Source organism: Mesorhizobium sp. BH1-1-5, assembly GCF_020165615.1.
Taxonomy (GTDB): Bacteria; Pseudomonadota; Alphaproteobacteria; order Rhizobiales; family Rhizobiaceae; genus Mesorhizobium.
Genome location: NZ_JAIUIM010000039.1, coordinates 1 through 47,169, shown reverse-complemented (window position 1 = coordinate 47,169; position 47,169 = coordinate 1). Strand labels below are relative to the sequence as shown.

Genomic DNA, 47,169 nt, shown 5'->3' with positions numbered 1-47,169 from the left:
GCATTTTAGGCATCGTGCCCGGAGTGGCGCCGCGGGGCGGGGGCGGGGCCCTGTCTCTCACAACCCGGCCTGGGCTTGAGCTCGACACCGGTGAACCGGTCGCCTGTGGCTGGCATTTGCAGGGACCGAGCCGAACCTGTCGCCATGACCCGGGCAATCCGTCTGCAGTTCTGCAGCTGCAACCGCTCTCCCGTTATGCGGTTAAGGTGGTTCAATATGTCATTCAAATTACTTTATGTGTATTGAAGTTTTAGAAGGCCCTATTTTAGTTTTTATATATTATCTTGGATTGTAGAAATTATCGGGATGTATTTACAGAAAAGAAAATCGGATGTGGCAGAAGAAGGTCTCTTGGAGACTTTTTTGCAGGAGGCCGACCTTATGGAGATTTTCTTTGGGAAGCACGGCTGCCTTTAGCGCTTTCGTATAGGCATTGACGATGAATCCTGTTTCCGCAAAAGCGGGCCCGGGAAAGGCGGCTGCACCGCCGGCACTGGAATCCCATGGCTCGGTTCGGCCTTTGGCCACCGAGGATCTTGAGCATGTCGCCGCGCTCTTCCTGATGAAGTTTAGGCATCGTCGCAGCCAGCGCGATCGCGCGATCGCACGGACGGCGGACTATATGAGGGAGCTTTACCTTGGCGGTGATGAGAGCAAGGCTCTTGTCCAGATCAACCCGCAGGGCCGCCTGGGCGGCTTCATGGGCGTTCTGAAGGCTGGCTACGAACTCAATGGAAGGGCCTTGAACGCTGCCATCATCGGTCCCTTCATGACCGATTCCAGCACCGATCACGGTTGGGCCGGGCCGCAATTGCTGCGTGCCCTGCATCAAGGCGAATTCGATCTGTACCTGACCGATTCCGCCAACCGGACGTCCTTGGCCTTCGCGCGGCCGATGAAGTATCAGCTCCTGCCGGTGCATTGTCTGGAATGGACCTGTGTTTTCCGACCAGGTGCGATGGGCGCCGCTGTGCTGCGCCGCAAATGGCCCGGCCTGCCTCGCCCGGCACTCGATCTTAGCGCGAGAGCATTCGACGCTCTTGCAAGAGCAAGGTTCGAGCCGTCGCCCCAGCATTCGTCGTCCCAACGGACCCACCGGGAGCCGATCGATGCGGCCCAATTTGCGGAACAACTGCCGATCCTCATGACCGATTACTCCCTTCGGCCGAATTGGAGGGAGGGCGAGTTGCCGCGGCTGCTTGCGCTCGCGGCCGAGAAGCGGGCCGACGGGCCGCTTCATTTCGGCGGGCTCTACGACGAAACGGGCAAGATGCTGGGCTGCCATGCCTTTTACGGCCAGGCCGGCGGCATCGCGAACCTGCTGCAGATCCAGGCGTCCGGATCCCACTGGGGCGCGACGCTGGATGCTCTCATCGCGGCGGCGCGGGATATGGGTTGCGTGGGCATTACCGGGCAGACCCAAAGCAGATTCATGCCTCAACTCTTCGGCTACAAGAACGTCTTCTTCCACTATGCCGGGGGCACGATGGTGCGTTCACGCATCGCCGAGGTCACGGAAGCGGTCCGCTCCAGCGACATCTTCATCGGCGGGTTGATGGGCGATCGCTGGACCCGGCTCAGTTCCGATGATTTCGGCCGCGCCTGAAGATCTTCCGGGATATGACGCAATTCCGGCGCGGAGAGCTACTGCGAAGTCGCCCAGCCTGACCGTTTCCAGTTTCCTAGGCGAACTTATGCGGCGCGGCGCAGAAGCCGGCAATGATCTGGCAAAGGTCGGGTTCGTTGACCATCCGGACGGCTTCGTTCGGGCCGACCCATTTGCGCGTTCGCGCGCGCTTTTCTTTCCAGCGATCCGCGACACGGTCGACATGCAGCGGAAAGACCAAGACCTCGCAAGGCACTTCCTCGCCGGAGGCGAGGACCTTGGCATAGAAATAGCGGCCGGCTTCAAGATGCGAGACCTTGCCGCGCAACCCGGCTTCCTCGCCTGCTTCGCGGGCAGCCGCCTCGCACAGCGGCTCCCTGGCCTCCGGCCAGCCCTTGGGCAGCACCCAGCGCCCGGTGTCACGGCTGGTGATCAGCATGATCTCGACGCCGTTCTCGCCTTCACGCCAAGGCAAGGCGGCAACCTGCAGGCGACAAGGCGCAACGCCGAAGAGCCGCCGGACTCTTTCGGCCATCTGGTTGTGCGTCGTCGGCCTCGTCAACATGGTAAGAAGCTGCCCCCAGCCTCCAGAATCGTTTGCCACCTTAGGAATCTTACGGCGAATTGTGAGCTTTAAAAGTAAAAAACTTCACTCCGTCGGAAAACCCCACCAGAAAAAGTCAATCTCGCAAAGTAGTGGTGCTCGTTAGCTCGACTGCACGATGCAGATTCAGCGAGATTCTCTGGAAGATATGAAGGCCGTTCAGCCGGCGTGATCGTCCGCGATCGGCTTCTGGTAAGTGAAGCCCATGTCCCAGGGAAAGTAGATCCAGGTGTCCTGGCTGACCTCGGTGACGAACGTGTCGACCAGCGGGCGGCCTTTCGGCTTGGCATAAACGGTCGCGAAATGCGCCTTCGGCATCATGGCGCGGACAATGCCGGCCGTCTTGCCGGTGTCGGTCAGGTCATCGATGATCAGCACGCCGGCGCCGTCATCGGCGAGCAGCGGAGGCGAAATCTCCTTCAGCACCTGCAGCTGACCCTGGCTGGTGTAGTCATGGTAAGAGGCGACGCACACCGTCTCGATGACCCGGATGCCGAGCTCGCGCGCGATGATGGCGGCGGGCACAAGGCCGCCGCGGGTGATGCAGACGATGGCTTTCCACTGTCCCTTGTTGGCGCCGGAAAGCCGCCAGGAAAGCGCGCGGGCGTCGCGGTGGAACTGGTCCCATGAGACGGGAAAGGCTTTTTCGGGAAGGGACATGGTTCGCACTCCGCAAGGCGCGCCGTGGCGCTAAAAACACTGGAATGCAGGCGGAATTAGCCGGAAAGCGCCAGGCTTGGCAAGGGGAGGCCGGCGATGGCTGTGGACTTAAAGCGCGTCGCGCTAAAAATGAATCAGCGCGACAGGAAGGCCGCCACGTTCGTGGTGCGCAGCACCGTGCGGGTGACGCCGCCGAACAGAAGCTGGCGCAGCCAGGAATGGCTGTAGGCGCCGAGCACCAGAAGGTCGGCGCCGGATTCGACAATCCTGGCCTGAATCATGTCGTCGACCGAAGTGCCGCCGGATTTCTGCACGCAGACGCTGACATTGGCGCCGTGGCGCGACAGCGCCGCGGCGATCTCGGCGCCGGCGGCTTCCGGAGATTCATCGAGCGTCTCCGGCGGATCGATGACGAGGATGTCCGTCTTGTCGGCCTCGGCGATGAAGGGCAGGGCGTCGAACGCGGCGCGCGCCGCTTCCTTGCTGCCATTCCAGGCCAGCAGCACACGTCGGAAGGTGGTGACCAGCGGCCCGGCATGGGGCACGACCAGCACCGGCCGGCCGGCGTCGTAGACCAGCGTGTCGACATCGGCGCTCGGATCGCCGCCGGCATCGCGCTGCGCGGCGATGATCAGGTCGGCGGCGCGCACGCTCGATATGCCGGTCAGCGCGCTGTCGCCGGAAAAGCTTTCCAGGCTTCGCCATTCGAACGAGAGGCCGGATTCCTCGATCCGCTTCAGGAAATAGGCCTCCAACTTGTCGGCGCGTTCCTTGTTCATCTCGGCCGAGACCTGGAGGAACTCGGTATCGGGGAAGCCGGTGGCCGATGTGTAGGGGACGGGAAGCGCCTCGGCATGGATGCCGACGAGATGGCTCTCGAACCTGTCGGCAAGCGGAAGGGCGCAATCGAGGACGCGCTCGGCGTCCTGTTCGTTCTGCAAGATGGCGACGATTGTCTTGAAGCGCATGACCGGTCCCTCAAATTGTTGCCCTGCGCGTCCGCGCGGCAAAAGGAACGCTTCAGCGCGTTGACTGGTTCCAGCCGAACTGCCGGTCAGCCTGCCTTGGCGAAGCCCGCCACCATCGCCTCGACGTCCTTGCGGGCGGCCTCGAGCGCTTCCTCGCTGCGGGCACGCACGACGAGCTCGGTCCAGAACTTGCCGTCGCCATATTTGGGATACGAGCCGATGATGGTGTCGGGATGCGCTTTCTGGATCTCGGCCAGCGGCCCGCCGATCAGGCCCTCGCCGAAGGGACAGTGTACCGTGGCCGACAGCATCTTCGTGCCGGCCTTGAGCGTCGGCACGACATTGTCGAGCATCGCCTGGAAGATCGACGGCACGCCGGCCATGACATGGACGTTGCCGATGCGGAAGCCCGGCGCGATGGAGACGGGATTGTCGATGTGGTCGGCGCCGCGCGGCATGCGCGCCATGCGCTTGCGCGCTTCGGTGAATTCGATACCGCGACCGGCATAGCTTGCCTCGAGCAGCGCGTAGGCCTTGGCGTCGTATTCGCACGGCACGCCAAAGGCCTTGGCGATGGAGTCGGCGGTGATATCGTCATGGGTGGGGCCGATGCCTCCGGTGGTGAAGACGTAGGTATAGCGGGCGCGCACGGCATTCACCGCGGCAACGATCTCGTCTTCCTCGTCGGCGACGATGCGTACTTCCTTCAGGTCGATGCCGATCGCGGTCATGATGTCGGCGAGGTGGCCGATATTCTTGTCCTTGGTGCGGCCGGAGAGGATCTCGTCGCCGATGACTAGCATGGCGGCGGTGACGATTTCAGGCATGACGGGCTCCGGCGCAAAAGGTCGCCTGAGATAACGCGGCCGGCGGCCGGCCGCAATGCGAAAGCCGGATATCCGCTTGTGGCGGCGGCCGTTGCGAATATGGTGCGGTCGGTCGCCTTGGGGTGAAAACATGCTGATATGGGTTGTCCTGTGGCTGCTTGCCGGCTTGCTCGTTGCGGCGGCGCTTGCCGTGCTCGCCTTGATGCTTGCGACCTGGCGGATCGCGGCGAATGCCGAAAGACTGGTGCCGGCTTGCGGGAAATTCGTCGAGATCGACGGCAACCGCGTCCACTATGTGGAAGAGGGCGATGGCAGGCCGATCGTCTTCGTGCACGGGCTCGGCGCTCAACTCCACCATTTCCGCCACACGCTGTTCGGACGCTTCGGTCCTGGGTACCGGCTGATCGCGCTCGACCGGCCGGGCTCCGGCTATTCGGTTCGGGCAAGCGGCGCGACCGGCAGGCTGCCGGAACAGGCGGACATCGTGCGGCGCTTCATCGAGGAATTGCGCCTGGAGCGGCCTTTGGTCGTCGGCCACTCGCTCGGCGGGGCCATCGCGCTTGCGCTGGCGACCAGGCATCCGGCGGTGATTTCCGGCATTGCGCTGCTCTCGCCGCTGACGCATCTGGAGGCGAGTGGGCGTCAAGGGTTTGATCTGCTCTATGTCCCATCCAGGCTGCTGCGCCGTGTTCTGGCCTATACGGTGGCGATACCGCTCAGCCTTCGCTACGCGCAACCGACGCTGCGGTTCATTTTCGCACCGCAAGCGGTTCCCGTGGACTACATGATCAGCGGGGGCGGATGGCTCGGCCTGCGTCCGTCCCACTATTTCGCCACGTCCACCGATGTCGTGGCCGTGGAGCGGGATCTTGGCGAAATCGAACGGCGCTACCGCGACATAGCGATGCCGGCAGGCATTCTGTTCGGCACCGGCGACCAGGTGATCGGCGAGGCGGTGCATGGCGAACCGATGCTGGACAGGATCGAAGGCCTCGATTTCGAACGGGTCGAGGGTCTCGGCCATATGCCGCAATTTGCGGAGCCTGAACGGGTCGTCGCCTTCATAAAACGGATTGCCCCGCGCGCCTTCGCCGACCCTCATTGACCACAACTGACCTTCGCGGGGTCTTGCGGCTCTTCACGCGGCGTCACGCAAAAGTGTCGGACATTCTGTCCCACCTGGAATTTCCAGTGGAACCTTCGTACTCGACCCAGGGTTTCGTTTGTATCGCTGTGGGGCTTCGGCCCCACGTATTTTGCGATCAAGAGAATGGAGAAATCCGATGCTTACAAGACTTATTGCAGCTTCGGCGCTGGTGCTGGCCATGGGTGGCGCGGCCATGGCGCAGTCGTCAGACGACTGGTGGTGGTGGCACCGCGACCATCGTCCCGCAGCGAGCGAGCAGGTAGACCCCTATACCACAGGCAGCATCAACGGTGGCTCCGGGCTGACTACCTATGGCAGCACAGGCGCCATCGGGCCGTGCGCCGACACGACCCCGGGTCCGGATGCCAACTCGCAACAGAACGTCAACGACCATTACTGCGGCAAGTAGGGTCGCATAGCCGCCGGCGGCCGGTATGAAGCCTTGGGCTTCGCCGGTCGCGGGGGCGCCTGCGCCTTATCAATCAGATACTTCGGTCTGCGGGCGATCGCGGCCATCGGCCAGTTCGTCGTGCCACTTTCCTTCGGAATCCTCATACTGGATGCCGTCGGTGGTCCCGGCTACCTGCTGCTCGGCCGAGGCGATCTCGGCGGCGCGCAGCGCCTCCTGGTGCGTATGGAACGTTTCGGAAAACGTCGAGCCGACCTTGTAGGCCCAGCCGCCATCATGCTCGACGATCTTGTAAGTCAGCTTCGCCATGAAATCCTCCGGTTAAGAAGCCTGCTAGTGCGTTTCACCGTTTCACGGAAACGGTGAAACGCCCCGTCTCCTTGTTATACGCAATTCCGGACGGAAAACCGCTCACACTTTTCCTGGAATTGCTCAATGCAGCTTTGCGTCGGGCAGCCTGTCTTCGGGAACCAGCACTTCCGATTCCCGGGCCGCCTCGACAAGGGCGCGACGCGCGTCCGCTGTCGAACGATAACCTTCCAGCGCCTTGAGGCAAGTGTCGAGAGCATTACGATGGCGCTCGCCGCGATTGAGCGGCCAAACGGTCATCAGGCACTCGGCGGCCTCGCGGGTGCTTCGGATCTGGCGATATTTGCCGACATGGCCGAGTTCGACCACCACCGGCGTTTCAAAGGGCTTGTTGTCCATCATGGCGGCAAACGAAAAGCGGCCAAATTGGTTGCAGTTGTGGCGAGGATCCTGCGCCCAAACGTCTCAGGACCCCGCTGATTTCCGGTTTGTTTCGACGCAATTCCGGACGCAAGGCTACGGCGAGGTCGCCGAGCCTGACCGTTCACACTTTTCCTGGAATTTGCTCTAGCCGGCGGCCTTCATCCAATGCCGCATCGTCGTCACCGAACGCGCCAGCTGCGGCGCCGGATGGATTTCCTCACCGAAGGTCGCCGCCGCGCGCCAGCCCCAGCGCGGGTCGGCGAGGAATGCGCGCGCCAGCGCCACCATGTCGGCACGACCGTCGGCGACGATCGCCTCGGCCTGGCTCGGGTCGTCGATCAGCCCCACGGCGCGCGTCGGGATGCCGGCGCCCTTGCGCACGGCTTCCGCCAGATGCACCTGGTAGCCGGGGCCGGGCGGCACCTGCTGCAGGGGCGAATTGCCGCCGCTCGAGCAGCAGATATAGGCAACGCCCTCGGTCTTCAGCGCCTTGGCCACCTCGATCGCGTCCTCGACGTCGAAACCGCCGTCGACCCATTCCTTCACCGAAAGGCGCGCGCCCAGCATCATGGACGGGGCGGTCTTCCGCACCGCCCTTGCGATCTCGACCGCGAAGCGCATGCGGTTTTCCAGCGACCCGCCCCAGCGGTCCGTCCGCTGGTTGGAAAGCGGCGAAAGGAACTGGAAGATCAGATAGCCATGCGCGGCGTGCAGTTCGGCAAAGTCGAAGCCGGCGCGTACGGCGCGCACGGCCGACTGCGCAAAACGCGCGATGAGCTCCAGAATCTCGCCGTCCTCCAACGCGTGCGGCACATTCCAGCCCGTGTCATAGGCGACAGCCGAGGCCGAAACCGTCTGCCAGGGATCTTCGCCGGGCTGCAGCGGGCCGCCGCCTTCCCAAGGTTTCCTGTTGGAGGCCTTGCGGCCGGCATGAGCCAGTTGGACGCCGAACTTCGTGCCGGGCGCGGCAACGCGCCTGGCGGCGTCGAGCGTGCGCTTGGCGGCCGCCTCGTTGTCGTCGGAATAAAGCCCGAGGCAGCCATGCGAGATGCGCCCGCGCCGCTCGACATCGGTCATCTCGACGGTAACCATGCCTGCGCCCGACATCGCCAGGTTCATCCAGTGATAGAGATGCCAGTCGCTGGCCGAGCCGTCCTCGGCCGAATACTGGCACATAGGCGCAACCGCGATGCGATTGGGGATGGTGAGGCCGCCGAGGGTGATCGGGTGGAAAAGCGATGACGTCATGAAACGGGCTCCTGGAAAGATACCGCTATCTAGGCAGTCGCGGCGCGTCGCGCCAGACACGAGCCGGTGAAACTCCCGCTGGACCAGTCGGTTTCCAGGATTGCGCAGGGGCGTGTTCATCGCTACCCCTTTCCGCCAATACGGAGGTCGTCATGGAAGATCGCATTCGCATTCGTTCCGAGGAGGTGCTCTCGGACGACTGGGCGGTGCTGAAGAAGACGGTGCTCGACTATCGCCGCCGCGACGGGCGATGGGAGACGCAGACCCGCCAGACCTACGATCGCGGCGACGGCGCGGTGATCCTGCCCTTCGATCCGCAGCGCTCGACCGTGCTCCTGGTGCGTCAATTCCGCTTCCCGGCCTACGCCGTGGGCCACCGCGAGCCGCTGATCGAGGCCTGCGCCGGGCTGCTCGACGAAAACGACCCCGAAACCGCCATTCGCAAGGAAGCGGAAGAGGAGCTGGGCTACCGCCTCAAGGATGTCGAGCGGCTGTTCGCGCCGTTCATGAGTCCCGGCAGCGTGACCGAACGGCTCTGGTTCTTCATCGCGCGCTATTCGCCGGCCGACCGCATTTCCGACGGCGGCGGCGCGCCGGAGGAGGGCGAGGACATCGAGGTTCTGGAAATGCCGCTGGACGAGGCGCTGGCCGGCATTGCCGACGGCCGCATCGTCGATGCCAAGACGATCATCCTGATCCAGCACCTGAAGCTCAATCCGATCAAGGTTTGAGACAACGAGGGCGCGGCTGCCCCGCCGGACAACAAAAGTGGTTGTCTTTCCCCTGTGCGTCTGGTGCAATTCCTGGCGATGGGTGGTACGGGGCTTGAGAATCGAACCGGCAACGGGGCGAGGGCGGTTTTAGCCGCCTTCAACCTATGGTTGCTTGTTCGGCACAATCGCATGGCCCGGTATTTCTACCGGCTGCACGGGCGCCTGCCGAATTTGTCGGCCCCTGTCTACTACACGGAGAAGGTGCACTGGCGAAAGATCTTCGATGACGATCCGCGTTTCGCCGTTCTCCTGGACAAGCTGAAATCGAAGGCCTTCGTGTCCGGGCGCGTGCCCTGGCTGACCTTTCCGCCCGTGCTCTGGCAGGGCGCCGACGCGGCCCGGATACCGTTCGATGAACTCACCGCCCCTTACATCGTCAAGTGCAACCACGGCAGCGGCATGAATGCCGTCGTCGCCGACCCGAAGATCGTCGATCGGGCCGGCGTGGTCGCGCAGATGGCGAAATATCTTGGCCGACGCCACGGAACGAACCTCGGCGAGCGGTCGTACTGGCATATCGAGCCCAGGGTCTTTGTCGAACCGCTGATCGGCGCCGCTGAAGCCTATATGCCGACCGATTACAAGTTCTGCGTGGCGGGCGGACGCGTCGTCTATGTCCTGGCCATAGCGGGACGCGCCACGGTCTTGCGGCGCGGCTTTTACGATCGCGATTGGCAACGCCTCGCGATCGCCGAATCCGCGGACGATGCGAGCCTGGATATCCCTCGACCAGTGAGCTTTTCGCGCATGGTCGAGGCGGTCGAGGTGCTGGGCGCCGATTTCGACCTGCTGCGCATCGATCTCTACGAAGAAAACGGCGCGCCCGTCTTCGGGGAATTCACCATCTATCCGCGCAGCGGCCTGTTCCGCTTCGATCCACCTTCATTCGATCTGGCCGTCAGCGAGAAATGGGACCTTGCCCGGTCAGCCTATCTGCGCGACCCGCCAAGCTGGTTTGCCCGATGCTACAAGGCGGTGCTGATGGCGGCGGGCCATATCAAAGCTTGAATGGTCTCGTGTTGGTGCGACTTAGCGGTGAAAATTTCAGCCGGCGATGGTCCTCCCTGGCCAAAGCTGCAGGGGACACAAAGTACGGCCGATCCGAAACATCGCTTGACGGCTTATATCAGGCATCTGAAAAGGGCACGCCTGCGGACGTGGCGGAATTGGTAGACGCAAGGGACTTAAAATATCCCTTGCGTCTACAGCAATGTTTTCAATGGTTTACCTCGGCACCCCGCCTTACCTCTGCACATTCCTGAGTTGCGACGGTTTTCAACCCCTGATTTTGCCGCGCCATCTTATTGAAATCGCGTCGCTATATTTCCTCCATTGAAGCGATCTTCCCACTGCCGATACCGATGCCCACGAAAGGAGAAAATGTGGGAAATCTTGTGGGAACGCCCTCAGTCAGTGCTGCTGCTCTTCGGCCGCTTCGTTTTCGATGGCCACGCGCTTAACCACCTCGGGGGACACATGCATGATGGTAATATCGAAAGCCCGATAGGCCTCATCTGGCGTAATGCCGCGTTCGATTTCCGCCTTCGTCATGCCGTCCTTCAGTTGCTCGTTGCGCAGTTTGGCCAGGATTGATCCAAGCCCATGGTGATGGCCGAAACTCGGCGCGATATATTCGCCTGAGGGCGTCCAGCCGCCGAAGTGCATCGCAAGATGCACATCGTGGAGTTCCTCCGGATCAGACGCGCTAATCCTGACTAACTCTTTGATGAGGTCCTCAATTGCAGCTTTGGTCATGTATGCGGTTACGCCCATGACATCCAATCGCAGCGCCAAGCTGTGCGGCCCGGCCGACATCTTTTTCGCTGGTTTTTTCGTTGGTCGCCTAGCCATGCTTAATTGCCTCCGTGCCGTGATACGTTCTATCCTATGGGAAGCATGGTGCGGGCGGCGGGACTTGAACCCGCATGGCCGAGGCCTCCGGATTTTAAGTCCGGTGTGTATACCAATTTCACCACGCCCGCAGTGCCCGCACATGTACGCGTGGTGTGAGATTTTGCAAAGACCAAGGGAGCATGCTGGCACACTTGATTGTGTGGGAAATATCGTGGGGATTTCCCACGCATGTGGGAGAAACCGGGCTTCACCATCAGCTCGAAGTCCCGGTTTTCCAGACTGTGGAGCGGGAAGCACCGCAGAAAAAAGGACTTAAAATCCCTCGATCTCTGATCGTACGGGTTCGATTCCCGTCGTCCGCACCACTCTTCGAGCTTCCGGTGACATGCCGTACCGAACTCGTTAGGCGGATGTGGTGCCCGCGGCCGTCATGCGTCCTGCGATGTAGATTTAATATTAGCGATGTTTAAAATACCAGGCACTCCAAACCGATCTCATTAGCCTTTGTCTGCGAGCATAAGGCCGGCTTTGATGGTGGGAACCATGCGTGGGGCGGGCTGGATCAGGGGGTTGCGGGAGGCTGAGGCGCGGCAGCTGCGCAGCGAGATCGATCGGCTCGAACGGGGTCTGATCGAGGCGGCCAATTCGAAGGCCAAGTGGAACCTGCATGAGGTCGCGCACACGCTGCGCTGGCAAAAGGCTAAGCTTCGGCGGCTGGAGGAGTGCCTCGACGCGATGCCGGAGGGAAAGACGGCTTCGGACCGGTCCTGACCGGTCCGCGTTTTGCCCGGCTCCGGCGCGAGCAGGGCGTTTGGAAAGTGGCGCGATCGCGGAATTTCGGATTGCTGAAGGAGCGCTAAGTTTGGCCACGCGGCGGATCGATCCGCCGAGGCCGGCGTCTATCAGGCCCCTACCCATTCCCCCGCCCCCTGCGGGCGCCGGCCACCTATTATTCATCCGTCACGGTTGCCGGGAGTGTGACCGCTAGACCCTGCGCCGTTCGGCCAGACGCTTCTTCATCCGTTCCTTTGCTGCGGCGGTCCCATCGTGGAAGGTCCCGAACCATTTGTCCCACGGCACGTCGAGCGTTCCGTAATTCACTTCGAAATAGCGATGGTGGATCTGGTGGTGGAACGTGCCGAGGTCAACGCGCTTGCGCCCTCCGACCCACAATCCCTCGAAGCCGGTGTGCGTCGTGATGGCGTAAAGTCCATAGAACATCAGATGGCAGATCACATGCACCGGATGCGCGGGGGCGATGAAATGGATGAGCACGGAACCGAAATACAAGACGTGTTCGACCGGGTGCATGGAAAGGCCGGACCACGGGCCAACGTCGACGTTGCGATGGTGTAGCGCGTGCATCGGATAGAGCAGTTTCGTGTGCAGAAGACGATGTATCCAGTAGAAATAGAAGCTCTGCCAGATCGGGATCATCAGGAATATCGCGACGAACCACACCGGATTGGAGGACCAGGTGATCGTCGGCGCATAGGCATTGGCCATCGCCCACCAGAGCAGCACCTCATAGGCGGACCAGACCGTCAACCCCGAAGCCAGCGTCCAGAAAATGTTGTCGACAAGCTGATCGTCGAAGTCGAAGGCTCGGCCCTTCCGTGGGTAGGGACGTGGGTCGTATTTCTTGTCGGTGGCCTGCAATTGATAGCGGTGAAAAAACAGATGCAGCCCATGCGCCAGCAGCACAGTGATGATCAAATTGCGCAGCCAGATCACCGCAATCCACCGGCCAGGGGTAGCTGCTTCTGCCAAGGTGGGGCTTGCCCAGTAGTATGCGGCGAAAGCAAGGGCAACGAGGCCGAGATTGATCGAGACGGGCAGCCAGCTTCCGACATACCAGCGAAAGATCTCGATCAGATTGAGAGGCCAACGCCAGATCGGCGCGACTGCAATTGGCAATTTGTCCGGGACGTGGTTCCATTCCTTCCTGTCTGACATCGTGTACCTTTCCTTCCGTAGGCAACGACTGCCACGGCTATTCGGCTGCCACGATTGCCCGAGCCTATTGACAACACAAACAATGCCTTTTTCTGTATAGGCTTAATTTTCATTGCAGGTTGGCCTGTGAAAGCGCCTCACGTGACCTGGCTCAGGGCTTTTGAAGCCTCGGCGCGGCACAACAGCTTCAGCGCCGCAGCCGAGGAGCTGAATCTGACGGCGGCTGCCGTCAGCCAGCAGATCAGGCTGCTGGAGAAGCAACTCGGGGTTCGGCTTTTCGATCGATTGCCTCGCGGCGTTGCTTTGACCGATATCGGGCAGGCCTATGCGCTGCCGGTTCGAAAATCCTTTTCCGATCTGCAGCAAGCGACCGAGGGCCTGTTCGCGCGGCTGCAAAGGCGTGTCGTGCGCGTACGTGCTTCGATCTCCTGGGCCGCGCTGGTGCTAGCACCAAGGCTGGCTGAGTTTCGCGAACTGCATCCCGAGATCGACCTACGGCTTTCCACGTTTGTCTGGGCCGACCGTTTTGAAATGGACAACAGCGATGTGGACATTCGTTGGGGATATGGCGACTGGGCGGATGGAGTGGCAGAACGGCTCGTCCACGAACACGCGATCCTGGTGTGCCACCCAACGGACGCCTTGAAGCTGGGTTGCGGACAAGGCACCCCCGACTTCTCAGGTACACGCGTTCATCAGGTTATCGGTTTCGAAAGCGAATGGCAGCGCCTGTCGGAGCATTTCAATCAAGCGCTGCCGGCCCGGCTGATGACAGCCAGGTACGATTCCTCGCTGCTCGCTGTTCTGGCGATGATTTCAGGCGGTGGGGCAATGATCCTTCTGGAAAGCTTTGCCAGGCCGTTCCTGGAATCGGGTCAGCTTGTCGCGCCATTCAGCTACCGGCTGCCGATGAACGGCGCCCATTATCTGGTTCAACCCGAGGGCGGCAGCGGGAGGCTGGACGCGCAGGCCTTCTGTCGCTGGGCATCGGCGCTTTATTCGTCGTAAGCAACCACTGCCGATGCCTGTGGGTTCAGCTCGCTTTTCAGAACTTGTAGCTGAAATTCACGCCCAGCGTCTGCAGCTTCACGTCCTCGGTGAAGGTGTCCGAAGCGTCGAAATGCTCCTTGCCGAAGTCGTAGTAGCGGTATTGCGCGCCGACCACGACATTGCTGGTCAAGGCGTAGTCGACGCCGGCGCCGAGCGTCCAGCCGGTGCTGGTGCGGGTTCGGGCAAAGGCCGTGCCTGCCGCCTGCGAGGTCTCGATGCCGGCGAAAGCGACGCCGCCGATGCCATAGATCAGCACGCGATCCATGGCATAGCCGGCCTTGGCATTGATCGATCCGAACCACTTGATGTCGGTGCCGAACGCGTTTGCCGGCCCGGCGGTGCCGTCGATCGAGGCGTAGTTGAGATCGGCCTCGGCGCCGATCACGGCCTGGTCGAACTGCCAGAGCCCCGCGACATGGCCGCCGACGAAACCGCCATCGATGTCGGGCTTTAACGAAAACGGGCCGCCATCGTCGCCGGTGATCTCCGATCGGCCCCAACCATAGCCGGCCTGCATGCCGGCATAATAGCCGGTCCAGTCGAAACCGGGCGCGGTCATCGGCAGATCGCCAGCCAAATCCGCCGCCCCGGCAGACGCGGACAGCAGGGCAAGAAAACCGGCACTGGCGAGCGTCAGTCGACGCATCGGGCGCTCCGAAATGGCGGTTTCGAAAGACTCCTCGGCGCAAACTAGCCCCATTCGCCGCGAAACGGAATTGCATCTCTGCAACAGTGGTTTACGACCTGACGCTCTGGCTCCGGGCGCCGACATTTGCCAAACTGGCCCATACAGAGGACTCAAGCCAATGACGAACGCCAAGCCGACAAGCGCCGCAAAGCCAAAGCCGTGGACGGAGGTTGCGACACATCTGGTCGATGTCGCGATGGGACGAAAGCCCGCGGATCTGGTCATCCGCAACGGTCGCTGGGTGAATGTGCATTCGGGCGAGATCATCCCCGGCACCGATATCGCGATCGCCGCCGGCCGCTTCGCCTATTGCGGGCCGAACGCCGGCCATGCCATCGGGCAGGGGACCAAGGTGGTCGATGCCGGCGGGCGCTATCTGGTGCCCGGCCTGTGCGACGCCCACATGCATGTCGAGAGCGGCATGGTGACAGTGACGGAATTCTGCCGTGCGGTCATCCCGCATGGCACCACCTCGATGTTCATCGATCCCCACGAGATCGCCAATGTGCTTGGACTGCCGGGCGTGCGCCTGATGCATGACGAGGCGGTCGCGATGCCGATCAACGTGCATGTGCAGATGCCGTCCTGCGTGCCTTCGGCGCCGGGGCTGGAACATGCCGGCGCCGAATTGACGGTCGCCGACGTCGCCGAGGCCATGACCTGGGAAAACATCATCGGCCTCGGCGAGGTGATGAATTTCCCCGGCGTCGCCGCCAACAATCCGGTGATGTCGGGCGAGATCGCCGAGACGGTCAAGGCCGGCAAGACGGTCGGCGGGCATTATGCATCGCCCGATCTCGGCCTGCCTTTCCACGGCTATGTCGCGGGCGGGGCGGAAGACGACCATGAGGGCACGCGCGCCGATGACGCGATCGCGCGCGTGCGCCAGGGCATGAAGGCGATGCTCCGGCTGGGGTCAGCCTGGTACGACGTCGCGGCGCAGATCAAGGCGGTGACGGAAGGCGGCATCGACCCGCGCAACTTCATCCTGTGCACCGATGACAGCCATTCCGGCACGCTGGTGCATGAAGGCCACATGGACCGGGTGGTGCGGCACGCTATCAGCCAGGGGCTGAAGCCGGTGACGGCGATCCAGATGGCGACGCTCAACACCGCGCTGCATTTCAGGCTGGAGCGCGAGATTGGCTCCATCGCGCCTGGACGACTGGCCGATCTCCTGATCGTCTCGGACCTTGCCCGGATGACCATAGACGAGGTCTATGGCCGCGGCGTGCGGCTGGCGAAGGCCGGCAAGCTGGAGATCGACATCCCCGCCTATGACTATCCGCGATCCGCGAAGAACACGGTCAAGCTCGGCAAGAAGCTTGCGGCGAAGGATTTCGACATTTCCGCGCCGCAAGGCGCCAACGAGGTGCGGGCGCGGGTGATCGGCGTGATCGAGAACCAGGCGCCGACGCGGGCCCTGGAGGCTGACCTGCCGGTCGAGGACGGGCTGGTCGCCATGGACCGCCGCAACGACATCTGCCAGATCGCCCTGGTCGAGCGGCATCGCGGCACGGGCGGCGTCACCAACGCCTTCGTCTCCGGCTTCGGCTATGTGGAGGACTGCGCGATGGCGTCCAGCGTGGCGCATGACGCGCACCACATCATCGTCGTCGGCACCAACAAGGAGGACATGGCCTTGGCCGTCAACCGGCTGAGCGAGGTCGGCGGCGGCGTGGTGCTTTACTCCAAGGGCAAGGAACTGGCGCTGGTCGAGATGCCGATCGCCGGCCTGATGTCCGACGAACGCGCCGAGATCGTCGCGGCGAAGGCCGAGCAACTGACCGAGGCCATGCGCAAGGTCGGCTGCTCGCTCAACAACGCCTATATGCAGCACTCGCTGCTGGCGCTGGTGGTCATTCCGGAACTCAGGATTTCCGACGTCGGCCTGGTCGACGTGACGACGTTCCAGAAGGTCGATCTGTTTATCTGAGGCGCTCGTCGGCTATCCGCCGGTCGCGATGGTCAGCACCCTGAACGGCGTGGTGATGACGACCTCGGCGACCGAACCGACCGCCTTGCCGAGACCTTGGCCGATATTGTTGAGCTGTGTCGGGTCGGGCTCGTCCGAAGCAAGGCCGGCCGGCGTGCGCAGCCGGTTGCCCAGCAATTGCACCAGGATCGGGTTGTCGGCGAACTTGGCGTGGTTCAGGCCGCCGTCGCCGCCCTTGGCCTTGGTCAGGTCGACGACCGTCACGCCATAATTGGCGAGATCGGCCGCGTCGCCATAGTCGCCGACACGCGGCTTGTCGCCGGAAATGAAACTCGACAGCTTCAGCGCCCGGTCGTCGCCCGACAGCAGGATGGCGAAGGGCTTGTCGGGCTTGCCGTAGCGGATCATCTGCTTCTTGAAGACATCGACGTCGATGTCGGGCGAGGCAAGGATGACGTAGCCGAGCTTGCCGCCGAGATCGCGGTCGCCGGTGATGGCGAGCTGGCGCAGCGCCTCCATCGTCAGCCAGGTGCCCATCGAATGGGCGATGATGTCGATGCTCTTGACCTTCGTCTTGGCAAGCATCCTGAGCGTCGCCTCGAGGTCGTCGCGCGCGGCGGTCGAGCTGTCCTTGTCGTAGATATAGCCGGTCGTCTTGGCGCTCGATGCCCATGAGAACAGCACCGGCGTTCCAGGATATTTGGTGTCATGCGCGATCTGGGTCAGCCGATAGATGCCGTCGTCAAAGCCGTTGTTGAAGCCATGCACGAACACCAAAGCGCGGTCGCCGCGCATGGAAATGTCGGCGCCGACCGCCTTGGCGAATTGCTGCGCGTCGCCATAGTGGACGACGTCGGTGGCGGTGAACTGCTTGGCCGGGTTGCTATCGGCCGACCCTTTGGCGCGCTCGATTGCGCCGACCTGATGGATCTTGGGCACCGTGACGTCGACGCGGGCGTAGCTGGTGGTCAGCGAACGGTCGCCGTCGAACACCTGGCGGGGATCCTTGGTCGCCTGCTGGCGGGTGGTGGCGACGAAGATCTCGTGCGTGGCGGCAATGTCGGAGGCAGGCGCCGCGACCGCCTTGCGGTTGAGCAGATCGTGCGTGGGACCGGCGCAGCCGGCGAGGGTGAGCGCTAAGGCAAGGCCGACAACGATCTTCGCATGCACAGTCACCCGGGATCCCCCAAGGGCGGCAAACCTCTCTATTACTTCGATAAAGCCAGAGGGCTGCCGGGTCCAGTTCAAAGTCCATGCGATGCGGAAACCCGCACCGATAGGGTTACTGCGCGGCGAGTTGTCGGATGCGATCGGTCACGTCGCGATCGCTGGCAAAGCCGTCGTCCTCGCGCAGCCGCTGTCCGATCATCTGCACCATCATCGGATTGTCGGCGAATTTGGTGTGGTTGAAACTGTCCGCGCCCTTGACCTTGGAGAGGTCGACCACCGTGACGCCATAGGAGGCGAGGTCGGCGGCATCCCGATAATCGCCGACGCGCGGCCGCGAGCCGGCGATCAGGCCGGAAAGCCTGAGCGCCCGGTCGTCATCCGACAGAAGCAGGATGAAGGGCTTGTCCGGCTTGCCGTAGCGGCGCATCTGGCTCTTGAAGACGTCGACATCGATGTCGGGCGAGGCGAGCACCACGTCGCCGAGCTTGCCGCTGAGGTCGCGGTCGCCGGTGATGGCGAGCTGGCGCAGCGTTTCCATCGTCACCCAGGTTCCCATCGAATGGGCGACGATGTCGATGCGCCGGGCGCCGGTCTGCGCCAGCATCCGCAGCGTCACTTCCAACTGGTCGCGAGCGGCGGCGGCACTTTCCTTGTCATAGACATAGTCGGTGGTCTTGGCGCCGGAAGCCCAGGAGAACAGCACCGGCGTGCCCGGATAGCCGGAATCGTGGACGATCTGGGTCAGCCGGTAGACGGCATCGTCGAAGCCGGTGTTGTAGCCGTGGACGAAGACCATGACGCGGCCGCCGCGGGCGTCGATGTCGGCATTGAGAGCGCTTGCGAATTTCGGCTGCGTGTCGTAGCCGACGACTTCGGAGGCCATGAAATATTTCGTCGGGTCGTTCGATTTGCCGCGCGAGCGGCGCTCGATCTGACCGGTCTGATGAATGGGGGGAACGGTGACGTTGACGCGCGCATAGTTGAGCGTCGCCGAGCGCTCGCCGTCGAAGACCTTGTTCGGGTCGTCGGAGCGCTTGCGCGTGGTGGTGATGAAGATCGAGTGGTTGCCGGCGATCTCGGTCGCCGTCGTCGGCACGACAACGCTGCCCAGGATTTCCTGCGTCTGGTGGCCCGCGCAGCCCGCAATTAGCAGGGCAAGGGCAATGATCAGAATTGTCTTCAACCGCACGTCGACACTTTCACTGGCAATTCCACCTGGCCATAATCGGCCATCCACCTCCGCGGAAATCTCCCGGACAGCCGAAGTGCGGCTAAAGTAAGTCGTGTCCAGCCGAAATTGGCTCAACGCCGGGCGACGGCCACCGCACTGTTGCGCGAAAGCCAAAAGGGCGGCAGGAAGGTTGCCGGCGTGGGCCATGGCTATCCTGGCGCATGCGGCAGCGATCAAATGAGGGACTTGTGGTGAACAGCTTTTCCGCCCGCGTTGCCGTGGCTGCCGAGGCGATCCGCGGAATCTTTCCGGAAACGCCGCTGCAGGAGAACGACTATCTGTCGAAGAAGACAGGCGCCCGCATCCTTTTGAAGCGGGAGGACCTGACGCCGGTGCGCTCCTACAAGATCAGGGGCGCCTTCAATTTCTTCCGCAAGGCGCTCGCCGCCGGCAACAATGCCGAGCTGTTCGTCTGCGCCTCGGCAGGCAATCACGCCCAGGGCTTTGCCTTCGTCTGCCGCCATTTCGGCAAGAAGGGCGTCGTGTTCATGCCGGTGACGACGCCGCAGCAGAAGATCGACAAGACGCGGCTGTTCGGCGGCGAATTCGTCGAGATCAGGCTGGTCGGCGACTTCTTCGACGATTGCTACCGCGCCGCCTTCGAATTCACCGAGGCGGCCGGCGCGCATATGGTGCCGCCCTTCGACCACAAGGACATCATCGAGGGCCAGGCGACGGTCGCCTATGAGGTCGCGGCGCAGATGCCGGGCGGGCGGACACCCGACATCGTCATGCTGCCGGTTGGCGGCGGTGGCCTCGCTGCCGGTGTGACGCACTATTTCGCCGACCAGCATCGCGACCCGCGCTTCGTGTTCTGCGAGCCGGCGGGCGCGCCGAGCCTCGCCGAGAGCCTTGCCGGCGGCAAGCGGGTCAGGCTCGCCAAGGTCGACAATTTCGTCGATGGCGCCGCGGTGGCCGAGATCGGCCGCGAGCCGCTGCGCCATCTCAAGGACTTCACCGCCGATGCCGTCCGGCTGGTGCCGGAGAACCGGCTCTGCGCCACCATGATCGAGATGCTGAATGTCGAGGGCGTGGTGCTGGAGCCGGCCGGCGCGCTGGCGATCGACGCGCTCAAGGATTTTTCGCGCAAGGAGATCAGGGGCAAGACGATCGTCGCGGTCGTGTCCGGCGGCAATTTCGACTTCGAGCGGCTGCCGGACGTGAAGGAGAGGGCGCTGCGCTTCGAGGGGCTGAAGAAGTATTTCATCATCCGCTTCCCGCAGCGGCCGGGGGCGCTGCGCGATTTCCTCGAAATGCTCGGTCCCGACGATGACATCGCCCGCTTCGAGTATCTGAAAAAGTCGGCGCGCAATTTCGGTTCGGTGCTTATCGGCATCGAAACCAAGGACTGGCGCAATTTCGACCTGCTGAAGGCGAACTTCGACGCCGAGGGCGTGCAGTATCAGGACATCACCGACAACGAGACGCTGGCGGGGTTCATCATATGAGCGCAAAACAAGGCACGGTCTTCGTCGCGCTGTTTTCCGGCATCAATGTCGGCGGCAACCGCATCGTCAAAATGGCGGAGCTCAAAGCCTTCTTCGAAGGCCTCGGCTTTGCCGACGTCGCGACCTATGTGCAGAGCGGGAATGTCGTGTTCCGGGCGAAAAGGGGGGATTCGGCGGCACTCGCCAAGGAAGTCGAGGCGGCCTTCGAGAAGAAGTGGGCTTCAACTCTCGCATCATGGTGCGCGATGCCGGCTGGTTCGAGCGGCTGGTGAAGGACAACCCCTATCCCGAGGTCGCCGGCGAACCAACCAAGCTGCATGCCTACTCGCTGGAGCGCGAGCCGACCGCCGAGGAGGCGCAGCGGCTCGCCGACAAATGCACCGGCCCCGAGCGCTTCGAGATCAAGGGCGACGTGCTTTACCTCAATGCGCCGGATGGGCTCGGCAAATCGGTCTTCGCCAACCTCATCCCGCGCACGCTGAAAGTACCGGGAACGGCGCGCAATTGGCGCAGCGTGCTGGCGTTGCTGGAAATGGCCGGCAAGGCCGGCGGCTGATTGTTCGAGGCACTCTTCCCGAAATTGCCCCCGGCTCACGCCGCCTTTTGCCAGTCGAAGCTCAATTCCTCGCGGAAGGCGAAGCGCTTGATGTGGTCGGCGACCACGCTCTCCAGCCGCTCCAGCGAAGCTTCGTCGTCGGCGGCCAAAGCGATGTGCAGCGCCTGGTCGTCGGCGTCCATCACGGTGCGGCCGATCGAGAGCTGGATGGCGCCGTGCTGCGGGTCGAACTCGACTGGGAATTTATGCGACCAGTGCTTGCAGAGCTGCTGCAGATAGCGGCTGGCATGTTCGGTGGCGACATCGGCGCGGCTGGTCGGCATGAAATTCTCCTGGCGGATGAAGAAACGCCAGCCTGAACGAGGCTGGCGCCAATTCCCGATAGATAGGCACGGCCTGGCGAAACGCCAGAGCGGTTGACCGCCGGCTTTACCAGACGCCGGTGTTCGCCATCGAGGCCCACGGTTCGGCCTTCGCCTTGGCGGGACCCTTCTGCAGCAGCTCGATCGAGATGCCGTCCGGCGAGCGGATGAAGGCCATGTTGCCGTCGCGCGGCGGACGATTGATGGTCACGCCATTGTCCATCAGCTTCTGGCAGGTGGCGTAGATGTCGTCGACCTCGTAGGCGAGGTGGCCGAAATTGCGGCCGCCCTTATAGTCTTCAGGGTCCCAATTGTAGGTCAGCTCGACCAGCGGGGCCTTTTCGTCGATGCCGCTCTGCTCATCTTCGGATGCGGCGAGGAAGACCAGCGTGTAGCGGCCCTGCTCGTTTTCGTAGCGGCGCACCTCCTTCAGGCCGAGCTTGTTGCAGTAGAAATCGAGCGACTGGTCGATATCGGCAACGCGGACCATTGTGTGCAGATAGCGCATGGCGGCTTCCTCAAACTGTTGGGGTTGCGGGGCACCATAGGGGCCACCCGGTGAAAGGGCAATCGTCCGACAATAGCGGCGCGGAGCCGATTTCGGGCCTACCTGCTTTGTCTTGCGCAAGCGCCGGCAAACGACATTTCAGCCTTTCCGGTGCTGAACGGTGAAAAAAGGCACGTCAGCCCTTGCACACCCTGGAAGTCGCAGTGTTAATCTCTTGGCAAGAATCAGTTGCGGTTCAGTTGCAAAAAGGGGGCATTCTTATGGGGGAAAAAGCCTCTTTCACGAGGCGGGACGGAAGCCTTGACGACGCCTTGCAGCGAGACAATGGCGGCGATCCCGCCGAGTTTGTCGAAATCGCCGGCGCTATCAAATGGTTCGACGTGGCCAAGGGCTACGGCTTCATTCTTCCGGACGACGGCGTCTCGGGCGATATCCTCCTCCATGTGACGTGTCTTCGAAGGGACGGCTTCCAGACGGCGCTCGAAGGCGCGCGGGTCGTCTGCCTGGTCAAACAGGGCGACCGCGGCTTGCAGGCTTTCCGTGTTCTTTCCATGGACGCCTCGACGGCTGTCCATCCGGCAGAGCAGGAACAGCGCACCCACGTTACCGTCAACCCGGAGAGCGGCCTCGAGCGGGCCCTGGTCAAGTGGTTCAACCGCACCAAGGGTTTCGGCTTCCTGACGCGGGGCGAGGGAACGGAAGACATCTTCGTCCACATGGAGACGCTGCGGCGCTACGGCATAACCGAGCTTCGGCCCGGGCAGGTCGTGCTGGTCCGCTTCGGACGCGGCGACAAAGGCCTTATGGCCGCCGAAATCCACCCCGATATGGGTACCTTGTCGGTCTCGCACTGAGGGGCTGTCGACGCAGTCGAAAAGTCCCTTTGCCGTGGCACGACCAACTTGTCCGAAAACCGGTTCCACTTGTCCGGATCATGGTTTAGGACGAGCGTCTGGACGAGGTACCCCATGGCTCATCGCAATTGGCTGACTGCGGGCGCGCTCTGCGCCGTGATCGTTTTCGCCGCCTGTTTTATCGCCGCGAAGCCGAGTTCGGCGGATGCGATGCTGCTGCCCATCGACCGGACGCCGCTTGTGGTGTCGACCGGTTCGGGCGAGCGCTCCTTCTCCATCGAGATCGCCGACACCTCCGCCGAACGTGAGGCGGGACTGATGTTTCGCCGGACGATGGGCGACGATCACGGCATGTTGTTCGTCTTCGAAAGAACGGACGAGGTGGATTTCTGGATGAAGAACACGCCGATGGCGCTCGACCTCATCTTCGTCGGCCAGGACGGCAGGATCAAAGCCATCAGGCGCGGCGAGCCCGAATCGGAAGCGATCATCTCGCCTGGGCAGCCGGTGCGCTTCGTGCTTGAGCTGAAGGCGGGCACCGCAGCCAAGGACGGCATCAAGGAAGGCGATCTTTTGCGTCATCCGTCTATCGGCTCCAGTTCCAACTGAGAAGCAGCTCCGCCGATGGATTTCTTTTCGCATGACGGTTTCGAACTCGCTTATCTCGATCGCCAGCCGGCATCGGGGCAGGGCGATCCCGTGCTGATGATCCACGGCTTTGCCTCCAGCCACTATGTCAACTGGGTATCGCCGGGCTGGTTCAAGACGCTGAACGACGCCGGCTACCGGGCGATCGCCTTCGACCATCGCGGCCACGGCTCGTCGTCCAAGAGCTATGACGAGGCCGATTACACGCCGGAAAAAATGGCCTCTGACGCCGCCGCGCTGCTCGACCGTCTCGGCATCGAGCGCGCCCATGTCATGGGCTATTCGATGGGCGCGCGCGTCTCGGCTTTCCTGGCGCTCTCCGATCCTCAGAAGGTTGCGACGCTGGTGTTCGGCGGCCTCGGCATCGGCGTGGTCGACGGTGTCGGCGACTGGGATCCGATCGCGGCGGCCCTGCTGGCGGAGGATCCCACACAAACCACGCATCCGCGCGGCCGTTCGTTCCGCGCCTTCGCCGACCAGACGCGCAGCGACCGTCGCGCGCTTGCGGCTTGCATCGCGAAGTCGCGCGAACTGCTCAGCGAGGACGATATGGCGCGCATCGCCCAGCCGACGCTGATCGCCGTCGGCACCAAGGACGATATCGGCGGCTCGCCGGACGAGCTTGCCGCCCTGATGCCGAACGCCAGGGCGTTTCACATCGAGGGCCGCGACCACATGCTGGCCGTCGGCGACAAGAGCTTCAAGCAGCGCGTGCTCGAGTTCTACGCCGAAAACCCGCTCTGAGCGCTCGGCGCTCTTCGGCTCGCCATGGTCGATCTTCTCGTCACCTATATGGAGATGCTGACGCCGCCGCAGGCCATGCCGCTTGCTTCAGTTTTGCCCGACGCCGTCGTGGCGCGCGAAAGGCTCGATGTTCCCAGCTATCTCAATCTCTACCGCGCGGTCGGCGGCCCAGTGCAATGGGACCAGCGCCTGCGCATGCCCGAGTCGGACCTCGAAACGCTGCTCGCCAGCACCTCGACGCATATCCATGTGCTGCGCGTCGACGGTGAGGCCGCCGGCTTCTGCGAGTTCAACAATGTCGGCGAAGCGGCTGTCGAGCTCGTCCACTTCGGATTGGTCCCTGCTTTTCAAGGGAAGCGGCTGGGACCGTTCCTGCTCGACCGGGCCTTGCGCGAGGCATGGTCGCATCGGCCGCAGAGGCTTTGGCTTCACACCGATACCTATGATCATGCGGCGGCCCAGACGGTTTACGGGCGTGCGGGATTTAAGACTTACGCCCAGAGGATCGAGACCTTTCCGGATTAGGCGAATTTTACCCTAAAGCGCGTCGCGCTGGAACGGATTCAGGCGACGCTTTAAGCCTTTGTTTTGATGCATGTCGTTGTCCCAGAACCGCTGCGCACTTCTGGGCGACATGCATTAGCCGCGCGCTCTCCTGTCGGCGAGGGACCTCGCCATGACGCACAGCAGCTCGAACATCATCGTCGCGCCTGCCAGCGCCGTCATGCCGGCAACATCGAACGGAGGCGCGACCTCGACGACATCGGCGCCGGCGAAATTCAATCCGTCCAGCAATCGAACCATCTCCTGCGCCTCGCGCGTCGTGAAGCCGCCGAGCTCCGGCGTGCCGGTGCCGGGGGCCATGGACGGATCGATGCAATCGATGTCGAACGTCACATAGGTCGGGCTGTCGCCGACAAGATCGCGCGCTTCCTGCATGACGGAAGCGGCGCCGCGTCTGACGAACTCTTCCATATAGATGATGCGTATGCCTTGGGCGGTCGCCCAGTCGTGTTCGCCCGGCTCGTAGATCGAGCCTCTGATCCCGATCTGGACCACCCGCTTCGGATCGAGAAGCCCTTCCTCGATCGCGCGGCGGAAAGGCGTTCCGTGCGTGTAGGGATTGTCGCCGAAGTAGCGGTCGTTGGTGTCGGAATGCGCGTCGAAGTGGACCATGCCGACTGGCGCCCTGCGGGCCACGGCGCGCAGCACCGGCAGCGTCGTCAGATGGTCGCCGCCGGCGGCGAGCGGCAGGGCGCCGTCCGCCACGATCGCGGCGATGCCGTCCTCGATGCGCTTCAACCCGTCGAGCAGGTTGATGGGATTGACCGACACATCGCCGACATCGGCGACATTGGCGATGCTGAACGGCTCGGTCCCCGAGACGTGGTGGACGCGGCGCATCAGGCTCGACTGGTTCCTGATTTCGCGCGGACCGTGACGGGCGCCGGCCCGGTTGGTCGTGCCGCCATCCCAGGGAATGCCGACAAGGGCGATGTCCAGCCCTTTCGCGCTCGCCACGGCCGGCAGCCGCATGAAGGTGGAAAGCCCGGCAAATCGCGGGACCTGCGCGGCGTCGACGGGTTGGTGGAAGCTGTTCTGCATGCTGGCGGCCAATCCCAGAGCGGTTCAGGTTCGATAGTGATCGCAGGGCCCCGGATTTGGGCATAGGGGCAAAGCCGTGCGGGAGTGTGGGCCTATAAGGGCTGGCCTTGCAGTGCTTGCAGCGAGCGGTTCAGGTTTTCCCTCGCCCGCGCCTCGAACCTGTCGCGGAACTCTGTCGTGTAGAAAATATGCTGGCGGGCAAGGAAATTCTGCAGGACGGCCGAGCGGCCGGCGCGCCACATCGGCTCCTCCACCCAGCCATATTCCAGCCGGACCGCCTTCTCATAGGCATCGAAGGCCGCAGGTTCGGCGCCGAGGATCGCCAGATCCATGTCGAGCAAAAGGGCCGCATCGTTGAGCGCGTCCTCGTCGCGGAAAGGCGGCAACTGGTGGGTGGCGGTGGCGTTGATCAGGGCCGCGATGCGGGCGAGGCGATGAGGATCGACGCGCCCGGCGAGGCTTTTCTCGGCCAGTTCGGCGCTTTTTGCCTCATTGTCCTTGGCGCGGCTGTCATAGATGGCGTCGTGGAACCAGATCGCCGCTTCGACGGCTTGCGGATCATCGAGAAGGCGCCGGTATTCGCTTGCCAGCGCCAGCATCGCTTCGATATGCGCCAAGCTGTGATAGTGGCGATCCGCGGCCTGGTAGAGCGCCGCAAGCTCGCTTTTCAGTGCGTCGTCGATCAAGGGTTCGTTTTCCATCGTCGCTTGAATTTGCGTGAACCACGTCCATTTGACAAAGCACTAAGGAAAATTGAGTTCAACCGTGATATGATCTGGCCTATATGTGCCGCCGGAGAATGAGCAAGGCCGGAGAGCGTCGATGAACAGCGTTACGATTGCCCGCCCCAGCATGGTGCAGCCGGTCGATCCGATCTGGCGATCGATCCGCGACGAGGCCATGGAGGCGGTGAACCGCGATCCGCTGCTCGCGGCGTTCCTCTATTCGACCATCCTCAATCAGGAGAGCCTGGAAGAAGCGGTGATCCACCGGCTGGCCGAGCGCCTGGCGCATCAGGATATCGGTTCCGATCTCATCCGCCAGACCTTCAAGGCGATGCTGGACGACGATCCGGAGTGGAGCACGACGGTTCGCGTCGACATCCAGGCCTATTACGATCGCGATCCGGCCTGCGACCGCTTCATCATGCCGGTGCTCTATTTCAAGGGTTTTCACGCCATCCAGACGCATCGGCTGGCGCATTGGCTGTGGAACCAGGGCCGCAGGGACTTCGCGCTCTACCTGCAGAGCCGTTCGTCCTCGGTGTTCCAGACCGACATCAATCCAGCCGCCCGCATCGGCAAGGGCATCTTCCTCGACCATGCCACGGGGCTGGTCGTCGGCCAGACGGCCGTCATCGAGGACGATGTGTCGATCCTGCACGGGGTGACGCTGGGCGGCACCGGCAAGGCCAATGGCGACCGCCATCCGAAGATCCGCCGCGGCGTGCTGATCGGCGCCGGCGCCAAGATCCTCGGCAATATCGAGGTCGGCCATTGCTCCAAGATCGCGGCCGGCTCGGTCGTGCTGTCGCCCGTGCCGCACAACAAGACGGTCGCCGGGGTGCCCGCGCGGGTCGTGGGAGAAACCGGCTGCGACCAGCCTTCGCGGCAGATGGACCAGCTCCTGCCGTCGCAGAGCATGGACCACGTGGTCAGCTTCGACATCTGACTTTCCGCGTCGTCGGGAACCGCTGAATCGGGCCGCCGGTTTTTCGGCCGACTTGTCCTATGCAATTGTGCCGGCTTGCCTTTACATGGCCATTGTTGGCGTGTCAGAAGCGCGTTCCCACGAATAAGGCCGACATTTCGGAGAAGACTTTTGAAGCCGGACGAAATCAGAAAGCTCGACGCTTATTTCAAACGCGTCTTCCAGAACCCCAAGCTGCAGGTCAAGGCGCGTCCGCGCAAGGAAGACTCCGCCGAGGTCTATGTCGGCGACGAGTTCCTCGGCATCGTCTTCAAGGACGAGGACGACGGCGACTATAATTTCTCGATGGCCATTCTCGACATCGATCTGGCCTAAGCCAACAACAGCTGCGGCCGGTGCGCGGCAACGCCGCCCGGCCGACTGCAACCGTTAAAGCGCGTCGCGCTGAAACGGATTCAGGCGACGCGCTTTAAGTCTTTGTTTTGATGCATGTCGTTCCCCCAAAACCGCTGCGCACTTTTGGGCGACATGCATTAGGTGGGTCTCCCCGGACGGAAGGCTGCGGCGAAGCCGCCGAACCTGACCGCGAGCACTTTTCCTGGAATCGCTCTAATCCTGGCAATGCCGGGGAATGTGCACCCGCCGCCAGCTGGTCGAGCCTTCCCGCACCACTACCCGGCGCGCCACCGTCCCGTAAGAAGGCGGGATTTCCCGGATGCGGACTTGTTGCGGACGCACCAGCACTTCGTGGGCAACCGCTTCGAATTCCGCCGGCTGAACGACGCGCCGGACGCGCTCGGGCTGGATCACGACCGTTTCCGCCACGCGCGCATAGCGGGCCTTGCGCCACACCTTGCACAGCACCTTGCGGCCATGGATGACGCGCCACTCCCAGGCATAGCCGCCATCGTCGACCTTGACCGTGTGGTAGACCGTGCGTGTCACCGCCGCGACGGTCTCATAGGTGACGCGCGGCGGCGCGATCTGGTCCACGCTTTGATAGGTGCCGTAGATCGGCGCGTCGTAACCGACCACCTGTCCGCCGGGGCTCACCATCACATCCTCATAGACAGTGTCGTAAAGCGCCGGCCTGTGGATCGGCTCATAGCATTCGAGCGCGCGGCCGCCGGCTGCGGTTTCGAAGACGGTGGCAAGCATCGCGACTGCCGCCAGCGATACGGAGCTTTTGCGGATCATGACATTCCCCCGTTGAAAAAGGACGCCTTCACAACGCAGGACTGTAACCGAAGCTCCGGGGGCGGACAGCGATTTCAAGGCTTTTCGTTAAGCGGCGCGGTTAAGGAATTGCTACCTTGCCAATGGCTTAGGTTCGACAACCGGGACCGAGCCGTCTCATAGGTCCAATTCGCCTCAGCCGCCGACGCCGCAACGCTTTACTAGACTTAACCAGATGGCTAGGAGAGGCGGCCTTGCGCTAGGGTGAGCCGGCATCCTATTTAGATCGTAACCGATCCAGAACGATTCCGCGCGATTGCTGATATACCGAGGCGCCGGAATCCATCTCCAACAAGGGTAGTCCATGAATAACCCCGTTGAAACCTACATGAACCTCGTTCCGATGGTGGTCGAGCAGACCAATCGTGGCGAGCGTGCCTACGACATCTTCTCGCGCCTCTTGAAGGAACGCATCATCTTCATCACCGGTCCGGTCGAGGACGGGATGGCGACGCTGGTTTGTGCACAGCTTTTGTTCCTCGAGGCGGAAAACCCCAAGAAGGAAATCAACCTCTATATCAATTCGCCGGGTGGCGTCGTCACCTCGGGCATGGCGATCTATGACACGATGCAGTTCATCAAGCCGGCGGTGTCGACGCTCTGCATCGGCCAGGCCGCCTCGATGGGCTCGCTGCTTCTGACCGCCGGCCACAAGGACATGCGCTTCGCCACCCCGAACGCCCGGATCATGGTCCACCAGCCGTCCGGCGGCTTCCAGGGTCAGGCTTCGGACATCGAACGTCATGCGCAGGACATCATCAAGCTGAAGCGCCGCCTGAACGAGGTCTATGTCAAGCACACCGGCAAGAGCTATGACGAGATCGAGAAGACGCTCGACCGCGACCACTTCATGACCGCGGACGAGGCCAAGGACTTCGGTCTGATCGACAGGGTAATCTCAAGCCGCGAGGCCGTCGAGACCGCTACGGCTTCAGCCTGACCATCGACGGCAAATGGCAGCATAACGCGGTTTTGGCGTGTCTTGCGGCATTTCGGCCACATTTGGCTGTTCCCACAGGCGTTGGGATTGCCTACGTTAAGGCTATGTTGATTTTCGACGGCTTAGCTTTGCGTGGGGTTGCTGCGAATCATTGCCGCGTTTTCTGAATTGTGTTTCGTACGGAATGCGCTGTGTGAGCCGGAACACTGGCGGTGGCGGATTCCCGCGATAGATTGGTGAGACGTCACTCAAAGCCAGGCGGTCGCAGGGCGTCGGTGAAAGGACAGTAAAATGAGCAAGGTCAGCAACGGCGGCGGTGATTCAAAGAACACGCTTTACTGCTCGTTTTGCGGCAAGAGCCAGCACGAAGTCCGCAAGCTGATCGCCGGGCCGACGGTCTTCATCTGCGACGAATGCGTCGAGCTCTGCATGGACATCATCCGCGAGGAGAACAAGACCTCGATGGTGAAGTCGCGCGAGGGCGTGCCGACCCCGCAGGAGATCCTCAAGGTCCTCGACGACTACGTCATCGGCCAGCCTTACGCCAAGCGCGTGCTGTCGGTGGCGGTCCACAACCACTATAAGCGCCTGGCGCATGCCGGCAAAAGCAACGATGTCGAGCTGGCCAAGTCGAACATCCTGCTGATCGGCCCGACCGGCTGCGGCAAGACGCTCTTGGCGCAGACGCTCGCCCGCATCATCGACGTGCCGTTCACCATGGCCGACGCCACGACGCTGACCGAGGCCGGTTACGTCGGCGAGGACGTCGAGAACATCATCCTGAAACTGCTGCAGTCCGCCGACTACAATGTCGAGCGCGCCCAGCGCGGCATCGTCTATATCGACGAAATCGACAAGATTTCGCGCAAGTCGGACAATCCTTCGATCACCCGCGACGTGTCGGGCGAGGGCGTGCAGCAGGCGCTCCTGAAGATCATGGAAGGCACGGTCGCCTCCGTGCCGCCGCAGGGCGGCCGCAAGCATCCGCAGCAGGAGTTCCTGCAGGTCGACACCGCCAACATCCTGTTCATCTGCGGCGGCGCTTTCGCGGGCCTCGACAAGATCATCTCGGACCGCGGCCGCAAGACCTCGATCGGCTTCGGCGCGACCGTTGCCTCGCCCGAGGACCGGCGCACCGGCGACCTGTTCCGCCAGGTCGAGCCTGAGGATCTGCTGAAATTCGGCCTGATCCCTGAATTCGTCGGCCGTCTGCCGGTGCTGGCGACGCTGGAAGACCTCGACGAGCCGGCGCTGATCCAGATCCTGACCGAGCCGAAGAACGCGCTGGTCAAGCAGTATCAGCGGCTGTTCGAGATGGAGAATGTCGACCTGACCTTCCACGAGAACGCGCTGTCGGCGATCGCCAAGCGCGCCATCGAGCGCAAGACCGGCGCGCGCGGCCTGCGCTCGATCATGGAAGCGATCCTGCTCGACACCATGTTCGAGCTTCCGGCGCTGGAAGGCGTGCGCGAGGTGGTGATTTCGGAAGAAGTGGTGACCGGCAGCGCCCGGCCGCTCTACATCTATTCCGAGCAGAAGGAAAAGAAGGGCAATGTCAGCGCCTGAATGGCGTTTGACCCCACAATTTTCATGGAACGGCGCCCGCGTGGCGCCGTTTTGCTGTGAGAGGCGTGGCGCTATGCAATGGAAGGGACCGAGCAACCGTGTTAGCTCTTGATCTTTGCCCCGGCTGCATCCACCTAACACTGGAAGGCCGAGGCGCCGAATTCTGTGCTGTAAAACTCCCGTCACAAACGGTGGTAGGCGGAACGACACTCGGTCGTTAATATGAGATTCGCGGTTGGCTAAATAAGCAGCCGCGACATGAAAGGTTGGACAATGGCCAAGATATCCAAGGCTTCCGGCGACGGCGTTTTCGCAGTCCTCCCACTGCGCGATATCGTCGTGTTCCCGCATATGATCGTTCCGCTCTTCGTGGGCCGTGAAAAGTCGATCAAGGCGCTGGAAGAGGTGATGGGTCAGGAAAAGCAGATCCTGCTTGCCACCCAGATGAACGCAGCCGACGACGATCCTGAGCCCGATGCGATTTTCGACATCGGCACGCTCGCCAATGTGCTGCAGCTTTTGAAGCTGCCCGACGGCACCGTGAAGGTTCTGGTCGAGGGCGCCTCGCGCGCCAAGATCGTCTCGTTTACCGACCGCGCCGATTTCCATGAGGCCCGCGCCACCGCGTTGACCGAACCGGAAGAGGAAGAGGTCGAAATCGAGGCGCTTGCCCGCTCGGTCGTCACCGACTTCGAGAATTACGTCAAGCTGAACAAGAAGATCTCGCCCGAAGTGGTGGGTGCCGCCAGCCAGATCGACGACTATTCCAAGCTCGCCGATACGGTTGCCTCGCATCTCGCCATCAAGATTCCCGAGAAGCAGGAAATGCTCGCCACGCTTTCCGTCAAGGAGCGTCTGGAGAAGGCGATGGGCTTCATGGAAGCCGAAATCTCCGTGCTCCAGGTGGAAAAGCGCATCCGTTCGCGCGTCAAGCGCCAGATGGAGAAGACGCAGCGCGAGTACTACCTCAACGAGCAGATGAAGGCGATCCAGAAGGAGCTCGGCGAAGGCGAGGACGGCCGCGACGAGGCAGCCGAAATCGAGGCGCGCATCAAGAAGACCAAGCTTTCCAAGGAGGCCCGCGAGAAGGCGGAAGCCGAACTGAAGAAGCTGCGTTCGATGTCGCCGATGTCGGCTGAATCGACGGTCGTGCGCAACTATCTCGACTGGCTGCTGTCGATCCCGTGGGGCAAGAACTCCAAGGTCAAGCAGGACCTTGCGTTCGCCCAGAACGTGCTCGACACCGATCATTTCGGCCTCGACAAGGTCAAGGAGCGTATCGTCGAATATCTCGCCGTGCAGAGCCGCCAGAAGAAGCTGAAGGGGCCGATCCTGTGCCTCGTCGGACCGCCCGGCGTCGGCAAGACCTCGCTCGGCAAGTCGATCGCCAAGGCGACCGGCCGCGAGTTCATCCGGATGGCGCTTGGCGGCGTGCGTGACGAGGCCGAGATCCGCGGTCACAGGCGGACCTATATCGGCTCGATGCCCGGCAAGGTCATCCAGTCGATGAAGAAGGCCAAGAAGTCCAACCCGCTCTTCTTGCTCGACGAGATCGACAAGATGGGCCAGGACTTCCGCGGCGATCCGTCATCGGCCCTGCTCGAGGTGCTCGATCCGGAGCAGAACTCGACGTTCATGGACCATTACCTCGAGGTCGAATACGACCTGTCGAGCGTGATGTTCGTGACGACGGCGAACACGCTTAACATCCCTGCGCCGTTGATGGACCGCATGGAGATCATCCGCATCGCCGGCTACACCGAGGACGAGAAGATCGAAATCGCCAAGCGTCACCTGATGCCCAAGGTGATCCGCGACCACGCGCTCCAGCCGAACGAGTTCTCGGTCGGCGAGGACGCGATCCGCGGCATCATCCAGACCTACACGCGGGAAGCCGGCGTGCGCAGCCTTGAGCGCGAGCTGATGAAGCTCGGCCGCAAGGCGGTGACCGAGATCCTGCGGACGAAGAAGAAGACGGTGAAGATCACGGCGGACAACCTTGCCGATTATCTCGGTGTGCCGCGCTTCCGCTTCGGCCAGGTCGAGGCCGACGATCAGGTCGGCGTGGTCACGGGTCTTGCCTGGACCGAAGTCGGCGGCGAGCTGCTGACGGTCGAAGGCGTCATGATGCCCGGCAAGGGCCGCATGACGGTGACCGGCAATCTGCGCGACGTGATGAAGGAATCGATTTCGGCAGCGGCGTCCTATGTCCGCTCGCGCGCCATCGATTTCGGCATCGAGCCGCCGCTGTTCGACAAGCGTGACATCCACGTCCACTTGCCGGAAGGCGCGACCCCGAAGGACGGCCCGTCCGCCGGCGCTGCCATGGCCACGGCCATCGTGTCGGTGCTGACGGGTATCCCGGTCCGGGCTGATGTGGCGATGACCGGCGAGATCACGCTGCGTGGCCGTATCCTGCCGATCGGCGGCCTGAAGGAGAAGCTGCTCGCGGCACTGCGCGGCGGCATCAAGAAGGTCCTGATCCCGGAAGAGAACGTCAAGGATCTGGCGGAGATTCCGGACAATGTGAAGAACGGCATGGAGATCGTGCCGGTCTCGCGGGTCGGCGAGGTGCTCGCGCACGCGCTGACGCGGATGCCGGAGCCGATCGAGTGGGTCGAGCCGGTCAATGCGCCGGCTCCGGTCGACAGCGGCGACGACGCCGGAAAGTCACTTGCACATTAGCTTTTGCTAACGTTGCAACGCACAAAGGGAGAGCCGGGCTTCGAGCCCGGCTTTGTCATGTGAAAAAGCCACGAAAAAATGCAAAAAAGCCCGGAATTCCGCGGTTTTTGGCTTGGGTTCCGGAACGCTTCTTTCTAAAGTCCGTTTCCTGCCGGATGAGTCGTAAGTTCCGGTTTTCTCATGGAAGGGAATTTTTATGAACAAGAACGAACTGGTGTCCGCCGTCGCCGACTCCGCAAGCATTTCGAAGGCTGATGCGCAGTCCGCCGTCGATGCGGTGTTCTCCGTGATCACTGGCGAACTGAAGAAGGGCGGCGATGTCCGGCTTGTCGGCTTCGGAAATTTCACCGTGTCAAAACGCGCTGCTTCGACCGGCCGCAATCCGCAGACCGGCGCGGAAGTGAAGATTCCGGCGCGCACCGTGCCGAAGTTCTCGGCCGGCAAGGGCCTCAAGGACGCGGTCAACTAAGACCTTTTTCTTTAAGAGCAGAAAAGCCGGGCTTGCCCGGCTTTTCTTTTTTGCAGCCGATGGGCGGCTCAGGCCGTCGGCGCGTCGGCGCGCATCAGGCCTTCCTGTTTCAAATCCGCCCACAGTGCCGCCGGTATCTTGGTGTCGAGCAGCGTGCGGTTGCTTTCGACTTCGGCGGGCCGCTGGCCGCCGGGGATCACCGACATCACCGAAGGATGCTGCAGCGGGAACTGCAGAGCCGCCTCGATCAGGCGTACATTGTGGCGCTTGCAGACGGCTTCGATACGCGCCACGCGATCCAGGATCTCTTTCGGCGCCTCGCTGTAATTGTAGAAGGCGCCGGGCTTCGGTCCGGTTGCAAGCACGCCGGAATTATAGGGGCCGCCCAGCACGATACCGATGCCGCGCTTCTGGCAAAGCGGCAGGAAGGATTGCAGCGCCTCCTGCTCGAGCAGCGTGTAGCGGCCGGCCAGCAGGAACAGGTCGAAGTCGCCGCGCTCGGCAAGTGTCTGGGCGACCTGCCACTCGTTTATGCCGCCGCCGAAGGCCTTGATGACGCCCTGATCGCGCAGCGCCAGCAGGCCGTAATAGCCGGACGACATGAACTCCTCGATGCGGGCATCCGAGGCTTCCCTGCTGCCATGGGTGAAGATGTCGACGTCGTGGACGAAGAGGATGTCGATGCGATCGACACCAAGACGCTCCAGCGAGGCCTCGAAGGAGCGCATGACGCCGTCATAGCTGTAGTCGTAGACCTCGCGGCGCGACGGCGTCTCGAAGAACTTGCCGATGCCGGTGCGCTGGTCCGGCGGGGCGACGCGCATGATGCGGCCGACCTTGCTCGACAACACATAGTCGTCGCGCTTTTTGCCGCGCAGGAACGGGTTCAGGCGGGTCTCCGACAGGCCGAGGCCGTAGAGCGGGGCCGTATCATAGTAGCGGCAGCCGGTCGCCCATGCCGCTTGCAAGGTGGCATTGGCGTCCTCGTCGGAGACGGCGCGGTAGAGATTACCGAGCGGCGCGGTGCCGAAACCCAGCTCGGTGAAGGTGATGCCGCCATTGCCGATGCGGTCGAAATGCCGTGTCTTCATGTCTGACGATGTCCCGGAGTGATTTGTCTGACATGACACTATCACGCTCGTGGCCCAGCAAAAGTGCCGAGGCTCGTTGGACAGCGATTTTCGCGGTGATAGCATGAACAAAAACAAGCCTTTCGCAGGCGGTCAGCCGCCAAATCCGTAGAGCCAAGCGATACCTCGGCAGGAGGGCGGGCCGTCATGACCAAAGTCGGATCAGTCCTGTTCGCGACCGCGCTGGACGAGCTTGGCGCGGTGCTGGCGCGCACGGATGAAGCCCGGATCGACACCGCCTGCGCAATGCTTGCCGGCGCCGGCAGGATCGCCGTCCATGGCTGCGGCCGCGAGGCGCTGCAGGTGAAGGGCTTTGCCATGCGGCTCTACCATCTCGGCCTGCCGGTGTCGGTCGTCGGCGACATGACCACGCCGCCGCTCGGAGAGGGCGATGTCTTCCTGGCGAGCTCAGGGCCCGGCGAGACCAGCACGGTTCTGACCCTGATGCGGGTTGCCCGCGAGGCCGGCGCGAAAGTGCTGCTTTTGACGGCCGAACCGGCAGGCAGCGCCGCAAAGCTCGCCGATTTCATCCTGCTCATCCCGGCGCAGACGATGGCCAGCGACCAGGGCGCGGCAAGGACCTCGGTGCTGCCGATGGGCTCGCTGTTCGAAGGCGCGCTGTTCCTTCTGTTCGAAATCATGGTGCTGAAGCTTAAACGCCTGACCAATGCCACGCCGGAAGCGATGCGCGCCAGGCACACCAATATGGAGTAGGGGATGCGCTACGAGCTGATGCTGCCGCACCAGATCCGCAAGGCGATCGAGGAGAACTGGCCGGTCGTGCTGCCACTCGGCGTGCTCGAATACCACGGCGAGCACATGGCGGTCGGCATGGACACGCTGGCCGTCATCAAGACGGTGGAACTGATCGAGAAGGAGAGGGACATCGTCATCCTCCCACCTTTCTACTACGGCGCGGCAAGCTATGCGGTCGCGGCGCCGGAAGGCAGCGGCTCGGTGCAGGTCGGCGGTAAGGTGCTTTCGCCTTTCGCGGAGGAATTGTTCTATGGCCTGCTGCGCATCGGCTTTCGCAACATCCACGCCATCATCCACCACCAGACCGAGAATTTCGCGGCCGGCATGCCGACAGACCTCGCCTTCAAGACCGCCGGTCGGCAGGCGATCTTCCGCTTCCTGGAGAAGGAGCGTGGCGAGGGCTGGTGGGGTTCCAACAGCATGGCCGATTACTATGCCGGCCATGCGCAGGGCGAGAATGTCTTCAATTGGGTGCAGGTGCATCCGCTGATGCCGGCGACGATGAACGGCAAATATCCGTTCGACCATGCCGGCATCGGCGAAACCTCGCTGATGCTGGCGCTATGCCCCGAGGCGGTGGACGAGAAGCATTTCGCGGACAATACCGGCTGGTACACCAGGGGCGCTTCGGAAGCTTCGGCCGGTCTCGGCAACATCGGCGTCGCCATGATCCTCGACCATTTAAGGTCGATCTTGGTGCGATAGCGTGGCTCTTCCTTCTCCCCTTGTGGGAGCCTTGTGGGAGAAGCGGATGAGGGGTGTTCCAGGGAACGCCGACGTCTCGCTCCGCTGGAACACCCCTCATCCGTCTCGGCGCTGCGCGCCGATCCACCTTCTCCCACAAGGGGAGAAGGAGAGGCTCCCGCCTATTTCACCGAGCCGGCGGTCATGCCCATGATCAGGTAGCGCTCGAGCGCGATGCCGATGATGGCCAGCGGCGCGATCGCTGCCGTGGCAAGGGCCGCCATCGACCACCAGTTGATGCCTTGCGAGCCGGTCTGGCTCGCCACCATGACGGGGATTGTCTTGGCATCGGTCGACGTCAGAAGCGCGGCGAAGAAATACTCGTTCCAGCACAGCACCATCGCCAGGATGAAAGCGGCGACCATGCCCGGCAGCGCGATCGGCATGACGATGCGGAAGAAGGCGCCCCAGATCGACAGCCCGTCGACCAAAGCTGCCTCCTCCAATTCGACGGGAATGGAGTTGAACTGGTCGCGCATGATCCAGATGACGATCGGCAGCACCATCAGCGTGTAGAGGAGCACGAGCCCGATGCGCGTGTCGAGGAGGGCGACTTCGCGGTAGAGCACCAGGAAAGGCAGCGCCAGCACGACCGGCGGCAGGATCAGCTGCGACAGGAAGAAGAAAGAGATGTCCTCGTTCTTGAACCAGGCGAACTTGTAGCGGTAGCGAACAAGGCCATAGGCCGCGAGGCTGCCGATGATGATGGCGAGGCCCGATGCGCCGACGGAGGTGATGACCGAATTCATGAAGCGCTTGAGGAATTCGTCGCGCACGGTCGATGTCTGGAAGATCGAATCCGGCGACAGGCCGAGCGAGCGCCAGCCCTTCCAGTCCGGCTGGAAGTCGACGAAGGGAACGAGATGGCCTTGCGTGACGTCGACCGCCGATTTGAACGAGGTGGTGATCGTCCAGTAGATCGGGAACAGGCACACGAATGCCCAGAAGACAAGCGCGCCGTAGATGAAGACGCGGCTGGCGATGAAGGCCGCCGGTGAGCGGATTTCGGAAACGGTGTAGTCGGTGGTCTGGACGCTCATGACGGCCGCTCAGTTGACGTTGCGCACGAAACGACTGGCGAATTTCAGGAGCCAGGTCACGAACACGACGATGATGATCAGATAGGCCATGGCCAGCATGGTGCCGTAGCCGACATTCGAGCGGTCACGGTATTCGCGGTAGATGAAGCTCGACACGGAATCGGTGGCGCCGCCGGGTCCGCCGGAGGTCAAGGTGATGATGATGTCGGCAAGCTTCAGCTTGAAGATGATGCGCAGGATCACGGCCGTCACCGACACCGGCAGCATCAGCGGAAAGGTGACCTGCCAGAATGTCTGCCATGCGGTCGCGCCGTCGACGCGGGCGGCTTCCAGCACCTCGCGCGACATCGCCTGCAGGCCGGCAAGCAGCATGATCATCATGAACGGGATGAAGGTCCAGGCGTCGAGCATCATGATCGAGATGCGGGCTGTGATCGGGTCGGAGAAGAAGGCGGGATTGTCCCAGCCGAGATGGCGCGCCAGCGTCGCCGCCGGTCCGAACCGGTACTCCATAAGCGATTTGCCGACCATCCAGGACACGGCGACCGGCGACAGCATCAGCGGCAAAAGGAAGACGACACGGAAGAATTTGCGGGCCCGGATCTGGGCGTTGAGCAGCAGCGCCAGGCCGAAGGCGATGACATATTCGACCAGCACCGCAAGCACATAGAGCACCATGTTGAACAGCGCGTTGCGGTAATAGGGATCAGCCAGCATCTGCCAGAAATTGTCGAGGCCGTTGAACCTGCGTCCGGCAAACGAGCTGAGGTTCCAGTCGGTCAGCGCGATATAGAAGCCGAACAGGGTCGGGAAGATCACCATGGCGATGGTGAAGAGCAGCGCCGGCAAAAGGAACAGCGCGCGCTGGCCGTCCTCTCCACGCGTCAAGACCTGCCAGGCGCCGAGCGCTGCGCCCCACACGATGTAAGCGTAGATCACCGGTCGCCAGGTGTCGAAACCGACCGTGGACATCTCGGTCTTGTAGAGAACCTGCACGACGATGATCGCCAGCAGGCCAAGCGTCGCGAGAGCCAGCAGGCCCCAGCCGAGGCGCTTGCGGCCCGCCGGGATCAGGTCGGCCGGATCTGCCGGCCACGCATTCGCGGTCGAAGTCTGCTCAGCCACGCCTTGCCTCTTTGCGCTTCAAACCGGCCGGACCGGTAAAGATGCGGCCCGGTGACGATGTGCCACCGGGCCGCGACGTCTCATAAGCCAGCCTACATGCCGAGCGAGGCTTTGTAGAGCTTGATCTGGTTTTCGCGGCCGATCTGGTCGGTCAGCTTTTCCCAGGCCGCGGCGATGGCGTCGGCGCCTTCCTGTGCCTTCATCTTGCCGGCGAAGGTGTTGGCAAGGATGTCCTCGGCGGCGGAGTAGTACTGGAAGATGCCGGGGATGCGCGGCTCGATCGCCGCGTTCGGATGGTTGTAGCTGTCGCCTTCCGACTTGAGATAGGAGGTGATGAAGGCCTCGTCATAGCCTGCCGCCACCCATTCCGGAATGTTGAAATGGGAGTTGCGGTAGGGTTGGAAGCCCGACGGATACATCGCCGTCCAGATCGACAGGTCCTTGCCGCCGAGATGGGCGGCGGCGGACCATGCGGCCTTCTTCTTCTTCTCGTCCTTGTCGACGCGCGCCATGACATAGACGCCCCAGCCGAGATAGGCGCAGTTCGGCGCATAGTTGGGCCCGCTGGCGAGCTTGTCCCACTTGCCGGTCTTGGAATTGTAGACGTCGTCGGAGCCCGGCAGGATCGAGAAGCCGGTGACGTCGCCGATGACCGAAGAGTCGTTGGTCTTCACGTTCGAACCGACGTCGCCCCACCAGGGGATCATCGAGCCGGTGCCGGCCAGGAACTGCTGGAAGGCGGTCGTGTTCGGATCGGCATTGATCTGGTCTGCGGGCTCGGAGGGCAGGGCGTCGATCACGTCCTGGATGGCGCGCACCCAGGCCGGATTGTTGACGCGCGGCTTCATCGTGTCGGCATCGAACAGCCAGGCCTTGTCGTCCGGATGCTTGGCATAGGCGGTGGCGCGGCTGCCGAGGAAGTAGAAGCCGAAACCGCCCCAGGGCTTGGGCGCGTCGAGATAGCCATAGACGTCCTGGCCCTTGAATTTCTTGCCCTTGAGGAACTTGGTGACGGCCTGCACTTCCTGCCAGGTCTTCGGCACGCCCCATTCCGTCGTTGCGCCGCTATCCTTCCACTGCTTGGCGAGGTCGGCATCGGAGAACACGTCGGTGCGGTAGTTGAAGTTGTGCGTGTCGCCGTCGATGGTGACGCGATACTGCTTGCCGTCCCAGGTGCCGACCGGCGGCTTCAGGTAGTTGACGAGATCGTCGAAGTCGATCTGCTTCTTGACCCAGTCGGGCATCTCGGAGGTGAGGCCCTTGCCGCAGACATCGCCTTCGAAGGGCGCGCCCATCTCGATGATGTCGAAGTCGACGGTGCCGGTGGCGATCGACTGCTGCAGGCGGGCGTTGTAGTCGGCCTGGGCGAGGTCGATCCAGCTGATCTTGGCGCCCGTATAGGCCTCCCATGGCTTCAGGAAGCCACGGAACAGCACGTTGTGCAGGTTTTGGTTGTTGAGGCCCATGAAGGTGAGCTCGACACCGGCGAACTCGCCTTCCTTGACATTGGCTTTGGTCGCTTCGAGGCAGAGCTCGCCGACCTTCTGGAAGTCCGCATCGGTCGGCTGGCCCTTGCCGACGCCCGGGATCTGCAGGATTTTCTTGCGCAAATCATCGTCGGCGGCGGCGGGCCTTGTCAACGCGCCGAGCCCGGCGCCTGATGCGGCGGCGATCGCGGCCATGCTGGCCGCGCCTTTCAGCAGATCGCGGCGGCTGGCGCCGGCGCGCATCAGTTTTTCATACAGGTCGACTCTCATCTACAGGTTCCTCCCAGAACAACAGCGATTGAATTGAAGTGCCAATCTCTCGGACGTCGAAACGTCTCTCGGTTCTCCTCGATCATACGGGGACGTGGGACCCCACCCTGCGTCGCCGGAGCTCCGATCTCAGGGTAACAGGCCTGCTCTCGGATTGGCACTCGCCACTATTCGCGTAATCGATTACCTTGTCAACAAGATTGGCTTTTTATCTATAAGATACCGACTTGCCGTTGCCGTTGGCAATGGCTAGCTTCACCGCAAACGATAAAGGGGAGACGATGGCTCAAGTCGCGATCAGCAGTGTGGCCAAGGCGTTCGGAACCGTCAAGGTCCTGCATGAGGTCAGCGTCGATATTGCCGACGGACAGTTCGTCGTGCTGGTCGGCCCGTCGGGATGCGGCAAGTCCACGCTCTTGAGGATGGTGGCCGGGCTGGAGACCGTTTCCGGCGGCACGATCTCGATCGGCGACCGCGTCGTCAACAACCTGCCGCCGGCCAAGCGCGACATCGCCATGGTGTTCCAGAACTACGCGCTCTATCCGCACAAGACGGTGGAGCAGAACATGGCCTTCGCGCTGAAGCTGCGCGGTACAGATCCGGCCGTCGTCGCCGAACGGGTCAAGCGCGCCGCCGACATCCTCGACCTCGCGCCCTATCTCAAGCGCTACCCGCGCCAGCTTTCCGGCGGCCAGCGCCAGCGCGTCGCCATGGGCCGCGCGATCGTGCGCAATCCGCAGGTGTTCCTGTTCGACGAGCCGCTTTCCAACCTCGACGCCAAGCTGCGCGTGCAGATGCGCACCGAGATCAAGGAACTGCACCAGCGGCTGAAGACGACCACCATCTACGTCACCCACGACCAGATCGAGGCCATGACCATGGCCGACAAGATCGTGGTGATGCGCGACGGCCGCATCGAGCAGGTCGGCGCGCCGCTCGAATTGTTCGACCGACCGGCGAACCTTTTCGTCGCCGGTTTCATCGGCTCGCCCTCGATGAACCTGCTCAAGGGTACTGTAAAGAATGGGGGTACCGTGAAGAAAGCTGCGAAGCCGGTCGTCGAGATCGCCGGCACGGCGTTCCCGATGCCGTCGAGCGCGGTTGCCGAGGACGGCCAGGCCGTCGTCTATGGCGTGCGGCCGGAACATCTGGAGATCCACCCGGACGGCGTCGCATCCACCGTCTCGGTGGTCGAGCCGACAGGCTCCGAGACGCTGGCCTTCGTGCGCTTCGGCGAGGGCGAGATGGTGGCGCTGTTTCGCGAGCGCCACGACTTCAAGCCGGGCGACACGCTCAAGCTCAAGCCGCGTCTCGACCAGGTCCACCTGTTCGACGCCGGGACCGGCAAGCGTCTTTAGAACTTTACGCAATTCCGGACGGAAAACCGCTCACACTTTTCCTGGAATTGCTCCAGACCGCATCAACCCTTCAAGAGGAAACCATGCTCAAAGGGATCAATCCGCTGCTCAATGCCGATGTGCTCCAGGCGCTGCGGGCGATGGGTCATGGCGACGACCTGATCATCGCCGACACCAATTTCCCGTCCGATTCCGTGGCGCGGCAAACCGTGCTCGGCAAGCTGCTGCGCATCGATGCAACGGCGGCCGAAGTGGTGAAGGCGGTGCTGTCGGTCTTGCCGCTGGATACTTTCGTCAACGATGCCGCCGCGCGCATGGAGATCGTCGGCAAGCCGAACGAAATCCCGCCGGTGCAGAAGGAGGTTCAAAACGAGATCGACGCGGCCGAGGGCAAGCCCTGGCCGATGATCTCGATCGAGCGCTACGCCTTCTACGAGCGCTCCAAGAAAGCCTATTGCGTGATCCAGACCGGCGAGCGCCGCTTCTATGGCTGCTTTGCCTTCCGCAAGGGCGTCGTGCCACCGAATGCGGAGTAAGGACATGGCCGCAGGCAAGCCCGTCGTCATCCTGGGTGTATTCGTCGCCGACACCGCCTATCGCGCCGATCGCCAGCCGCGGCTGGGCGAGACGATCCTGGGCAATTCCTTCAAGCTCGGCCCGGGCGGCAAGGGATCGAACCAGGCCGTAGCCGCCGGCAAGCTCGGCGCGGACATCACCTTCCTGACGCGCCTCGGCGTCGATGCCTTCGCCGATATGGCCAAACAGACGTGGAAGAACGCAGGCGTGAAAAGCGCCGTCATCGACACGCCCGACAGCTATACGGGCGCGGCCTATATCTTCGTCGAGGAAGGCACCGGCAACAACGCGATCATCGTCAGCCCGGGTGCGGCAATGCTGATTTCCCCGGCCGACATCGAGGCGCATGCCGGTTTGATCCGGTCCGCCGGCGTCTTCGTCACCCAGCTCGAACAGCCGATCGACGCGGCATTGAAGGCGCTTGAGATCGCGCGCGGGGCAGGGGTGACGACCATCCTCAATCCCGCGCCGGCCGCCAGCCTGCCGGACCGCATCTACACGCTTTGCGACTATGTCACGCCCAACGAAACCGAAGCCGAAGGGCTGACCGGCATCAAGGTTTCGTCGGTCGACGACGCCCGCCGCGCCGCCGATGCCCTATTGGCCAAGGGTGTCGGCTCGGTCATCGTGACGCTCGGCGAGAAGGGCGCCTTGCTCCACACCAAGACCCTTTCCGAACATGTCGGCGCGGTCAATGCCGGCCCGGTGGTCGAGACCACGGGAGCGGGCGACGCGTTCAATGGCGGCCTGGCCGCAGCCTTGGCAAAAGGCGTCGAGCCATTGGAGGCCATCCGCTTTGCCTGCGCAGTCGCCGGCATTTCGGTGACCCGCCCGGGCACCGCGCCGTCGATGCCGGCATTGCAGGAAGTGGAAACCCTCCTTGCCAGGTGAGGTTGCTTCACCGTCGCCGGCAACATCCATGGAAAAGATGCGAGCGTCTCGCAACCGCAGCGCTCCGACTGTGGATTTCACAACCAATTGCTATGAGAATGATTGGCAGATCATGCTTGCGAGGGGTTATTTGCGGGTCGTCCTCGACCGTTGCTGCCATGATTTCAACCGGCGCCGGCTGGTCATCAACAATGTCAGGGAGCGCGCTCGGGTGGAAGCGGCCGCGGCGGCGGCGGTGGCCCGCGGCGATATCGACGAATATCTGTTCGTGGATGATCATGCCGCGGCCGCCTTGGAGTTTTTCCAGGTCAGCAAAACTTCCCTTGGCCGCGGCTATCTCTATTCCATCAGCGAATTGGTTGCGCTTCACGTCAGTGATGCCAGCTACCTGCTCTATTATAAGGGCGATTCTTATCCGAAGCGCCGGTTCCGCTGGATCGACGACGCTGTGGGGCTGATGGAGGGCAGTGGCGATCTCGTCGTCGCAAATCTGTGTTGGAACGATCGGTTCGACCTGGCAAGATCCGAAAGCTTCGGCCAGCAAGGCGACTTCCTCGTTGGATATGGATTCTCAGACCAATGTTTCCTGGTAAAGATGTCCATCTTCCGCGCGCCGATCTACAACGAGGAAAATCCGGCTTCTGCACGCTATCCCGACTATGCCGGCGAATCCTTTGAAAAGCGCGTGGATGCCTATATGCGCAACCACGAATTGAAGCGCCTGACGCACCGCCGGCAAAGTTATGTTCACAAGAACGTTCCGAAGCGCGGTCTAGGTCGAATCCTGCGGCGATTGAGACCGCTCGCGTAGAGACTGCCTCGCTCGCAAGCTCCACTCCTCCAGCTTTCAAGGTCCGGAACGCAACGGGAGCCAGCGCGTTTGCTGCTTTGACCGACACGAATGAAATCGGTTCGGAACAGCGGAATGAAGAAATCCTATCAAAAGCCGAGGCTGCTCAAACACGGCACGCTCATCCGGCGGACAGCTCAGATCCTTGCCTCCGGCGTTGTGCTGGGTGAATGATTTCCCGCGTCGTGCCGGGGCGGCAGGGCCGAGCGCTGGCGCTCTAAAGAATCCTGCTGGTCAACTCCAGCATCGTCGTTGCGCCTTGCTCGCTGCCGGGCATGTGCACCACCCGCAGGACGCGAAGGTCCTGGTTCGATCCTTCGACCGGCATCGACACGCTTTCGCCTATCCGCGGCAATTCCTGGAATGCCAACTCGTCCACATCCCTGGCATCGTCGATGGAAATACGGCATCTCACCGCCATCTGATCTCTCCCGTCTTTTCGCCCGTGGGCTGAACGGGACAAGATTGGAATGGTTCCGAGAAAGACCTCACCTGGCGAACCTGCCGCGATATTCGCGCGGCGTGAGCCCCTTCAACGCCTTGAATTGACGCCCGAAATTGGCCAGCGATCGATAGCCGACCAGCTCGGCGATGTGGGCGATCGGCTTGTCTTCTTCCGCGAGGAGGGCGCAGGCCTCGCCGATGCGCAGCCGCGTCACGTACTCAATCAAGGTCAAGTGCGTGTGCCGAGTGAACATGCGGTGAAAGCCTGAAGGGCTGAGCGCGGCTAGCCGGGCGAGACGATCGATCCTGAGATCGTCCGTATAGTGCGCGTGCAGATAGTCCAGCACGCGGTCTATCCGCGATCCGCTTGCAGGGATGGTGGACGAGGGCGAGCGGGACGGCGCCGTCAGCGGCTCGGCCTCGTCATCCCCGGCGAGCGTCAGCAGGACCGAGATGAGGTCGAGCAGCCGCTCCGCGGGTGGCTTGTCGAAGATCGCTTCGATCCGCGCCCTGACGCGCCCGGTGGCGCCTTGCGAGAATTTCAGCCCGCGCGCCGATCTTTCCAGCAGGCCGGCTACCGGCCGAAGCTCCGTCAGGAGCCCGGTCAATCCACGTGCCCATTCGGGGCGGAACCAGATGACCATGACCAGGTGCGGCCTGCCGCCGTCGATCTTGCTCGAAGAAGACCAGGTGTGCGGCAGGCTCGGGCCGAGCAACACGAGATCGCCGTCGTCATAGCCACCGACGTGGTCGCCGACGAAGCGGCGCCCGCGCGAGTTCAGGGTGAGCGTCAGTTCATATTCCGGATGATGGTGCCATTCGAACGGAATGGTCGGGTCGCGCAGGACCCTTACCATCGACCATGAGGCGTCATCGGCGACGGTGACCTTCTCCAGATAGGGCTTCATGGCCTACCCCCAAGGAATTCGCCTCGAACGGCGTGAGAGACATGACGAACGCCAGAATAGTATCACTCCAGGCCTGTCAGGGACAACATGCGCGGCCATCGTTCAGTTAGCCTCGTCTTCGACAGGCAAGGCAGAGGAGGAAAACGATGGCCCATGCGAAAGACATCACCAAGGACGATCACCCGACATCCAGCCGTGCGACGGCCCAACTGTCCAAGATCGAGAAAACGCTTCCGCTGCGCGTGCTTTCAGACGCGGATTTCGCGCACTGGCAGAGGCGAGGCTTCGTGATCGTGCGCAATGCGGTGCCGCAGGCAAATGTCGAGCGCCTCAAGGCATTGCTTTGGCAATTCGAGGAAAAGGACCCAAGCGATCCGACGACGTGGGATGTGACCCAGCGGCGCGACTATGCCCTGAAGGAAATCAACAACGCCGGCATGGTCGAGATCTACAACCACCAATTCCTGTGGGACAACCGCATGGCGCGTCGCGTCTACGACGCCTTCGTCGACATATGGGACATTGAGGATCTGTGGGTCGCCATCGATCGCGCCAACCTCAACACCCCCAACAAGGGCAGGCGCGCATCTCCCGGCTTCATCCACTGGGACGCCGACACCTCGCTCGAGCCCAAGCCGATCTCGGTGCAGGGCGTCCTGTCGCTCGTCCATCAGGACGGCGGCGACATTGGCGGCTTCCAATGCGTGCCGTATCTGTTCGAGCATTTCGACGAGTGGGTAAAAACCCAACCCGCCGACCGCGACCCGCATCACCCTGATATAAGGGGGATCGAGGACAGGATCGAGAAGCTCGAACTTTTCCCGGGCGACCTGATGATCTTCAATTCGCTGCTGGCGCATGGCGTGGCGCCGAACACGTCCGACGACAAGGTGCGGATGGCGCAGTACATCTCCATGTTCCCTGCCGATGAGGGCAATCTCGTCGAGCGCGAGGCGCGTATCCGGTCCTGGCGCGAGCGCGAGGCGCCGCAGCGCGCCGGTTTCGCCGGCGATCCGCGCGGCTGGGAGAAGAAGCATGCCGAGACGGCAAAGCTGACACCGCTCGGCGAAAGGCTGCTGGGGCTGAACAGCTGGAACGGGTAACGTCGGAGGATCGCAACGGTGGGAGGGCTTCGCCGTTTTGCGTCAGCTTGTCGGCGGACTGGTGGGCGATGACGGGCTCGAACCGCCGACATCTTCGGTGTAAACGAAGCGCTCTACCAACTGAGCTAATCGCCCGCTTGAGCGCGGACCTTTAAGCAGTTAGGGCCGCATTCGCAAGGCCAAATGAACGGATGGCGCGCCCACCGCGGCGCGGATTTCCCCAGCCCTGGCGCCGCTGTCAAAAAACCTTCTCCTGTTTGCTGTTATGCTTGAATGCCGCGCTGTCGGTAGCTAATCAAGTTGTCCGGTTTGGTAGCACATCATTTGTCCGCTTCAGTTTTGCGTCGAAGCGGTTCA

Annotated in this window: 49 protein-coding genes, 2 tRNA genes and 1 pseudogene; 27 read left to right on the top strand and 25 right to left on the bottom strand. The window is 62.5% G+C overall.

Annotated elements, in window-relative coordinates; genetic code table 11:
* The first annotated feature begins 439 nt into the window (after positions 1-439).
* On the top strand, positions 440-1,606 hold the full coding sequence (locus LB572_RS32200; protein WP_224670623.1) for a hypothetical protein: 1,167 nt from the start codon (positions 440-442) through the stop codon (positions 1,604-1,606).
* 76 nt (positions 1,607-1,682) lie between these two features.
* On the opposite strand, the gene LB572_RS32195 is transcribed toward LB572_RS32200, so the two are convergent.
* The 4 genes from LB572_RS32195 to LB572_RS32180 all read right to left on the bottom strand — a co-directional run bounded on the left by LB572_RS32195 (position 1,683) and on the right by LB572_RS32180 (position 4,665).
* Positions 1,683-2,171, bottom strand: coding sequence for an NUDIX hydrolase (locus tag LB572_RS32195; RefSeq protein ID WP_140808497.1), 489 nt, complete (start codon positions 2,169-2,171; stop codon positions 1,683-1,685).
* Positions 2,172-2,369: 198 nt separating this feature from the next.
* Positions 2,370-2,870 (bottom strand): xanthine phosphoribosyltransferase, encoded by a 501-nt coding sequence (gene gpt, locus LB572_RS32190; protein ID WP_095765134.1) that lies wholly within the window; start codon positions 2,868-2,870, stop codon positions 2,370-2,372.
* Positions 2,871-3,004: 134 nt separating this feature from the next.
* Complete coding sequence (locus LB572_RS32185) at positions 3,005-3,838, bottom strand: universal stress protein (RefSeq protein WP_140808495.1); 834 nt, start codon at positions 3,836-3,838, stop codon at positions 3,005-3,007.
* 86 nt (positions 3,839-3,924) lie between these two features.
* The gene (locus tag LB572_RS32180; RefSeq protein ID WP_224670622.1) at positions 3,925-4,665 is read right to left on the bottom strand and encodes a competence/damage-inducible protein A; all 741 of its coding nucleotides are present in this window, start codon (positions 4,663-4,665) and stop codon (positions 3,925-3,927) included.
* 130 nt (positions 4,666-4,795) lie between these two features.
* Here LB572_RS32180 and LB572_RS32175 point away from each other — a divergent pair, with 130 nt between their 5' ends.
* Together LB572_RS32175 and LB572_RS32170 are read left to right on the top strand one after the other, a co-directional pair.
* A complete protein-coding gene (locus LB572_RS32175) occupies positions 4,796-5,770 on the top strand; it encodes an alpha/beta fold hydrolase (protein ID WP_224670621.1) in 975 nt (324 codons plus the stop codon).
* Between the two features lie 178 nt (positions 5,771-5,948).
* On the top strand, positions 5,949-6,221 hold the full coding sequence (locus LB572_RS32170; protein WP_224670620.1) for a hypothetical protein: 273 nt from the start codon (positions 5,949-5,951) through the stop codon (positions 6,219-6,221).
* 69 nt (positions 6,222-6,290) lie between these two features.
* Here the strand turns inward: LB572_RS32170 and LB572_RS32165 are convergent, their stop codons facing one another.
* The 3 genes from LB572_RS32165 to LB572_RS32155 all read right to left on the bottom strand — a co-directional run bounded on the left by LB572_RS32165 (position 6,291) and on the right by LB572_RS32155 (position 8,201).
* Complete coding sequence (locus tag LB572_RS32165; protein WP_140808487.1) at positions 6,291-6,530, bottom strand: DUF2188 domain-containing protein; 240 nt, start codon at positions 6,528-6,530, stop codon at positions 6,291-6,293.
* Between the two features lie 123 nt (positions 6,531-6,653).
* Positions 6,654-6,932, bottom strand: coding sequence for a DUF982 domain-containing protein (locus LB572_RS32160; RefSeq protein ID WP_140808485.1), 279 nt, complete (start codon positions 6,930-6,932; stop codon positions 6,654-6,656).
* Between the two features lie 165 nt (positions 6,933-7,097).
* Positions 7,098-8,201: an NADH:flavin oxidoreductase/NADH oxidase gene (locus LB572_RS32155; RefSeq protein ID WP_224670619.1), complete on the bottom strand. Its 1,104-nt coding sequence runs from the start codon at positions 8,199-8,201 to the stop codon at positions 7,098-7,100.
* Positions 8,202-8,353: 152 nt separating this feature from the next.
* Between LB572_RS32155 and LB572_RS32150 the strand changes: the two genes are divergently transcribed.
* A complete protein-coding gene (locus tag LB572_RS32150; protein WP_140808476.1) occupies positions 8,354-8,932 on the top strand; it encodes an NUDIX domain-containing protein in 579 nt (192 codons plus the stop codon).
* Between the two features lie 171 nt (positions 8,933-9,103).
* Positions 9,104-9,982 carry an ATP-grasp fold amidoligase family protein gene (locus tag LB572_RS32145; RefSeq protein WP_224670618.1) on the top strand — a complete coding sequence of 293 codons (879 nt, stop codon included), beginning with the start codon at positions 9,104-9,106 and terminating at the stop codon, positions 9,980-9,982.
* 402 nt (positions 9,983-10,384) lie between these two features.
* Here the strand turns inward: LB572_RS32145 and LB572_RS32140 are convergent, their stop codons facing one another.
* On the bottom strand, positions 10,385-10,825 hold the full coding sequence (locus LB572_RS32140) for a hypothetical protein (protein WP_140808473.1): 441 nt from the start codon (positions 10,823-10,825) through the stop codon (positions 10,385-10,387).
* A 46-nt stretch (positions 10,826-10,871) separates the two neighbouring features.
* Positions 10,872-10,956 (bottom strand) — tRNA-Leu (locus tag LB572_RS32135).
* A 415-nt stretch (positions 10,957-11,371) separates the two neighbouring features.
* Here LB572_RS32135 and LB572_RS32130 point away from each other — a divergent pair.
* Complete coding sequence (locus tag LB572_RS32130; protein ID WP_140808471.1) at positions 11,372-11,599, top strand: hypothetical protein; 228 nt, start codon at positions 11,372-11,374, stop codon at positions 11,597-11,599.
* Positions 11,600-11,812: 213 nt separating this feature from the next.
* Here LB572_RS32130 and LB572_RS32125 read toward each other — a convergent pair whose 3' ends face one another.
* Positions 11,813-12,784, bottom strand: a complete 972-nt coding sequence (locus LB572_RS32125; protein WP_140809107.1) for a sterol desaturase family protein — start codon at positions 12,782-12,784, stop codon at positions 11,813-11,815.
* 141 nt (positions 12,785-12,925) lie between these two features.
* On the opposite strand from LB572_RS32125, the gene LB572_RS32120 reads away from it, so the two are divergent.
* Entirely contained in the window at positions 12,926-13,792 is an 867-nt protein-coding gene (locus tag LB572_RS32120) for a LysR family transcriptional regulator (RefSeq protein WP_224670617.1), read from the top strand.
* 37 nt (positions 13,793-13,829) lie between these two features.
* Here LB572_RS32120 and LB572_RS32115 read toward each other — a convergent pair whose 3' ends face one another.
* On the bottom strand, positions 13,830-14,480 hold the full coding sequence (locus tag LB572_RS32115; protein WP_224670616.1) for an outer membrane protein: 651 nt from the start codon (positions 14,478-14,480) through the stop codon (positions 13,830-13,832).
* A gap of 160 nt (positions 14,481-14,640) precedes the next feature.
* Here LB572_RS32115 and ade point away from each other — a divergent pair, with 160 nt between their 5' ends.
* Positions 14,641-16,458, top strand: coding sequence for an adenine deaminase (gene ade / locus LB572_RS32110; protein WP_224670615.1), 1,818 nt, complete (start codon positions 14,641-14,643; stop codon positions 16,456-16,458).
* Positions 16,459-16,470: 12 nt separating this feature from the next.
* Here ade and LB572_RS32105 read toward each other — a convergent pair whose 3' ends face one another.
* Both LB572_RS32105 and LB572_RS32100 read right to left on the bottom strand, forming a co-directional pair.
* Entirely contained in the window at positions 16,471-17,634 is a 1,164-nt protein-coding gene (locus LB572_RS32105; protein WP_224670614.1) for an alpha/beta hydrolase, read from the bottom strand.
* Positions 17,635-17,740: 106 nt separating this feature from the next.
* Positions 17,741-18,817 carry an alpha/beta hydrolase gene (locus LB572_RS32100; RefSeq protein WP_224670613.1) on the bottom strand — a complete coding sequence of 359 codons (1,077 nt, stop codon included), beginning with the start codon at positions 18,815-18,817 and terminating at the stop codon, positions 17,741-17,743.
* Positions 18,818-19,050: 233 nt separating this feature from the next.
* Between LB572_RS32100 and ilvA the strand changes: the two genes are divergently transcribed.
* On the top strand, positions 19,051-20,307 hold the full coding sequence (gene ilvA, locus LB572_RS32095) for a threonine ammonia-lyase IlvA (protein WP_224670612.1): 1,257 nt from the start codon (positions 19,051-19,053) through the stop codon (positions 20,305-20,307).
* A pseudogene (locus tag LB572_RS32090) lies at positions 20,304-20,863 on the top strand (DUF1697 domain-containing protein). Before ilvA ends, LB572_RS32090 begins: the two are co-directional and overlap by 4 nt.
* Before the next feature lie 35 nt (positions 20,864-20,898).
* Here the strand turns inward: LB572_RS32090 and LB572_RS32085 are convergent.
* A complete protein-coding gene (locus LB572_RS32085) occupies positions 20,899-21,186 on the bottom strand; it encodes a DUF2218 domain-containing protein (RefSeq protein WP_140809090.1) in 288 nt (95 codons plus the stop codon).
* Between the two features lie 106 nt (positions 21,187-21,292).
* On the bottom strand, positions 21,293-21,733 hold the full coding sequence (gene gloA, locus LB572_RS32080) for a lactoylglutathione lyase (protein ID WP_224670611.1): 441 nt from the start codon (positions 21,731-21,733) through the stop codon (positions 21,293-21,295).
* A gap of 260 nt (positions 21,734-21,993) precedes the next feature.
* On the opposite strand from gloA, the gene LB572_RS32075 reads away from it, so the two are divergent.
* From LB572_RS32075 to LB572_RS32060, 4 genes are all read left to right on the top strand, one after another.
* A complete protein-coding gene (locus tag LB572_RS32075; RefSeq protein ID WP_140809086.1) occupies positions 21,994-22,587 on the top strand; it encodes a cold-shock protein in 594 nt (197 codons plus the stop codon).
* 114 nt (positions 22,588-22,701) lie between these two features.
* Positions 22,702-23,196 carry a DUF192 domain-containing protein gene (locus tag LB572_RS32070; protein WP_224670610.1) on the top strand — a complete coding sequence of 165 codons (495 nt, stop codon included), beginning with the start codon at positions 22,702-22,704 and terminating at the stop codon, positions 23,194-23,196.
* A 15-nt stretch (positions 23,197-23,211) separates the two neighbouring features.
* Positions 23,212-23,979, top strand: a complete 768-nt coding sequence (locus tag LB572_RS32065; RefSeq protein WP_224670609.1) for an alpha/beta fold hydrolase — start codon at positions 23,212-23,214, stop codon at positions 23,977-23,979.
* A 24-nt stretch (positions 23,980-24,003) separates the two neighbouring features.
* The gene (locus tag LB572_RS32060) at positions 24,004-24,504 is read left to right on the top strand and encodes a GNAT family N-acetyltransferase (protein WP_224670608.1); all 501 of its coding nucleotides are present in this window, start codon (positions 24,004-24,006) and stop codon (positions 24,502-24,504) included.
* Positions 24,505-24,618: 114 nt separating this feature from the next.
* Here LB572_RS32060 and speB read toward each other — a convergent pair whose 3' ends face one another.
* Both speB and LB572_RS32050 read right to left on the bottom strand, forming a co-directional pair.
* The gene (gene speB / locus LB572_RS32055; protein WP_140809078.1) at positions 24,619-25,584 is read right to left on the bottom strand and encodes an agmatinase; all 966 of its coding nucleotides are present in this window, start codon (positions 25,582-25,584) and stop codon (positions 24,619-24,621) included.
* Between the two features lie 92 nt (positions 25,585-25,676).
* Positions 25,677-26,285 (bottom strand): hypothetical protein, encoded by a 609-nt coding sequence (locus LB572_RS32050; protein WP_224670607.1) that lies wholly within the window; start codon positions 26,283-26,285, stop codon positions 25,677-25,679.
* A gap of 121 nt (positions 26,286-26,406) precedes the next feature.
* On the opposite strand from LB572_RS32050, the gene cysE reads away from it, so the two are divergent.
* Together cysE and LB572_RS32040 are read left to right on the top strand one after the other, a co-directional pair.
* Positions 26,407-27,255: a serine O-acetyltransferase gene (gene cysE, locus LB572_RS32045; protein ID WP_140809074.1), complete on the top strand. Its 849-nt coding sequence runs from the start codon at positions 26,407-26,409 to the stop codon at positions 27,253-27,255.
* Positions 27,256-27,405: 150 nt separating this feature from the next.
* Positions 27,406-27,609: a DUF3126 family protein gene (locus tag LB572_RS32040; RefSeq protein WP_027166457.1), complete on the top strand. Its 204-nt coding sequence runs from the start codon at positions 27,406-27,408 to the stop codon at positions 27,607-27,609.
* A 234-nt stretch (positions 27,610-27,843) separates the two neighbouring features.
* On the opposite strand, the gene LB572_RS32035 is transcribed toward LB572_RS32040, so the two are convergent.
* Entirely contained in the window at positions 27,844-28,431 is a 588-nt protein-coding gene (locus LB572_RS32035; protein WP_224670606.1) for a hypothetical protein, read from the bottom strand.
* Positions 28,432-28,774: 343 nt separating this feature from the next.
* On the opposite strand from LB572_RS32035, the gene LB572_RS32030 reads away from it, so the two are divergent.
* From LB572_RS32030 to hupB, 4 genes are all read left to right on the top strand, one after another.
* Positions 28,775-29,410 carry an ATP-dependent Clp protease proteolytic subunit gene (locus tag LB572_RS32030; RefSeq protein ID WP_140803784.1) on the top strand — a complete coding sequence of 212 codons (636 nt, stop codon included), beginning with the start codon at positions 28,775-28,777 and terminating at the stop codon, positions 29,408-29,410.
* 291 nt (positions 29,411-29,701) lie between these two features.
* Positions 29,702-30,976: an ATP-dependent Clp protease ATP-binding subunit ClpX gene (gene clpX / locus LB572_RS32025; protein WP_140677331.1), complete on the top strand. Its 1,275-nt coding sequence runs from the start codon at positions 29,702-29,704 to the stop codon at positions 30,974-30,976.
* Between the two features lie 273 nt (positions 30,977-31,249).
* Positions 31,250-33,661 (top strand): endopeptidase La, encoded by a 2,412-nt coding sequence (gene lon / locus LB572_RS32020; RefSeq protein ID WP_224670605.1) that lies wholly within the window; start codon positions 31,250-31,252, stop codon positions 33,659-33,661.
* Between the two features lie 196 nt (positions 33,662-33,857).
* Positions 33,858-34,130 (top strand): DNA-binding protein HupB, encoded by a 273-nt coding sequence (hupB, locus tag LB572_RS32015; protein WP_027166452.1) that lies wholly within the window; start codon positions 33,858-33,860, stop codon positions 34,128-34,130.
* A gap of 68 nt (positions 34,131-34,198) precedes the next feature.
* Here the strand turns inward: hupB and LB572_RS32010 are convergent, their stop codons facing one another.
* On the bottom strand, positions 34,199-35,221 hold the full coding sequence (locus tag LB572_RS32010; RefSeq protein ID WP_224670604.1) for an aldo/keto reductase: 1,023 nt from the start codon (positions 35,219-35,221) through the stop codon (positions 34,199-34,201).
* A 186-nt stretch (positions 35,222-35,407) separates the two neighbouring features.
* On the opposite strand from LB572_RS32010, the gene hxlB reads away from it, so the two are divergent.
* Both hxlB and LB572_RS32000 read left to right on the top strand, forming a co-directional pair.
* Complete coding sequence (hxlB, locus tag LB572_RS32005) at positions 35,408-35,974, top strand: 6-phospho-3-hexuloisomerase (RefSeq protein ID WP_224670603.1); 567 nt, start codon at positions 35,408-35,410, stop codon at positions 35,972-35,974.
* 3 nt (positions 35,975-35,977) lie between these two features.
* Entirely contained in the window at positions 35,978-36,721 is a 744-nt protein-coding gene (locus tag LB572_RS32000) for a creatininase family protein (RefSeq protein WP_224670602.1), read from the top strand.
* A gap of 161 nt (positions 36,722-36,882) precedes the next feature.
* Here the strand turns inward: LB572_RS32000 and LB572_RS31995 are convergent, their stop codons facing one another.
* The 3 genes from LB572_RS31995 to LB572_RS31985 form a co-directional block, all read right to left on the bottom strand.
* Positions 36,883-37,800, bottom strand: coding sequence for a carbohydrate ABC transporter permease (locus LB572_RS31995; RefSeq protein ID WP_140803794.1), 918 nt, complete (start codon positions 37,798-37,800; stop codon positions 36,883-36,885).
* 9 nt (positions 37,801-37,809) lie between these two features.
* Positions 37,810-38,925: a carbohydrate ABC transporter permease gene (locus tag LB572_RS31990; RefSeq protein WP_140803796.1), complete on the bottom strand. Its 1,116-nt coding sequence runs from the start codon at positions 38,923-38,925 to the stop codon at positions 37,810-37,812.
* A gap of 92 nt (positions 38,926-39,017) precedes the next feature.
* Positions 39,018-40,682, bottom strand: a complete 1,665-nt coding sequence (locus tag LB572_RS31985) for an ABC transporter substrate-binding protein (RefSeq protein ID WP_140803798.1) — start codon at positions 40,680-40,682, stop codon at positions 39,018-39,020.
* 281 nt (positions 40,683-40,963) lie between these two features.
* On the opposite strand from LB572_RS31985, the gene LB572_RS31980 reads away from it, so the two are divergent.
* The 4 genes from LB572_RS31980 (at position 40,964) to LB572_RS31965 (ending at position 44,318) form a co-directional block, all read left to right on the top strand.
* Positions 40,964-42,040 (top strand): ABC transporter ATP-binding protein, encoded by a 1,077-nt coding sequence (locus LB572_RS31980; RefSeq protein WP_140803800.1) that lies wholly within the window; start codon positions 40,964-40,966, stop codon positions 42,038-42,040.
* Positions 42,041-42,123: 83 nt separating this feature from the next.
* Positions 42,124-42,576, top strand: coding sequence for an RbsD/FucU family protein (locus LB572_RS31975; protein WP_140803802.1), 453 nt, complete (start codon positions 42,124-42,126; stop codon positions 42,574-42,576).
* Positions 42,577-42,580: 4 nt separating this feature from the next.
* A complete protein-coding gene (gene rbsK, locus LB572_RS31970; protein ID WP_224670601.1) occupies positions 42,581-43,507 on the top strand; it encodes a ribokinase in 927 nt (308 codons plus the stop codon).
* A 28-nt stretch (positions 43,508-43,535) separates the two neighbouring features.
* Complete coding sequence (locus LB572_RS31965; RefSeq protein WP_224670600.1) at positions 43,536-44,318, top strand: hypothetical protein; 783 nt, start codon at positions 43,536-43,538, stop codon at positions 44,316-44,318.
* 256 nt (positions 44,319-44,574) lie between these two features.
* Here LB572_RS31965 and LB572_RS31960 read toward each other — a convergent pair whose 3' ends face one another.
* Together LB572_RS31960 and LB572_RS31955 are read right to left on the bottom strand one after the other, a co-directional pair.
* Positions 44,575-44,778, bottom strand: coding sequence for a hypothetical protein (locus LB572_RS31960; RefSeq protein ID WP_140803808.1), 204 nt, complete (start codon positions 44,776-44,778; stop codon positions 44,575-44,577).
* Between the two features lie 67 nt (positions 44,779-44,845).
* Positions 44,846-45,709, bottom strand: coding sequence for a helix-turn-helix domain-containing protein (locus LB572_RS31955; RefSeq protein ID WP_140803810.1), 864 nt, complete (start codon positions 45,707-45,709; stop codon positions 44,846-44,848).
* A gap of 146 nt (positions 45,710-45,855) precedes the next feature.
* Here LB572_RS31955 and LB572_RS31950 point away from each other — a divergent pair, with 146 nt between their 5' ends.
* Positions 45,856-46,812 carry a phytanoyl-CoA dioxygenase family protein gene (locus LB572_RS31950; protein WP_224670599.1) on the top strand — a complete coding sequence of 319 codons (957 nt, stop codon included), beginning with the start codon at positions 45,856-45,858 and terminating at the stop codon, positions 46,810-46,812.
* 59 nt (positions 46,813-46,871) lie between these two features.
* Here LB572_RS31950 and LB572_RS31945 read toward each other — a convergent pair.
* Positions 46,872-46,947 (bottom strand) — tRNA-Val (locus tag LB572_RS31945).
* Between the last annotated feature and the right edge of the window lie 222 nt (positions 46,948-47,169).

Excerpts from the sequence above, each read along its gene's own strand:
- LB572_RS32200 (WP_224670623.1), top strand. The coding sequence starts at position 440 with ATGAATCCTGTTTCCGCAAAAGCGGGCCCGGGAAAGGCGGCTGCACCG.
- LB572_RS32195 (WP_140808497.1), bottom strand. The coding sequence starts at position 2,171 with ATGTTGACGAGGCCGACGACGCACAACCAGATGGCCGAAAGAGTCCGG.
- gpt (WP_095765134.1), bottom strand. The coding sequence starts at position 2,870 with ATGTCCCTTCCCGAAAAAGCCTTTCCCGTCTCATGGGACCAGTTCCAC.
- LB572_RS32185 (WP_140808495.1), bottom strand. The coding sequence starts at position 3,838 with ATGCGCTTCAAGACAATCGTCGCCATCTTGCAGAACGAACAGGACGCC.
- LB572_RS32180 (WP_224670622.1), bottom strand. The coding sequence starts at position 4,665 with ATGCCTGAAATCGTCACCGCCGCCATGCTAGTCATCGGCGACGAGATC.
- LB572_RS32175 (WP_224670621.1), top strand. The coding sequence starts at position 4,796 with ATGCTGATATGGGTTGTCCTGTGGCTGCTTGCCGGCTTGCTCGTTGCG.
- LB572_RS32170 (WP_224670620.1), top strand. The coding sequence starts at position 5,949 with ATGCTTACAAGACTTATTGCAGCTTCGGCGCTGGTGCTGGCCATGGGT.
- LB572_RS32165 (WP_140808487.1), bottom strand. The coding sequence starts at position 6,530 with ATGGCGAAGCTGACTTACAAGATCGTCGAGCATGATGGCGGCTGGGCC.
- LB572_RS32160 (WP_140808485.1), bottom strand. The coding sequence starts at position 6,932 with ATGATGGACAACAAGCCCTTTGAAACGCCGGTGGTGGTCGAACTCGGC.
- LB572_RS32155 (WP_224670619.1), bottom strand. The coding sequence starts at position 8,201 with ATGACGTCATCGCTTTTCCACCCGATCACCCTCGGCGGCCTCACCATC.
- LB572_RS32150 (WP_140808476.1), top strand. The coding sequence starts at position 8,354 with ATGGAAGATCGCATTCGCATTCGTTCCGAGGAGGTGCTCTCGGACGAC.
- LB572_RS32145 (WP_224670618.1), top strand. The coding sequence starts at position 9,104 with ATGGCCCGGTATTTCTACCGGCTGCACGGGCGCCTGCCGAATTTGTCG.
- LB572_RS32140 (WP_140808473.1), bottom strand. The coding sequence starts at position 10,825 with ATGGCTAGGCGACCAACGAAAAAACCAGCGAAAAAGATGTCGGCCGGG.
- LB572_RS32130 (WP_140808471.1), top strand. The coding sequence starts at position 11,372 with ATGCGTGGGGCGGGCTGGATCAGGGGGTTGCGGGAGGCTGAGGCGCGG.
- LB572_RS32125 (WP_140809107.1), bottom strand. The coding sequence starts at position 12,784 with ATGTCAGACAGGAAGGAATGGAACCACGTCCCGGACAAATTGCCAATT.
- LB572_RS32115 (WP_224670616.1), bottom strand. The coding sequence starts at position 14,480 with ATGCGTCGACTGACGCTCGCCAGTGCCGGTTTTCTTGCCCTGCTGTCC.
- ade (WP_224670615.1), top strand. The coding sequence starts at position 14,641 with ATGACGAACGCCAAGCCGACAAGCGCCGCAAAGCCAAAGCCGTGGACG.
- LB572_RS32085 (WP_140809090.1), bottom strand. The coding sequence starts at position 21,186 with ATGCCGACCAGCCGCGCCGATGTCGCCACCGAACATGCCAGCCGCTAT.
- gloA (WP_224670611.1), bottom strand. The coding sequence starts at position 21,733 with ATGCGCTATCTGCACACAATGGTCCGCGTTGCCGATATCGACCAGTCG.
- LB572_RS32075 (WP_140809086.1), top strand. The coding sequence starts at position 21,994 with ATGGGGGAAAAAGCCTCTTTCACGAGGCGGGACGGAAGCCTTGACGAC.
- LB572_RS32070 (WP_224670610.1), top strand. The coding sequence starts at position 22,702 with ATGGCTCATCGCAATTGGCTGACTGCGGGCGCGCTCTGCGCCGTGATC.
- LB572_RS32065 (WP_224670609.1), top strand. The coding sequence starts at position 23,212 with ATGGATTTCTTTTCGCATGACGGTTTCGAACTCGCTTATCTCGATCGC.
- LB572_RS32060 (WP_224670608.1), top strand. The coding sequence starts at position 24,004 with ATGGTCGATCTTCTCGTCACCTATATGGAGATGCTGACGCCGCCGCAG.
- speB (WP_140809078.1), bottom strand. The coding sequence starts at position 25,584 with ATGCAGAACAGCTTCCACCAACCCGTCGACGCCGCGCAGGTCCCGCGA.
- LB572_RS32050 (WP_224670607.1), bottom strand. The coding sequence starts at position 26,285 with ATGGAAAACGAACCCTTGATCGACGACGCACTGAAAAGCGAGCTTGCG.
- cysE (WP_140809074.1), top strand. The coding sequence starts at position 26,407 with ATGAACAGCGTTACGATTGCCCGCCCCAGCATGGTGCAGCCGGTCGAT.
- LB572_RS32035 (WP_224670606.1), bottom strand. The coding sequence starts at position 28,431 with ATGATCCGCAAAAGCTCCGTATCGCTGGCGGCAGTCGCGATGCTTGCC.
- LB572_RS32030 (WP_140803784.1), top strand. The coding sequence starts at position 28,775 with ATGAATAACCCCGTTGAAACCTACATGAACCTCGTTCCGATGGTGGTC.
- clpX (WP_140677331.1), top strand. The coding sequence starts at position 29,702 with ATGAGCAAGGTCAGCAACGGCGGCGGTGATTCAAAGAACACGCTTTAC.
- lon (WP_224670605.1), top strand. The coding sequence starts at position 31,250 with ATGGCCAAGATATCCAAGGCTTCCGGCGACGGCGTTTTCGCAGTCCTC.
- hupB (WP_027166452.1), top strand. The coding sequence starts at position 33,858 with ATGAACAAGAACGAACTGGTGTCCGCCGTCGCCGACTCCGCAAGCATT.
- LB572_RS32010 (WP_224670604.1), bottom strand. The coding sequence starts at position 35,221 with ATGAAGACACGGCATTTCGACCGCATCGGCAATGGCGGCATCACCTTC.
- hxlB (WP_224670603.1), top strand. The coding sequence starts at position 35,408 with ATGACCAAAGTCGGATCAGTCCTGTTCGCGACCGCGCTGGACGAGCTT.
- LB572_RS32000 (WP_224670602.1), top strand. The coding sequence starts at position 35,978 with ATGCGCTACGAGCTGATGCTGCCGCACCAGATCCGCAAGGCGATCGAG.
- LB572_RS31995 (WP_140803794.1), bottom strand. The coding sequence starts at position 37,800 with ATGAGCGTCCAGACCACCGACTACACCGTTTCCGAAATCCGCTCACCG.
- LB572_RS31985 (WP_140803798.1), bottom strand. The coding sequence starts at position 40,682 with ATGAGAGTCGACCTGTATGAAAAACTGATGCGCGCCGGCGCCAGCCGC.
- LB572_RS31980 (WP_140803800.1), top strand. The coding sequence starts at position 40,964 with ATGGCTCAAGTCGCGATCAGCAGTGTGGCCAAGGCGTTCGGAACCGTC.
- LB572_RS31975 (WP_140803802.1), top strand. The coding sequence starts at position 42,124 with ATGCTCAAAGGGATCAATCCGCTGCTCAATGCCGATGTGCTCCAGGCG.
- rbsK (WP_224670601.1), top strand. The coding sequence starts at position 42,581 with ATGGCCGCAGGCAAGCCCGTCGTCATCCTGGGTGTATTCGTCGCCGAC.
- LB572_RS31965 (WP_224670600.1), top strand. The coding sequence starts at position 43,536 with ATGGAAAAGATGCGAGCGTCTCGCAACCGCAGCGCTCCGACTGTGGAT.
- LB572_RS31960 (WP_140803808.1), bottom strand. The coding sequence starts at position 44,778 with ATGGCGGTGAGATGCCGTATTTCCATCGACGATGCCAGGGATGTGGAC.
- LB572_RS31955 (WP_140803810.1), bottom strand. The coding sequence starts at position 45,709 with ATGAAGCCCTATCTGGAGAAGGTCACCGTCGCCGATGACGCCTCATGG.
- LB572_RS31950 (WP_224670599.1), top strand. The coding sequence starts at position 45,856 with ATGGCCCATGCGAAAGACATCACCAAGGACGATCACCCGACATCCAGC.